Genomic DNA, 57,671 nt, shown 5'->3' on the forward strand with positions numbered 1-57,671 from the left:
TAAAGCCAAGTTCGTGCGCTAGCATCAACTGCAAAGGTTTATCCTCCGCGGCAAATATCGTGTTAGGCGAATTGAGCCACAAGCCTTCCAAGCGGCTATAGAGACTTTTGAGAAAGCTGCTCCACTCCGCTGCGACGTATGCACGCTCGCCTTCGTCCGTAACAGAATCCGGAATGATAGGGGCCCCTGGTCTACGAAAGTAAGCGCCAGTGATGTCGTCGCCACAGACCCGCCGCCCCTCGATAGAGATCGTCCAAGCACTTCGGGGATGACTGGCCATCGAGGACAGCGCTTGGGGGAGCAGCTCTGTGTTAAGCCGGAAATACGGTATTTCGCGCCGCCGTAACTCAGCGACCACGTAATCCATGGTGATGTCACGACGATTGGTTACCAGAAGCAACATCAAGACAACCCCATCAACCTTCGTAGTATCGAGTATCAAGCCCGAAGGTCGGATCCCCATTGTCGTCGTGCTCGAGCTCCACGTTTGTCTTCGTGATCAATTCCAGGAGATGGCTGACGTCGCTGCGATCATCACGCTCAGTCGCAGCGTCGGTCTTGGTCATCAGCTGGAGGAGGCTATCGCGGCCATTGGAAGGCTCATCGTCTGACTCCACTTTCTGATAGGTCTTGGTCATCAACTCCAGATGCCAAGGAGCCTCATCATCTTGCTCCGCGTTGACCTTGGTCTTGGTGAGCAGCTGGCTGAGTGCGCCTTGCGAGATCACGGGTTTTACGCCGGTTGGGGTATCAACCACCCACATGTCCAGCTCGGGCGAGTAATACCCAGGAATCTTGTCATCCCCTGTCCTCGGCGTTGCAGCTGCGGAAAGGAACGGGGAACGCTGAAGTGCACCCATGTGTTACTACCTCCTGGAATGACCGTCGCATGAGTGCGGCTGAACCTCAAAGATACCATTTTGCCAGTAAGGGGGTAAACGCACAGACTTTAGCTACCTGAGGTAAATTGGGCTCTAAGTTGGAATGCTGAAAACGCGCCGACGATGCCTATGAGTGCCGGTGAGTGGCTATGTTTCCTCAACCCACCGTCAAACTGCCCTACCCTAACGCCCATATCCCCCGAGCCTAGTGCCATGCCTACCGAAGAAATTGACTGGGTGATCCCGGCATCCATACCTTTTGAAGATCTAAAAGCTCGAGACCTTGAGGAGTGTGTCTATTGGCTCCTTGAGGCCATGGGCGCCCAGGATATTGAGTGGCGAGTAGGTGGAAGCGGTGGCGGCGCTTCAGATGGCGGAAGGGATCTAGAGGCCAAAATTTTGGTGCCCTCGCCCGATGGCGACCTTTCACCCAAGCTTTTTTGGTTCGAATGTAAAGGTCGCAAAGGCACACTGGAACCGGAAGCCGTGAAGAATGCCGCGGTGAATGCGATGGGCTACGAACAGGTAGAAATCCTCGTAGTGGTTACCAACACCACTTTTTCAAACCCTACCGTTGACTGGGCGAAGCACTGGAACCGATCTCACAGCCGACCTCAAATTCAGCTTTGGGATAGTACGAAACTCGAGCAGTTGATTTCACGTCAGCCCAGCGTCGCGCTGAGGCTATTCAATGAGTCTTTAAGCCTTCAAGGCAGGCTTCAGGCAATGAGCTCTCGATTCTGGAATCGCCTGGAATTTGCCCCCGCTAAGGTTCTGGAAGATCTATGGAGCGAAAAAGAGTCGGTAGAGATAGGGCCGCTGGAAAGGTTTGCCCTCATCGTTAACGAGTGCGCGAATCGGACACTTGAGCAGCGGCCGTGGGGAGCCGCCGCATCAAGGGAAGACGCTCTCGAGACCACGCATTACGCGCTTGCAAACATTTTCTACCTTTTTTCCCGCATCATTCGGGCTGGAGCAAATCAGGCCCCTCTGTTCAAAGCTTTGACATATTGCATCTTGATTGCCCTACGCCATACAACACCACTTGAAGTGGCAGCACTGATTCGCACGGAAGTCGCGGAGCGCAACGGCGTGCCACTGCCGGATGAAGTGCTCAAGATCATTCTCGAACCTATCCTCAACGCCATTGCGGCGGAGCTCACTGACGTCTGTCAGCCGGACTGCCGGCGTATCTCGAGATCGCGGGTCAACGAGCTGACACGCGATGGTGATGACCTTGCGACTTACTGGCAACGCTTTATGCCAAGTGGCATTCCTAAAGAGGACGACAACCGCGTACTTTGGCTTGAGCATAAGCACACGCCCTGTGATGTTGGCTTTAAGGTCAACGAGGTCAGAGGCTGCCCCCTGTCGTTCCCTGAGCTGTCCATCAAGTCACTAGACGAACTCTTGGAAGTCGCCGAAAGGGTATGCAGTTACCGGCTGCATGTGGCGCTGGCAAAATCCGCTAACACGGCGAGATCGAGCCAAGGCAAAGCTAAGACGTGACGCCGCAGTCTTTCATACTGGCGTCACCTCCACAGTGGGTTGTACACCGGAAACGTGGAGGATGTACCTGCCGCCATCCCTGACCACCTTCGCCCTGGGCATGTAGGCGTAGTAGTAATAGTAGTAGTACAGCGCCTGCCTCCACTTTTGACCGCCGTGGAATTCGAAGACGGTATTTTGATCCTCAAAACCATTGAACTGACCGCTCAGCTGGCCTTCGCAGACAACCATAATGACCTCTCGAGTTAAAGGCTTGATCTCGCTCGAAATACGAATGAGCACGTATCGCGTCGCAGATGGCAATGTGATTCTTGCGAAAAAAGCGTCAACCGGCCTTATCTTCCCACCCGCGCTTTGTATTAGTAGAGCTCCACCGAGAGGAAGCGTTGATTTGTCGACTAAACGCCAACGCATCCCGCCCAAGAAGCAGAAGAGTTTTTCGCTGATTCTCTGCGCTTGGACGGCGGTTACTCGCGGGATCCCATCGCGACTAGGTATCAAAGTAAGGCTTATCCCGCTCTTCGACAATATCAGGCCTTACCTGTCCGCCCTGAACATCTACCTCATCCAGCCAGGGCATCCAGCTAGAAGTTGTCCAGCGGCGTTTGAACCGCCGGAAAGCTGCAGTCCAGCTGGTTCACCTGGTCTTTAGATACTTCCTTGCCGTGAGCGTCTGGGCGCCCATGCTCATTGATATAGTTGAGGTGAAACAACACCACATCCTTCGTAAGACCCTCGAAGATCCTGCCCAGGCTTTCCCATTCTTTACTCATCAACTGGACAAGCTCCAAAAAGAATAATGGTGATTTGGTTCGATCCAGCAGATCATTGAGAGCCGTGCCTGCGAAGGTTGTTCTTCGACGCTCAGGGAGGGACGCCAAGACTTTCTCAGTCGCCCTTACGGTTCCATGCACAGATTTCAGAACGGTTTTGAACGTGTCCCTGAGGTCTCTTTCGAGTTTGTTTCGTAAGCCAGAGATGTGCGAGACCTGCTGATCGTTCGTTTTGAGCAGGGAGATTTTCCGTTCTTTCTTGAGAACATAATCCCGAAGAATTTCCAAATTAAATTCGTAACCTTGCTGGCCACGTTGGATTAACCCATAGCCCATCAGTCGAATGGATGGAGCCCGTCACCGAAGCCCAATACGAGGCCTCTCTGTGAGCTTCGCGAAGGCGGGTATCGCCTGCTTCAGCCTGATGCTGGCTGCCTGCTCGACGACGAGCCGCGTGTCTAGCGAAGCGGCGCCAGTCCCGACGCTGGATGACATGCGTGCGGTATCTCCGGCGCTGGCCCATAACACCCAGTCCACTCTGCTTGGGGAGGTGTGGAAACGACCAGGCCTGTCACCACGCGATCGCAGTCTGGTCACGCTAGCAGTCCTTATTTCCAAACAGCAAACGGTGGAACTCGCATACCACCTGAATTTGGCGCTGGACAACGGCGTCAAGCCTTCGGAGATTTCCGAAGCCATCAACCACCTCGCGTTCTACACCGGGTGGGGCAATGCGACCGCGGCGATCCTGGTCACCAAAGACGTATTTGCGAAGCGCGGTATCACGCCGGATCAATTGCCGCCCGTTTCACCTCCCCTGCTGCCTATCGACCAGGCTTCCGAGAAAGTGCGCACGGCGTATGTCGACAAGAACGTCGGCCCCGTATCGCCAGGCCTTGTTCACTACACGAGCGCTTCGCTGTTCCACGATTTGTGGCTGCGCCCGGGGTTGGCACCGCGTGATCGAAGCATGATCACCGTCAGTGCGCTGATCGCCACGGGACAGGTCGCTCAACTCGCGGCCCATCTTAATCGGGCCATGGACAACGGACTGACGCAGGCCCAGGCCTCTGAAATGTTGACCCAGCTGGCGTTCTACACCGGGTGGCCTAACGTGTTTACCGCCGTGCCGGTAGTCAACGACGTATTCACCAGCCGACAGAAATCCTGAGGACAACGCAAGGATGAGTGACGACAGCAAAACCAGCCAAGGGCCTGCCACCATTGGTCGCCGCAAGATCATGCTGGCAGGAGCCAGCATTGCCGCTGCCCCATTGTTTGCAGACGCCGGCAGCGCAGCGGCAGCCACGGCTGAACCGGCACCTCTTAAGGCCCATTCACAGTACGAGCCTACGCCACCAAAGGCGCCAAGTCAGGCTTCGCTCCCATGCAGATTCAACGCAGAGCCGGAGGGCCCAAAGACATATTGATCGACAGCGAGTACGCCGGGATCTGCCATTCGGACATTCACACCGCGCGCAGCGAGTGGTCGCAGACTCCCTATCCCTGCGTGCCTGGGCACGCTGAAACCCAAGAGCTCATCGACTACTGCGCCGCCCGAAATATCACCGCTAATATCGAGATAATCAAGCCGGAGCAGATCGACAAAGCGTATGAGCGGGTCATCGGTAAGGACGTACGGTACCGCTTCGTGATCGACTTCGCTTCTGCCCGCAAGGCATAACTAATACGGGTACTCATCGAGCTCTGATGCAGGGTATTTGTCGCAGCACTGGCCACTGCACCCGTTACTTGGTTAATGGGTGCAGTGGTAAATCCCAGTAGCGCTTATGAGGAGCCGGGCGTTGGCCTCAGATCACCTAAGCGGCTTATTACCAGGCATAGGCCTGAGGTGCTTCACCCTGAGTCGGCCAAATCTCGTCCAGGCGTTCAAGGGTGCTAGAGGAGAGATCTACCTTCAGCGCCTGCAGGTTTTCCTTTAGCTGTGCCACCGTCCTAGGCCCGATGATAGGCGCGGTGACCGCTGGCTGGTGAAGCAGCCAAGCCAGTGCAACATCGGCAGGTGACTCGCCAAGCTCAGCGCACAATGCTTCGTATTTTTCCAATTGTGGGCGCAAGCGCTCGATCTGATTGGCGACCTTTGGCTTTGCACGCCGGCCCGCGGTGATTTTTTGCAAAGCCCCACCCAACAGGCCACCTCCCAGTGGGCTCCACGGTACTACTCCCAGCCCGAGATGCCGACAGGCTGGGATTACCTCTTGCTCGATTGCACGATTTGAGAGGTTGTAGATGCTCTGCTCTGAAACCAGGCCCATGAAGGAACGGCTGGCCGCTGCTGCCTGTGCCGTGGCGATGTCCCAACCTGCAAAATTACTGCTGCCAACATAGATGACCTTGCCCTGTTGAACGAGCAACTCCATGGCCTGCCAGATCTCCTCCCAAGGGGTGTTACGGTCGACGTGATGCATCTGGTAGAGATCAATGTGGTCAGTCTTTAGCCGGCGCAGACTTTCCTCACATGCTTTTCGGATACGGTAAGCCGAGAGACGCCGGTCATTGGGGCCAAGCTCCATTGGCTGATAGACCTTGGTGGCCAGCACAATCCGGTCACGACGACCACCTTGCGCAAGCCAGCGGCCGATGTACTCCTCCGAAATTCCATACCCTTTGGCCATATCCGGGGAATTAGGGCCCCCATAAACGTCTGCAGTATCGAAGTAATTGATGCCCGCATCGAGTGCTTCATCCATGATGTTGAAGCTAGTGATCTCATCGGTGAGCTCACCAAAATTCATAGTACCTAGGCAGAGTCTGCTGACTTTCAGTCCCGACCGACCAAGATGCTTGTATTCCATATCTACCTCATGACTAAAGAGTATTTTCCCGCACAAGCCAAATCGGCTGTACCGGACCCATTAGTTAGTACCTACGAGGGTGGCCAGCGATTCATGAGATCCGCTCATTGCAGCTCGCGCTTTACGGGATGAATAGATATTGGATAGCAACACCTTCGTACAGGCTGCGACTAGTGGCTATTCGCCGAGCGGATGGATTTCTCGAATGAGATCTATCAGCAACCGCAGCCCCGTGGGCACCTGCCGGTGACTGGAAAAATACATATGGTAGCCAGGCGCGACGCTAGCCCAGTCATCCAGGACGGTGACGACCTCACCGCAATCGATCAAAGGTTGCATGGCGGGCTCAGGGGCATACATCAGACCTGCGCCATTGCGCACCAAAGACAGCCCCACACGAGTTTCATCGATCGTGATCGCGCCAGGCACGGCAATCGCGAGCTTCTGCTTACCTTTTTCAAATTCCCAGTCATACATCGCGCCGCTACCCAGGCGAATACGCAAGCAGCGATGGTTATGCAAATCATTGGGGTGCTTGGGGATGCCAAAACGCTTGAGGTAATCGAGTGTCCCAGCAACGACCCATCGAATGTCCGGCGATAAACGCTGCGCAACCATGTCTTCAGGGACTGTCCCACCGTAACGTATACCTGCGTCGTGTCCTCCACCGATCACATCGACGATCAGATTCGTTACGGTCAGGTCTATCTGAATCTCCGGATAGCGCTCTGTAAATATCGGGAGCACAGGGCCAAGCAAGAGATCGGCGGCGTCACTCAAGATATTTAATCGGATGCGACCTGTCGGCTCGTCCCGAAACCTGTTCAGGATCTCCATGGCATCGTCGATTTCCTGCATCGGCGCGCTGATCACCTGATGCAACCTCTCGCCTGCATCGGTTAACGTTACACTTCTGGTTGTACGATTGAGTAACCGTACACCAATCCTGGTCTCCAGGCCTTTGATCGCATGGCTCAGTGCGGACGCACTGATTCCGACTTCCTGGCCCGCTCGGCTGAAACTTTGGTGCCGCGCGATGGCGAGGAAATAAACAAAATCAGCGAGATTCGCGCGGCTTACGCTCATGGAATATCCTTTGCGGTCAGGTTGTCGGCGACCCGTGCAGGCTGCTTCGTGAGTAAATTTTACCTATTCAGGGTCGGAATATTAATGAGTATTCTTCATTGAGATATCCCTTAATTTTCAACAATGCCTGTCCGACCTGCCACGACCGAACAACGGGGCACCTTGATTTAGGTCGCAAGTGGCTACCCGTTAAATCGCACAGCCTCCAAAAATGCCCGAAACGCGGGTGATGCCTGTCTCCTGTTCGCATAATACAAGTGGTACCCCTCGAAATGCGGGCACCAATCTGACAGCACCTTAATCAAGGGGCCGCTCTGTAGATGAGGCCTGGCAAGGTGGTCTGGGACGCAAGCCAACCCGACCCGTCCAGGGCTGCATTGAGCAAATGGATACTGCTGTTCGCCGTGAACTGCCCTGTGACCCGGATAGTTATCGCCTGCCCATCTTTTTCGAACTCCCATGCGTAGCAGGGCCCATTGGCCGTATGCCGGATATTGATGCACGCATGCTCGGTCAAGTCCCTAGGCCGGAGCGGCTGGCCATGCCGTTCTAGGTATTCAGGAGAGCCTACAACTGATAACCGCCAATCCGACCCCGCCCTGGCAGCAATCATATCCTTGCTGATCGACTCGCCGAGCCGTATTCCGGCGTCGAAGCGCTCGCTGACAATATGGGTGAACCCATAATCGATATTGATTTCTACGCGGATGTCGGGGTATTGCTCAAGAAAAGCCGGCAGCATGGGCCGCAACGTGCTTTCCGCCGCATCGTCAGAGCAAGTGATTCGGATAATTCCTGACGGCTTGTCCCGAAGCACACCCAGCGCATCAACCTCGGCCACTCTCTGATCGAATAGCGGGCCAATGGAGTTTAGTAACCTTTCACCTGCGTCAGTCGGCGCTACGTTGCGTGTTGTGCGCGTCAATAAGCGCACACCTAGCCGTTCTTCTAGTCCTCTCACTGTATGGCTGAGTGCTGATGCTCCTTATTACCCAGCCCAACTGCCGGTAACTTTATAACTCGAATTGTAAGACGCCATACAAGGGTTATGACTATGTTTGCTGCTTTCTGCATGGCCACTAATCAACCGCTACGAGGAAGTTTCCCAGCCTCGGATAATTCAGCCCACCGATGCGATCATTCGCGTCTCAGCCGATTGTGTATGTGGCGTAGTTGAGCAGGTTGGCGACGCAGTAACTCCGTCAAATCAGGGCAATTCGTCACCGGGTCGTTTTTCGCTTCCGATAACACCTGCCCGGTCTGCGAGCATGGCTACCAATCATCCTGCAACAGCGCCGAGTTCGTGGGCGGTGCACAACCCCCAAGGATGAGGGTTCCACTCGCCGACGGAACATTGGTGGCGACACCGGGCATGCCATCTCCTGAAATGATTCCAAACCTGCTGACAACCTCGGATGTCTTGGGTACCGGCTGGTTCGCGGCGAAGGCCGCCAACGTTGTACCGGGCGCGACCGTGCTAGTGGTGGGCGACGGTGCTAAGGGCTACTCGGCGTGCTCTCCGCAAAGCAAATGGGAGCAAAACGAATCATTGCTATGAGTCGACATGAATCACGACAGAAGTTGGCACTCGAGTTCGGCGTTACAGATATCGTCACCGAGCGAGGACGGCGTAGCTCGCATTCTGGAGCTCACCGACGGTTTGGGCGCCGACTCCGTGTTCGAGTGCGTCGGGACACACGAGTCAATGATGCATGCGATCAAATCAGCTCGCCAAGGACGATGGTGTCCGCATTCAAGCGGACACCATCGCCCTTAACGTCAGGATTTCCATGCGGCAATGAAGCTCTAAACTGATCCACATTACCCTCGGAGGGACTTCTACTCAAACAAGAATCACGTGGTCAGCGAGAGCTCGGCGGTTGTGTAACCGTATGAGAGAACCTTCAAAGGATATTACTTCGTGTAAGCGCCTGAAAAATCGAAGACTCCCTTACATTTTGGGCACACCCTGTGAATATGAGATTCACTTCATTGTAGGCATCGAGAATTCGGCACCTTCGCGAATTCCCGATGACGGCCATCGCTGCGTAATCGTTTTACGTTTGCTATAAAAACGAACCGCATCGGGGCCATACGCGTGAAGGTCACCGAAGAGAGAGCGCTTCCATCCGCCAAAGCTGTGATACGCAACAGGCACGGGGAGGGGCACGTTTACGCCGACCATACCTACCTTGATGTTGTCAGAGAAATATCGGGCTGCCTCACCATCGCGAGTGAAAATGCACGTACCGTTTCCGTACTCATGCGCATCGATAAGTTGCATCGCCTCCTGCATGCTCTGGGCGCGCACAACCAGCAACACTGGCCCAAAGATCTCCTCCTCATAGCAGCGCATGCCGGGCTTTACTTGATCGATCAATGTTCCCCCGACGAAAAAACCATTCTCGCAATCTGGAACCTGAATCTGTCGGCCATCGACTACTACTTCAGCACCCTCCTCTTCGGCGCTATCAATGTAGCCCAGCACTTTTTGCTGATGTTGACGAGTAATCAATGGGCCGAAGTCATTGCTTTTATCTTGATAGGCGCCAACCTTTAGTTTGGTCATAGCTTCGCGCATTTTAATGATCAAGGCATCTGCAGTTGCATCACCCACTGTTACCGCAACCGACAACGCCATGCACCGCTCACCCGAAGAACCAAATGCCGCTCCCACCAGTTGGTTGACCGCATTAGCAATGTCTGCATCTGGCATGATGATGGCGTGGTTTTTTGCGCCCCCCAACGCCTGACAACGTTTGCCGTTTGCAGCAGCCGTTCGATAGATGTACTCAGCGATAGGGGTCGAGCCCACGAAGCTTACCGCCTGCACACGATCGTCGTGGAGCAATGTATCGACGGCCTCTTTGTCACCGTTGATTACGGTCATGACTCCATTTGGTAAACCCGCTTCCTGAAGCAACTGAGCGATGAACAGGGTCGAACTTGGGTCACGTTCGGAGGGTTTAAGGATGAAACAATTGCCACAAGCAATCGCCATGGGGAACATCCATAAAGGAACCATCGCCGGGAAGTTAAACGGAGTAATACCCGCGACCACGCCCAGCGGCTGGAACTCACTCCATGAATCAATATTGGGGCCGACATTTTTGCTGTGCTCGCCCTTGAGCAACTCCGGGACGCCACACGCATATTCAACGTTTTCGATACCTCGCTGGAGCTCTCCCATGGCGTCATGGACAATCTTGCCATGCTCCTCACCGATCATCTGGCAGATCCGCTCTGCATTTAGTTCGAGCAATTCTTTAAAGCGAAACATCACCCGAGCCCGTTTAATGGGTGGTGTGTTTCGCCATTCAGGAAACGCCGCTTCTGCTGCGGCTATAGCTTTCCCAACCGTTGTTTTCGAGGCCAAGGCTACCTGTTTCGTTACTTCCCCGGTTGCTGGGTTGAACACGTCCTGGGTGCGTTCGGTATCGGTGACAATCTGGCCGTTAATCAGATGACCTACAGTATTCATGCGAGTGTTCCTTATTTTTGAGTACAGGGCAGTTGCCGATGAAGTGATGAGGCGGGCGAATGGCGTTGTGGTTACCAGAGGTTGCGATAGAGTTCGATCATTTCGTCGACCGATGGCACGCGGGGATTGTTGCCCGGAGAGCCCGACGCCTTAGCTTGTTCAGCCATGGTTGGCATCAGTTCAAAAAAACGTGACCGATTGATACCAAAACCTTCCGGTGTCGGGACTTGTAGCTCCTCATTGAGGGCCTGCAGGTCGGCGAGCAATTTGGTGTTAGCACTTTCGTCACTGTCTTGAGCCGTCGCGACGCCCATTGCCCGGGCACAATCGGCGTAACGCTTTGGGGCACCCGGAATGGAAAAGGCTGTCACGCCTGGCAGCAGCATTGCGTTTGAAAGTCCATGGGGAACATGGAAAAAAGCCCCGATCGGCCGACTCATCCCGTGCACTAGCGCGACGGAGGCAGCCGAGAACGCGACACCGGCCAGCGTAGACCCCAGCATTAGCGCCTCACGCGCTGCAGTGTCCTGGCCTGAGTGGTAGGCCCGACGCAGATTCGGGCCTATCAAACGCATCGCAGCCAGGGCCTGGCTGTCGCTGTAGAGGTTAGCCTTCAGGCTGACGTACGCCTCGATGGCGTGGGTCAACGCATCTATGCCAGTATCGGCCGTGACACGGGCCGGCAGACTGAGTGTTAGCTTGTAGTCGACCAGCGCCGCCACGGGCATGAACCCGATGCCCACGCAGAGCATTTTTTCATCGTTCTGCTCATCGGTGATGATGGTGAAGCGGGTTACTTCCGAACCCGTACCTGCGGTGGTTGGCACGGCGATGATCGGCAGGCCGTGCTCATTCACTTGACGTGGAAATTTATAGTCGCGCATCTCGCCACCGAACTTAGCGAGAATTCCTATGGCTTTCGCACTATCGATAGGACTGCCACCTCCCAACGCGATGATGCTGTCATAGTCACCCGACCGAGCATGTTCAACGCCTGCGCGAATTGAGTCGACCGTGGGCTCAGGCACCGTGTCAGCGAAAACGTCCGCGCTCAAACCCTTGGTTGCAAGCATATCTTGAATACGACTCGCATAACCGAGCTGCACCATCATTTTGTCGGTGATGATCAACGGCCTTGAACAGCCGAGACTGGTGAGCACATCTGGAATGGCTTCACTCGCCTTGGCACCTACTTGCAGGATGCGCGGCAGGACTATTTGATTCGACATGTTGCCTCCGGGGTTTCCATGCGGGAACGCCTCTCCCTTGAGAGCTCGTCCCCCAGTTGCTGTTAGTGATGGAATTCATCCAGGTATATGAGCCTTCGCTGTGCTAAGTCCCCTGGACTCAGGCGAATGCGTTAGCTAGGCAAATACTCTTGGCTCCAGCTCTCACCGACAGCGCGGCATGCCATGAGCGCGTCGATTTGGATATCGCTATAATCGAGCTTGGCAATTACAGATCGTGTGGATGCACCAAACTTTTCTGCCGGAGCCAATGAGCGAATAGCTGCATGGCGAGGGCGAATAGCGAAAGGGTCAAGTTGTGTCACGCATCGCCCGCTCGGGTGGTTGGCATAGACACTGAACGAGTAACTCCCATTGTCCGTGCCTGGGTGGTTGTCAGCAGGACGGCTGTAGCGCTGGCGAAGTGAGTCGATGTTGTCCGGCACAGCCGCTGCGATACCCGCGTCCTGAAAACGGGTTTGCCAGGTTTCTCCCGCTGAGGTAATCAGAGCAGCGTTCAGAAATTGGGCATAGTCGTTGGCCGTATGCAGGCCTTGCAGACCTTGTATCGACTCCAGGGCGTTCAACTCAACATCGCTGGCATCTAGATATATCCAGCCATCCGCTGTGCGATAGAAGCGCGACAGATTGCTGTAACCCATAGCGTCACGCCCCGCTGGCTCATCAAATGGCGCACGCCCCGCGTAGTCGAAGCAGAACGGAATTTGAACCAGGCTTCCTAACGCGGCGAGTGAAGTCCGGGCACGACTGACCTTCCCCGTTCTGGACTTTTGATACAACGCGGTGGCTACACCAAGTGCTGCGGCGAAGCCACACATCACGTCGATAGTGCCAACGTGGGCGTGCTCTTCCGGCGTCTGCATACCGCCGCCGAAACGCAGCATGATACCTGTCGTTGCCTGGATGAGATCGTCGTATCCCAAGTAGTCTGTACGCGGGCCACGGCGGGGGCCACCGAAGCAGTCCAATTGGCAGAAAATCACCTCCGGATTTACTGCCTTCAGGGTGACCTCATCCAACCCCAGTGGCGCCAGTTGTCGATCAGGTGCATTCATGACGATGACATCGACCGACTTGACCAGGCGGTTGAATACCTCGCGCCCCTCCTCCTGATTGAGGTCAACCAAAATGCTCTGTTTGCCGCGAGCAGACGACATGCCAAACACGACAGTATTCCAAGGGTCGTAATTGGGTGTTGTGGGATCAAGCTTGATGACGTCAGCGCCAAATCGGCCAAGGAACGAGGTCGAGTGCGGGCCGGCGATGACGTTGGTCAGGTCGAGAATTTTAACCCCTTCCAACCACCCTTTTGAACTCGACTGTACTGCAACCGGCAACATCTCAGGAGTACTTTCACTCAAGGTGGCAAGAGCCTCTTCAACACTGACTTCTCGACGAGAGAGCGGCGACAACATCAACTCTGAACTATCTTCAAGCCAGGCGATTGCGCCGGGCTGCTTCATACGACCATATTGGTGATCCACGACATCGACCACCAAACCGGCTGTATTGGCATGTTCGTCATGCAACCATTCTTGCGTCGAACGATGAGGGGCTCCGGGGAACTGCCCTTCGCCGAAAATTTTTTCCCATTGCGCAGCAGTCTTGGTCAGGAATACTTCCTTCATGCGCGCAGAGATCCGCTTTGCCCAGTTTTCCGGCAGCGGATAAACGCCAAGGGACGCATCCCCCTCCCATTGATCGAAAGGCAGGTAAGGGTCATCGACTTTAGGCAGGCCTGCGGCGAGCATTTCGTCGTAAAGGCCCATCGCCTGTAGGCAACGTTTGGCGTGGGAGCGATGAGACGGGCACACCGCGTAGAACTTGCGTCCATCGGCACATTCATAGGTGCGGTAGAAAGGGTCGAGATACTCCTGCAGATCTTGATAACTGAGGTTCATCGGCAGATTCTCGGCCCGCCGCCGCTCGATCTCTTTTTCCCGCAGGGTTTTGTAACGCGCGGGGTACCCGTCAATCTTGATCGAGTTATAGGACAGCCCTTCCATGACCGCCGCCGCCAATGGCACTTCAATCTCGTCACCCAACCCCGTGCGCTGCCGAGCTTGCAACGCCAGCACTACAGCCGAAACGGCGAGCATTGTGCCGTAAGCGGATGCGAGTGGTAGCGGCGAGAAACTAGGATTGATACCCATCAAAATCCGATTCTGTCCCATGTCAGTGAACACCCCAGAGGCCGACGCAATAATTGCCTCGGTGGCACGCCATTGGCTGCGTAGTTCATCATTGGAGGCGAAACCAGGAATAGACAAGGTGATCAATTGCGGACGCTCACGGCGCAACTCGGCAAAATCCAGCCCCAGGTTTTTCATCACGCCTGGCCGGAAATTCTCGACCACAATGTCGGCCTTGGCGATCATCTGACGCGCCTGTTGCAGGCCTTCAGAAGACTTCAAGTCCAGACGTAGATATTGCTTATTACGGTTGAGGACGGCGTTAGCCGGACTGTCCCAGAGTGGGCCGGCGGGCGGATCGATATGTATGACCGTGGCACCGAGATCGCCGAGTATCATCGCAACCGCAGGGCCGGCAATATATTGACCAAAATCGATGACGTTCACGCCGCTGAGGGGTAGCTGACTGAGCTTTGCCATGTTTCACCCATTATTTTTATTGTCCTGCAGATTCCAGCTTTGAGCAGGGTTTCGGTTTTCAAAAGCCACTAGCGAAGACACTTAGCGTTTAAGCCTTGGCCGTTGAATGACGATCTGGGATCTACTCTCGAGAAAAGCCGAGGGCTGCGAAAGCAATAAAAAAAACCCCTATGGGTTCATTTTCTTTATGGGTCAGGAGTAAGATTTATGGGTGAAGGCTGTAAGACGCATCCTGACGCGCTCCATAGTCAGTTCAATTTCACTTGAGAACACTCAGTGCCATGAAGAAGCGATTGCCCCCGCTCAACTGGTTGCGCGCTTTTGAGTCTGCCGCCCGCCACCTCAGCTTCACAGCCGCGGCTATGGAGCTCAGCCTGACTCAGGCGGCAGTAAGCCAGCAAATCAAAGCCCTGGAGTCCCAGCTAGGAACCGCGCTATTCAAGCGGCTACCTAGGGGCCTTGAGCTAACAGAACCCGGGCTAGCCTTTCTGCCCGTAGTCCATGAATCGATGGAGCGCCTGGCAGCCGCTACCGACGAAATTTTTGGGCAAGGACATCGCAAGGTTCTAACGGTGCGCAGCAGCCTAGTGTTCTTTACCCATTGGCTGGCAAACCGACTGCCACACTTCCGTCAGCAGCATCCGGACATCAACCTGCGTATCACCAGTAACATCTGGATGGGCGATACCGACCTGGAAGCCGATCTGGAAATTCGTTACGGCAGTGGCAAATGGAGTGGCCTGAAAAGTGAACGGCTAACTTGGGATCTACTTTTCCCCGTGTGCTCGCCTACCTTGTCGACGATCGAAAGACCCTTGAAAACTCCAAGAGACCTTCGTCACCACGAACTGCTGCATGTCCTAGGGTACGAAGAGGGTTGGGGTTATTGGCTGAAAAAAGCCCAAGCCGATGACGTCGATTCATCTCAAGGTCTGCAGTTCGATACGCTGATCTCTGCGTTAAAAATGGCAGAACTGGGGCAAGGTGTTGCCCTGGCGCGCTCTTCGCTGGTGGAGCAATACCTTCAGTCCGGACAACTCATTGCCCCCCTAACCGCCAAATTCAAAACCTCAGAAGCGTTTTACCTAGTGTATTCAACGCACAAGATTGTCAATCCACAGGCCGCTGCGTTTGCCAATTGGCTGGTGGAAGTAGCGTTAGCCGCACGTGGCAAGGATTGAAAAAAGCCGTTTGAGTCTTGGCACAGGACACGAAGAGGCCACCAGCCTGCTCTGCCCCACAGATAATTTTTGTATAACATCCATAAAAAAAATCGCCTCATTGGGCTTCTTTTTATTGCTTTTACCTTCACCATTTTTTGCCGAGAGTGAGACCCTGATCGTCTCCACGGTCGCTCACGCACCTGGTGCGCAACGACCTTGCGACGGTTACCCACAAAAATAAGAAATGAGGGGTATCCCGCCTGAAAGGCGCCACATTGCTGTTGCTTTCAAGCATCGTTTCCTGCAGCGCGCTCGCAGAACATTCTCTGACCGTCGTATCCTATGGCGGCAACCTGACCAACGCTCAGATTCAGTCCGCTCACAAGCCATTCACCGCAGCCACCGGCACGCAAGTGATCTCCGAGGATTACTCCGGAGGTATTGCCCAAATCAAAACTCAGGTCGATAGCAAGAAAATCTCCTGGGATGTGGTCGATGCTGAAATACCGAACGTCATTCGCGCCTGCAATAACGGTTTGCTTGAGCGTATTGATCCTGCAACCCTGGCTCCGGCCCCGGATGGCACACCAGCCGAAAAAGACTTTCTTCCAGGGGCCCTGACCGAATGCGGTGTAGCCAGTTATATCTGGTCGACGGTGGTGGCGTACAACACTCAGGCCTTCAAGGGCGAGCAGCCCCAAACCCTGAAGGACTTTTTCGATACCAAGCGTTTCCCCGGCAAGCGCGCGCTACGCAAGGCTCCGCAGGTGAACCTTGAATGGGCGTTGATGGCCGACGGCGTACCTCGCGAGCAGGTCTACGACCTGCTCAGTACCGACGAAGGCCTGGAACGCGCATTTGCCAAACTCGACACCATCAAGAAAGACACAATCTGGTGGGAGGCCGGGGCACAGGCCCCACAGTTGTTGGCCGATGGTGAAGTCAGCATGATCTCGGCATACAGCGGACGCATCGTGATTGCCCGACAAAAGGAAAAACAACCCTTCAAGATCCTCTGGGATGGCCAAATGTACGACATGGAGGCCTGGGTGGTTCCAGCCGGCAATCCAAAGAAAGACCAGGCCTTAGCCTTCCTGAAGTTTGCAACCCAAAGCCCGGTTCTGGCCGACCAGAGCAACTATATCGCCTATGGGCCGACCCGCCGCTCGGCACAGGCTTTGGTCGATCCCAAAGTTAGGCCCGACCTGCCCACTAGCCCTGAAAACTTCGCCAGTGCTTTGCAGGTGGACTCACAGTGGTGGAGCGATCATTCCGACGAGTTGAACGAGCGCTTCAACGCCTGGCTCTCCAAGTAAGCGCCAAAGCATTCCCGACATTGCCTTCGCCTGACATAACCCTTAATGGGCCCGGGCGACTGTTGGTGCCCAGCTCCGCTACGCCCAATAACAAGAGATATCCTCATGCGTACTGAATCTTTCGTCAGCTTTCGAAATGTGCAGAAGAGTTATGACGGCGAACATCTCGTCGTCAAGAACTTCAACCTCGAAATCGAACAGGGAGAGTTCGTCACCATGCTTGGCCCTTCGGGCTCCGGCAAAACCACCTGCCTGATGATGTTGGCAGGGTTCGAGACGGTGACCCATGGACAGATCAGCATTGACGGCCAGCCAGTCAACGACATCGCCCCACAAAACGCGGCATCGGCATGGTGTTTCAGAACTACGCGCTGTTCCCCCACATGACCATCGAAGAGAACCTGGCTTTCCCGCTCAAGGTGCGCAAGTTGGCTCGGCAGGACATCGAAGACCGCGTGCACAAGTCGCTGGAACTGGTGGCATTAGGGCAGTTTGCCAAGCGTATGCCATCGCAGTTGTCCGGAGGTCAAAAACAGCGTGTTGCGCTGGCTCGGGCGTTGATTTTCGAACCGCGCCTTGTGCTGATGGATGAACCGCTGGGTGCACTGGACAAACAGCTGCGCGAGCAGATGCAGTACGAGATCAAGCGTCTGTCGAAACAGCTCGGAATTACCGTGGTGTACGTGACCCACGATCAAACCGAAGCCCTGACGATGTCTGATCGCATCGCAGTGTTCAATGATGGGATTGTTCAGCAATTGGCCAACCCTTGCGACCTCTACGAGAAACCACAGACCGCTTTTGTTGCGAGTTTCATTGGCGAGAACAATCGACTATCGGGGCAGATTATCGATCGCCAGCAAGGCTACTGCCAGGTGCGTGTCGGTAATTATCTGGTCAAGGCGCTTTCCGTCAATATCCCCGCTACCAGCGATAACACCACCTTGTCGATTCGTCCAGAGCGCGTACAGATCGGCGCTCACGCAGGCGAGTACGACAACCATATGCCCGCCCGGATCGAAGAGATCATCTATCACGGTGACCATTTGCGTGCGCGCCTGAGTCTGGCGGGAAACGACGAGTTCATCGTCAAGATGGTCAATACCGCAGGATACCCGGCACCAAGGGCCGGTACGTGCATTGATGTGGGTTGGTCGGCCGACGACTGTCGAGCACTGGACGCCTGTAGCCTTTCAACGACTTTACCGTTTTGCCGGAGTTCCCAAGATGAGTAACTCATATAGCGTCAGCCCCGCGCTCGACAACGTCGACGATACACAGCCGCAAAGCGGCCTGAAGGACAAGCTTGACCGGGCTGAACGTCTCAACAAGACAAAATCATTGCTGTTGGTCGTACCATTGCTGGCGTTCATCACGGTGTTTTTCCTGTTGCCGATTGGCACCATGTTGCTGCGCAGCGTGCAAACTCCGGCCCTTTCCGTAGCAATGCCACAGACTGCAGCCGCGCTGCTCAACTGGGAGGGTACGGCGCTTCCGGACGAGCAACTGTTCGCAGTCATCGGGCATGAAATTCTCAGTCTGCAACAGGCACGGCAACTCGACAGTGTCGGCTCCGATCTTAACCGGGTCATGAGCGATGCCAAAACCCTGATGGCACGCACCGCGCGCGGTCTGGCCAGCGAGGCCGTCGAACCGGGCGCGTTTAACAGCCGAATGACCGCTGCCGACAAACGCTGGGGGCAGATCGGAACCTGGATGCAACTGAAAAAAATGGCGCCGGCCTATTCCGCGTCCAACTATCTGGCCGCACTGGACTTACGCTATGACGACCAGGGCAACGTCGTGCAGCAACCAGAAAGTCGGCGCATCTACGTTAGTATCCTGATCAAAACGTTGATGGTCGCGTTGGGAATCACGGCACTGTGCATGTTTCTCGGTTATCCACTGGCCTATATGTTGGCGACCCTTCCAGCAAAAACCAGCAACCTGTTAATGGTCATGGTGCTGCTGCCCTTTTGGACATCACTGTTGGTACGCACCAGTGCCTGGATGGTGATCTTGCAAAACAACGGCGTGCTGAACAGTACGTTGAGCAGCTTGGGCGTGATCAGCCAGCCACTTGAACTGATGTACAACCTGTTCGGAACGGTGATTGCCATGACGCACATCCTGTTGCCGTTCATGGTGTTGCCGATGTACAGCGTCATGAAAAGTATCGACTCCACTTACACCCGAGCGGCGTACTCAATGGGGGCCAATTCGTTCCGTACTTTTGTGCAAATCTACTTTCCCCTGTCACTGCCAGGGTTGAGTGCCGGCGGCATTCTGGTGTTCATCCTGGCCACTGGTTACTACATAACTCCGGCGCTTGTGGGCGGTCGAACGGGGCAAGTGATCAGCAACTTCATTGCCTACCACATGCAGACCTCCCTGAACTGGGGACTGGCCGCTGCCATTGCCTCCATCCTGCTGCTGATTGTCCTGGTGCTGTATTGGATATATGACCGGGTCGTAGGCATCAACAACATGAAACTGGGGTAATCGAGATGAGTCTTCCAAGCTATACCAGCCTGATGGGCAGAGTCTGGTTCTTCAGTGTTCGTGGTTTTGGTGTATTGGTACTGCTGTTTTTGATCCTGCCCATACTGGTCGTGGTGCCTTTGTCGTTCAACGTAGAGCCCTACTTCAGCTTCACCAGCGGGATGCTTAGCCTCGATCCAGCAGCCTTTTCAATGCGATGGTACTACATGCTTCTTGAAGACCCATTGTGGGTATTGTCATTCAAGAACAGCCTGATAATCGCTTCCTGCGCCACGGTCATCGCAACGACATTGGGGACGTTGGCAGCACTCGGACTGTGCCGCGTTAATTTGCCGTGCAAGGGACTGCTGATGGGCGTCTTGATTTCACCGATGATTGTTCCGGTGATCATCTCATCCGCAGGCATGTACTTTTTCTACAGCGCGCTGGGAATTGGACAGAATCACCTCGGAATCATCCTGGGTCATGCAGTACTCGGCACCCCATTCGTCATCATCACAGTGACGGCGACATTGGTCGGTTTCGACCATTCATTAACCCGGGCAGCGGCAAGCCTAGGAGCGTCTTCGACTTATACATTTTTCCGCGTGACCTTCCCCATTATTCGTCCAGGGATCATGTCGGGTGCGCTCTTCGCGATGGTGACCTCGTTCGATGAGGCCGTGCTGGTGCAATTTCTGGGTGGGGTTGAGCAACGCACAATACCGCGTCAGATGTGGTCAGGCATGCGCGAGCAGATCAGTCCAACAATCCTGGCAGCGGCCACATTGCTAATTTTTGGCTCGGTAGCATTATTGGTTGCGGTGGAAATCATGAGACGACGCTCATTGCGACTGCGAGGTATTAAGGAGTAAGTGTCATTGGAAAATTGGTCAGTTCACTAGCTGAATTTACTTTAGAATTTGAGCGAAAGAGCTCCGCCAGCCTCCGCGAAATACCTTGCCAAAGTCTTAAATTTATAAGATGAGCTCTGGGCGCGCCGGATTGATGGGAAGGTATTTGCGTCTATCACCAACAAAGCGACATGCCCTTACGATTCGAGCGACGTCGACGCAGGACAGGAATCAGGCGCCTGCCTCTCTTGCGCCCCACGTCCTTTGGCCGCATCAGCGTTCTGTTTTGTGGCCAGTTGGGTGTGCTGCATCCGTACCTCACGGTTGAAGGCAAGCTGCTCAGACATCCAGACGATCCCAGCGATGAGTTGAATGAGTTGTGCATTGTTTCCGGGGCTGACTCGCATTGTATGCAAACAAACGGTGGCGCCTTGGGATAGCCCTGTCCAAACACCCCCCGAAGCTGCTAGCGGGCAGTCCTAGGGGGGCAGGCCAATCTAAACTTAACGGGAAGGCCCCTATAGGAGCATCCCTCGTTCTTGACTCAGCGGCGAAAGAGACGGTCCAGAATCAGCAAAGCAATACCACCAATGGCAACTGCAGCGACTGGTTTCTCTTTAACAAACGCAGAGATGCTGTCCATCGCATCGCCATAGGCTTGGGTCAACTGACCAGAAGCCTGGCGACCGGTACCTTCCGCCTCCAGCTTCGAATCACCAAACAGTTTCCCCACTGCGCTCTGTGCTTTGCCGGCAACCTGCTCTACAACGCCTTCTACCTGTTCGCTCTTCATGATTCACCAAACCTTCGTATGTGAGTGACCCAGAATAAGCCTGGGATTGGCGCGACGTGCGCAGAATTAGGGGACGGGCGCAGTGATTAGTTCAGCGAGGATGAACCTCTGGATTCCTCGCGAATTAAGTTTTGCATCATGGCCGAGGCGCCGCCTTCGAGAACGTGCTACTGACTGCTGATTTCGCAACACTTAGAACCACGGTGCGACACAACAGTCTGTCCTTACACACCATTCCATCTCGTAGGGGACTCTATGCTCATCGTTCACCATCTCAATAATTCCCGCTCGCAGCGAATCCTCTGGCTACTCGAGGAGCTCGCCCTGCCCTACGAAATCAAGCACTACCAAAGAGACGCCAAGACCAACCTGGCGCCGCCTGAACTGAAAGCCATAAACCCGCTGGGCAAATCACCGGTTATTCAGGATGGCCCCCATGTCCTGATCGAATCCGGTGCTATCGTCGATTATCTGATCCGCCGCCACAGCGATGGCCGCTTGCAACCTGACCCGGCCACCGCAACCTACGACGAATATGTGCAATGGCTGCATTTCGCAGAAGGGTCGGCCATGCTGCCGCTGATGTTGAGTCTTTATGTCGGACGCCTAGGGGACGCTGGCAAACCGCTGCAGCCGCGAATCGAATCTGAGCTGGCCAACTATCTAGGTTACCTGGAGACCGCATTGAAACTTACCCCTTACTTGCTGGGTGAAGAAATCAGCGGCGCCGATATCCAAATGAGCTTTATTGGCGAGTTTGCAAAGTCCCAAGGCATGCTGCACGACTACCCTAGCCTTGCCGCGTGGATCGACCGGTTCCAGGCGCGGCCGGCCTATATCAGTGCGATAGAAAAAGGCGGTGATTACAAGTTCGCAAGCTGAGTAATAAATACGCAGGCTTGGGCAGGTCCTGCCCTGGAAGCGTCTCCAAGCGCTCCACGGCTCATGTCAGAGCGCAATCGCAGCCAGAAAAAAGCCGTCTCACGACGGCTGTTTCAGCTACAGCGGGTCATTTAACCAACCAGTTCTCAACCTCGTCGCCGAACTGGCCTTTCCAGGCTTTCAGCAGCTTGTGGTTGCCGCCCTTGGTTTCTACGACCTCACCTGTCAGCGGGTTTTTATAAACCTTCATCTCTCGGGCCTTACGTGTCTTTTTCTCGGCAGCCACTGGAGCAGACTGCCGACCGCTGGTTCCTTGAGGATCGAGAATGCCGACTATCTCTCTCAAGCTGAAGCCGTACTCACCTAGCAGGCCACGCAGTCTGGTTTCAAATTCGATTTCTTTCTTCAAACCGCTATCATTCTTCAGGGATTCAAGTTCGGCGAGCTGGGCTGCAAGCTGTTGTTCAAGCTTGCGGAATTCTGCGAGGCGGGACATGTAAATCTCCAAGGTCGATTGATATGACCGATGTTAGCCGAACGCCGGTAATCAGTCATTCGCCTGGTTTTCCTAAACACTCCGCCGAACGGCTGGCGCAGTTCAATAACCCGATGCCGAGAACTTCAAGAGCTACATCAGCGATTATAGGAAGGCGTATTCATCGGCACTGGCTGCGGATTGGCGATGACCCAGCATACGGCCAGTTCACAGAGGCGATCGCTGTACTCGGCAGGGTCGGTACCGTTTTTTAGTGCAGCAGCGAGCGTGCGGGCTTCGGACAGCTCCAGGTCACTTAAGGGCACGGCACTGCCTAAATGCTCCACAAGCGCTTTTAGCATTTTTTTGAAATCCGCGTCCCAGTTGGCCGAGCCATTGTCGTTGATCTCTATCGAGATACGGCCACTGATGCGGATCACTTCACCTTGCAACGTAGTTGCTGCACCAGAGGATGGCACCAGCAGTTTCCACAATTGCTGATGCTGGGCAGGCCAGTCAGCTGTTGTCACGACTATCGTAGCCTGACCGTCATGGATGTCGCGCGCGGCAACTGGAGTTACATTGAAAAGGCGATAGAGAGTGGTAAGGGCTGCATCGGTTGCCCGCAGGTAATCAGGGTTGAAGCCGGCTCGGTGAAATTCGAATCCACGGCCGATACGCTCCACCTCCGACCGCATAGCGGCTTCGACTTGCGAACCTGCCTCCAACAAGATCTGAGCGATTTTCGCAGTGGCAGTAATATCGGCGTTGGACGTGGTCAGCAGTGCGAGGTGCAACAGGCTGTATCCCTGGCGGCTTCTAACCTCTTTATTGGCGCCTCGGCGGATCAGGGCAGCGATTGCGTCGGCCTTGTGACTCTTGATCGCCGCTTGCAGCGGTGTTTCGCTCTGATAATCCTGAGCCTCGATATCGGCCCCTAGATCCAGCAGCAGATCGACACCTCCTTTCCAGCTCGAACCACGATGGTGCAAGGCTGTTCGCTGATACTGGTCACGGGCATCAACGTCTGCGCCCTGCTCCACCAGCCAGCGAACCAGATCATCGGGGCAATTATAAAAACCAAGCGCGGTGCTTTTGCTGTAGCCACCGGTGGCTTCGAGGTCGCACACATCGAACACTGCGATCAACTCGGCAAACGGAGCGTGCTCCAGCAGTTGATCGAAATCCTTCGGGAGTTTCTTTCTTTTACGCGTACTCATTAAGGCAGTCATCATCCTGATAAAGAGGTTTTTCATTATAGATTCACTAGGTTTTTGGTCACAGCCAGGTGAGTTCGCCGGACGCTTACGGCACACTCAACCAAGGTATTACTCAAGGATAAGTCAAGCCGCCCTAAGCCCCGCGTTTTCCCAAGTGTTCGCTTAAACTGCAGCACCGGCCAGGCATCAGTAACCAGCCCATAAGCTTCTTGACAGGCTAGGCTTGTTGCACCTAAAACCTGTGATATGACCCATCTCGCTCGCACGACTGCTGTGTCAGTTCGGCATCGCTAAACCGCTGGGTGATGGCTTGAATGCCAACAATTACGTTGCGACATCCGTGAATGCCGACGCAGCACGCGCACCTGAATCAGACGCTACAAGCCGGCTCATCTCAAGGATTAATCACATGTTCCAGACGGTCTTGCTTCGCGATCATATGGACTATAGCGACACATTTGCATCGTGGCTGCATGAACAGTTCGCGTATGAATTCGCTACTCAGGCGCTCCCTGATTGGCAGCGCGAATTCAAAGATGGCCAGAATGACGGGAACTGGCGAACCGTGATCGCTCTGGAAAATGGTCAGCTCCTTGGAGGGGCCGCCCTGGCCAAAAACGACTCGCCCGATTACTCAGAAGTCGGGCCGTGGCTTGCGTGTGTGCTTGTTGCACCGTCAGCAAGGAAGCGGGGCTTGGCCGAACAGCTAATTGCAGAGGTCTGCTCCACAGCAAAAGAAATCGGACATCCGAAGCTGTATTTGCACACACATGATCGACGTGAGTATTACGCAAAGCGAGGATGGGAGTATCTAGAGTCATTTCGTGCCTGGGGCAAAGAACATTCGCTAATGCAACGCAGGCTTTAGGCCTACTCTGTACCGCGCAGATGACAGCGCTCAGCTTGAAAGCTGCTGCTGTCTAACCACGCCCCATCCTTCCAGGCTGCGGTCTACACGCATCGGTTCTTGAGGGAATCGGGGCGATCTGAATCGCCCGGATTAAAGACTCCTCCCACTGAGATTGTCGGTGCGCACACGTGTTATCCCTTCGGGTAAAGTGTCGCCGCCCGATAATTGGATTCGGGCTCTTTTCAATGGAGTTTTACGTGAAGTCTTTCAGCAAAATCATCGTTTCTGCAGCATGTGGTCTGGTTCTAGCGGGTTGCACCGGCACCGCCATGAAGACCCAGCAGTACGACAGCAGCCAGTACACCGTCGTTGGCCACAGTGAGGCAAGCGCCACTGGCCTGATGCTTTTCGGTCTGATCCCGATTCGTCAAAACGACCGTTTCGTCCGCGCTCAGAGTTACGCCATCCAGGCCAAAGGTGGCGATGCGCTGATCAATACTCAAGTGCAGGAAAAGTGGTTCTGGGCATGGGTTCTGAACGGCTACACCACTACCGTATCCGGTGACGTGATCAAACTGAAAGCCGCTCGATAAGCGGCGTTGGGTTTAAGAGAGCCCGGTTCGCCGGGCTTTTCTGTTTCTGACGGTTGGAATGTTTGGTGTCGGATAGGTGCAGCGGGCGCGTTGGGCTACTTTAAACTGACCTCTAGCCTTCACAAGCCGACGCGCGCCGGATCAAACCCATGGCAGCGTTGCGCAGCTATTTTGCTAGCTGGTAAGTTCTATGAATAATCCAGAGCGCACGCAGGCACAAATCAAAAAATTCTGAGTTCGAGCAAGCTGATCGAATTCCAAAGGGGCCTGGAGCATACACACCGTTCGTTGAACCAGACGGATTGTATCGCTCACGTCTTGCGGTCACTACCAGCATGACCGCTCCTCATCGGTTCTTGAGCTAAATAGATAATGTATTCGTCACTGACGTCCGTGATTCAAAAATGGCAAATGGAGTTTTCCAAAAACGGTCGCCTAATGTGCTGGACGGTAATGGAGCGCTCGACTTGGCAACGGCTGAAGGCTGAGGGGGAGCTTACGTGCCCCATCAGCAACACCGATGATGACCCCATCTTTCAGAACACTTATGCCTGGATGAAGGACTCGATGGCCAGCGCTGGGATACTCGCCCCCGCGCAGGGCTTATCTCCTTGGTGGTGCTGGGTAAAGCGTGACGAGCGCCATCCTGAGCCCTTCATTGAAGACGCGGAAGGTCTTAGAGATCCTGTGGTGCTTCAACTCGCCGTTCCCTGCGAACAGGTTGTCCTGTCCTGCTTTGACCTTTGGCATTTTGTACTCAACAACTGGTATGTCTGGTCGTCGGAGCTTGATGAGCAAGATTTTGATCGGGCTAAGGAAGATGTTGAGGAAGGATCCGATGCTGCGCAGCAGCTCCAGCAACGGATGCAGAAATCATGGTCAGCAGTATTTGAGCTGGATCAAAGTGCCGTGGACATGGGCCCATTTGAAGCTAAAAGCATCCAGGGATGTTTTTGGACTCTGAGATTGACGGACGTGACAGCTGTGATCGAGCCGGTTGCTTTGACCTCTTACCACTAACCTTGAATTTCCTCATCAATTAGGGGTGGTCAACTTCTGCATCCGTCCGAACAAGTCATCTAGCCTGCCCCGCAAAGACAAGACATGGTGTGCACTTAAATTTAAGTGGGCACCAGTTCTAGCCTTTTAAGCGGGTATTTCATGCAGCCACAACGCCGTTCCTACTCCAAATCCTTCAAAGTCCAAGTCATTCAAGAGTGCGCCCAGCCCGGTGCCTCGATTGCCAGCGTCGCGCTGAGCCATAGCCTCAACGCGAACCTCGTCCACAAATGGATTCGGGTGCAAACGCAAAAAAACACGGAGCTGCAACCTGCTTTTATTCCGTTACCCATGCAGCTAGCCGGAGCAAATTCGCAAGCTGCATCATCGAATATCTGCGTTGAAATCCCACACCCGCGTGGCACTGTCAAAGTGAACTGGCCGACCGAAAGCGCATCTGCCTGCGCGACCTTTCTTCGAGACCTGTTGCGATGATCCGCATCGACTCCATTTGGCTCGCCACTGAGCCCATGGACATGCGCGCCGGCACCGAAACCGCTCTGGCGCGTGTGGTCGCCGTGTTCAGTGCGGCGCAGCCGCACTGTGCTTATTTGTTTGCCAACCGCCGCGCCAATCGCATGAAAGTGCTGGTGCACGACGGGTTGGGTATCTGGCTGGCGGCGCGCCGCCTGCATCAAGGCAAGTTCTTCTGGCCGGGTTCTCGACACGGCTCTCAGATGGAACTAGGTGCCGAACAACTGCATGCCCTGGTACTGGGTTTGCCTTGGCAAAGAGTTGGGCCAGGCAGCGCGATTTCCGTCATATAACGCCTGCCACGACCAGCCAGGCCGTGCAATTGTCCGATGAGCCTATCGTCGCTTTTTAGGCTGTTCTGGCAAAATCGGCGGCATGACTTCGCTTCCTGATCTCGACCACTTAAACCCTGAACAACTGCGCGCTCTGGCGGCGCAGTTGCTGCAGCGTGTCGAGAGTCTCGATCAGAAAGTCGAGACAATGGGCAAGCAAATCCACCACCACAAAACGGTCAACGAGAAACTGGCCTACGAGATCGCGCAGCTCAAGCGCTTCAAGTTTGCCACGCGCAGCGAGCAACTGAGCCCGGATCAAGCCAGCCTACTCGATGACCTGATCGACACCGATATCACGGCCATCGAAGCCGAACTTGACGCGCTGCAATACGCTCCTGTTTCGACCGAGGCTCGGCAAAAACCTAAACGCACTGCCTTGCCGCCGCAGTTTCCGCGCACCTTGATCCACCACGAACCCGACAACAGCCACTGCCAGTGCGGCTGCGCCCTCAAGCGCATCGGCGAGGACGTCAGCGAGAAACTCGACTACACGCCAGGCGTGTTCACCGTCGAGCGTCATATCCGTGGCAAGTGGGTCTGCGGTCAGTGCGAAACGCTGATCCAGGCACCGGTTCCGGCGCAGGTCATCGACAAAGGTATCCCAACCGCCGGCCTGCTGGCCCATGTCATGAAGTTCGCCGACCATTTACCGCTCTATCGTCAGGAGTCGATTTTTGGTCGGGCCGGTTTGGCCATCGCCCGCTCCACCTTGGCGCAATGGGTCGGCCGCTGTGGTGTGCAGTTGCAGCCGCTGGTCGATGCCCTGCGCGATGCTGTTCTCGAACATGGCGTAATCCATGCAGATGAAACGCCGGTGCAGATGCTTACGCCGGGCGCAAAGAAAACCCATCGCGCCTATGCCTGGGCCTACGCCACTAGCCAGTTCTCGGACTTGGCGGCGGTCGTTTACGACTTCAGCCCCAGCCGCGCCGGAGAGCACGCACGTAACTTCCTGCAAGGCTGGAAGGGCAAGCTGGTATGCGACGATTTTGGTGGCTACAAGGCCAGCTTTGAACTCGGCGTCACCGCGATCGGCTGCATGGCCCATGCGCGTCGCAAGTTCTTCGAGTTGCACGCCACCAACAAGAGCCTGCTCGCCGAACAGCGCCTTGCGCTACATCCAGTTGCTTTACAAAATCGAGAGTGAAGTCCGCGACCTTGAACCGGATTTACGCCGCCGAATACGGCAAGAAAAAGCTGTACCGGTGATGGATGCTCTGCATGCTTGGATGATCGCCCAGCGGGATCTTGTGCCCGAAGGTTCGGCTATCAGCAGAGCGCTGGATTACCGCCTGAAACGCTGGGCAGCGCTGTCGCGCTACCTCGATGACGGGGCCGTGCCCATTGATAACAATTGGGCAGAAAACCAGATCCGTCCATGGGCACTGGTGCGCAAGAACTGGCTCTTTGCAGGTTCGTTGCGTAGCGGAAAACGGGCGGCAGCGATCATGAGCTTGATCCAGTCTGCGCTGCTGAATGGCCATGATCCTTACGCGTATCTGAAGGATGTCCTCATGCGCCTGCCGACGCAGCGGGCAAGTGATATTACCGAGCTGCTTCCACATAAATGGGCGCCCGTTTAATAGCGCAAGGTGTGTTGAACTGACGCGACCCTACGATCTGCGCCGGGGGGCATGCACGGTACTCGCGATTCGAAGCTCAGTTACTGCAAGCCCGAGAAGGATTAGCACCGCCCCTGCAAGTCTTTCAGGGGGCAAGCGATCTCCAGCTAGAAAACAGCCAAAAAAACCACTGAAGAGAGGTTCGCAGATAAGTATCAGGGCGACCTTTTCAGGAGCTAGCACAGCCTGAGCGTGATTTTGAATTGCGTAAGCCAAGGCCGTAGCGAACAGCGCTAGTAATAAAATAGTGACCGTCGTAGGCAGTGAGCTTGGTAAAGAAAACTGGTTACTAGCCAAGCTCCATGCCGTAGAAAGCAAGCCAACGATCGCCAGCTGTACAGACGCTGATGCCATGGACACGGCAGGCGATGTGAAAGTCGAGATAATCACTATATGTACTGCGAAGCACGCTGCACAACCCAGAATTAGAAGGTCTCCGTAGTGCAGGGCGAACCCGTCAAGGCTCAGTAAGCCGAGCCCGACCACGGCAATTGCTGTTCCTCCTGCCTGTCTTGGACTAGGGCGTCCTCCGCCCATAAGATACACAAACAACGGTGTAAACACGGTACATAAACCCGTAATGAACCCGGCATTGGAAGGAGTAGTGAGGGCTGCACCTGACGTTTGCATTGAAAAGGCTGCAAAGAGCACTGTTCCTGCAACTACAGCGCCTACCCACTCGCGCGGCTTCAGATATCGAAATGAGCGGATTGAAAAGGGAAGAAGCGCTAAAGCCGCTAAGCTGAACATCCAGGCGTTCAGCGTGGATGCGGCCATGATTGCCAGCGTTTCGTGCTTAACAACGAAGCTCCAGCCCCACACAGCCGTGACAGCAAAAAGCGCAATTGACCAAAGGGTTCGGTATGACATAGCCGGCTCCAAGGCAGGCATTTATACCGAATGCCTTGCCAAGAGCTGTATGTCAGCGGTACCCAGAAAGGCCTACGATAGTGGAGAGCAAAGGTGTTGGCAATCATAATGCTCTCCCTGTGCAGCATGCTCGAACATGAATAGTCGGCGATTCGATCAACAATCACTATCTTGCCTAAATGACAATTCGAGGTAGGTCACTTCGCCGGACGCTTACCCTACTCGTTCTCTAACGCAGGACGAAGTGCCTGCGAGCAGCCGCAAGCATTCCAATTCATTCAGTCAACGGCGGCAACCTGCGCTTTACAGGCGTCTTTTTGACAATTGCTGTATTAGTCTCGGCATAGGCGTTCAGGCGATCAAGCAATGCGTCTAGCTGATCCATCGTCCGGACATGCAGCTTGGCGATGAAGCAGTCCTCCCCGGTAACCTTGTCGCATTCCGTAAACTCCGGAATAGATTGAATCTGCCGCTCGACCTCCTGCAACTGTCCGGGAAGCGGACGTATGCGCACAATGGCCTGAAGCATGTAACCAAATTGTTTTGGGTCAATTTCCACGGTGTAAGCGTTGAGCACTCCGCGCTCTTCAAGGCGGCGCAGCCGCTCGGCAACGCTGGGGGAAGAAAGGCCGCTGACGTTGGCAAGAGCCTTCAGAGACAGGCGCGAGTCTTTCATCAGGGCAGCGATGAGTAAATGATCTATAGCGTCAGTCATTATTCGCTCTAAGGCTTTAATACTTTTTATCCTACAAAAGAAAGGCCAAAACGACCTTTAGCCTTTTCTATTGCATGGAAGCGGTCACATCCAGATTGCCATAATTTATCCTCAACTGAGGAGCACATCATGGACAATTCTGTACGTCGCGGCACATGGGAAATGGTCTTCGCGATGCTGATTTCCGGGACGATCGGCTGGTTTGTACTTGCATCCCAAGTACCGCTTGTCGAAGTCGTCTTTTGGCGCTGTGCCATTGGAGGAGTGACCTTAGCCGCCGTCTGCAAGACGATGGGTTACCTGAGCTTTCGCCTCCTTACCCTGCGGACACTCGGGTTGGCAGTGCTCAGCGGCGTGGCGATCGTCGGTAACTGGCTGCTGCTGTTTGGGTCGTACAGCAGAGCGTCGATCGCCATCGGGACAGCGGTCTATAACGTCCAGCCCTTTATTCTGGTCGTGTTGGCCGCTGTGTTCCTCGGGGAAAAGGTGACGTTGAAGAAGCTTGCCTGGCTGTCGGTTGCATTCTTGGGAATGCTAGCCATTGCCAGTGCACACGGTGACCAGCAAACCAGTGGCAGCGATTACCTCGTTGGTGTGGCGCTGGCAGCAGGCGCCGCGTTTCTCTACGCCGTCGCTGCCTTGCTCATCAAGCGCTTACAAGGCGTGCCACCGCATTTGATTGCGCTCATTCAGGTCATCACCGGCGCCGTACTCCTGGCTCCCACGGTTAATTGGCAAAGTCTGCCTGCTGCACCGGCGTCTTGGGCGGCGCTGGGGATCCTGGGTGTGGTGCACACGGGTTTAATGTACATCCTGCTGTACGGGGCCATTCAAAAATTGCCGACCACGTTGACGGGAGCGCTGTCTTTCATCTACCCGGTGGCTGCCATCCTGGTGGACTGGATTGCGTTCGGTCACCGGCTGGGAACGATGCAATGGATTGGTGTAAGTACGATCTTGATCGCGGCAGCGGGCATGCAGCGTGGCTGGGGATTACGTTCAGTGATCCGAGTCAAGGCTGAGTCGATTTGATTGCGCATGCAGATGCTCCAGACGCTGCGATGCAGCGCAGTTTCAATTGATGATGAGTGTGCCTCAGGCCAGGCTCAGCCGGGGCCGTCATCCGTGGCGGTTAACCGCGCCACCAGGATTCAAGCAGGTTATGCCGCCAGGAGGCATCAGAGGTTGGTTGAACACCGAAATGCAGAGAGTTCTTCAACGAATCACGAACTCGACCTACTGAACGTCCGATGACAAGTCCAACCTCACCCCCGTCATCTCTTCAATCAGCAACACCATCGACGCCGTGTACTCCACGTTCGATCGAGTGACGATTTCATAGGGCTCGCTGGTGGACTGGATGGTCAGCGCCAGCTTGACCAACATACCGTGCTCCACCGCCATTTGAGCGACGTCGTTCGGCATGACGGCTACCAGATTCGGATCTTTGAGCAGCAGCGACAACGTCGTAAAGGTCGACGACGTCTCGATCGCGTAAAGCGGAAAGCTCAGCCCCACCTGGCGAAACTCGCGTTCCAACGTCAAACGCATGGGCATATTGACCGGGAAGACTACCCAGCGGCTGTCCATCAAGTCGTCCAGCTGCAGCTTCGGCGCATGGGCCAGGCGATGCGTCGGATTCGCCACCACCACCAGCGGTTCCTGTGCGCGGAAGCGGGTTTGATAAGCGCCCGGACGCGGGCTCACGCTGGTTCGGCAGATCGCTACATCCAACCTCCCCTGATCCAGCAAACTCAACAACCGCGAACTGGTGTCTTCGACGATGGAAATCGACAACTCCGGCTGTTTGTCACGCAGTCGCGCCAGGCTGTCCACCAGCGTCGGCACGGCCCCCATGATCGTGCCGAGCGCCAGGCGCCCGCCTTGCCCTTTGAGGATGCCGACCATTTCTTCGCGAAGGTGCTCAAGGTCAGTATGAATCAAGCGGGCATAACGAATCACACAGCGGCCAAGATCGTTGGCCTCCAGACCCTTGCTCGTGCGCTCGAAGAGGCTTGAACCGAAAACCGTCTCGATTTCCTGCAATGCCTTGGTCGCGCCCGGTTGGGACAGCGCCATGATCTCGGACGCCTTGCGCACCGAGCCCTGCTCGTCGAGGGCAATCAACAGCCGCAGCTGCTTGAGTCGCAGGCGAGACACCATGGATGAGAAGGACGGCAGCATGGGTATACCTGAAGGTTATCGCTTGGGTCGTAACTCTCATTAGGCAGCAGCAGGCTGGAAATTTAAAGTGGCCTCAACCATAACAACAAGCCGAGGCCTCACCATGCGTTTGATCCAGTTTGAAGATTCTGCGGGCCAGCGTCGTGTCGGCGTGGTCGAGGGCGACTTGATTCAGGTGGTCAACGGCACATCCAGCACGCGCACCCTTGCCCTCGCCGCCATTGCCAATGGCCACAGCCTGCAGCAGGAAGTCCAGAGCGCGGGCACCGCACTGAGTGCCGAAAGTTATACCCATCTATTGGACACAGGTCGCGTCCTGCCGCCACTGGACCACGAAGACCCGGCCCACTGCCTGATCAGCGGCACCGGCCTGACCCACCTGGGAAGCGCTTCGACTCGCGACAAGATGCACCAGGAAAAAGCCGACAATGAGGCTGAGATGACGGACACCGCGCGGATGTTCCAGTGGGGGATCGACGGCGGCCGCCCGGCAGCAGGCACCGTGGGCGCGCAGCCTGAGTGGTTCTACAAGGGTGACGGGGCGATTGTGGTACGCCCGAACCACGCGTTTCAGTCGCCTGACTTCGCCGAAGATGCGGGCGAAGAGCCCGAGCTGACCGGCCTCTACGTCATCGGCCATGACGGCACGCCGTACCGGTTGGGCTACGCCTTGGGCAACGAGTTCTCCGACCATGTCATGGAGCGTCGCAATTACTTGTACCTGGCCCACTCCAAGCTGCGCAACTGCGCCTACGGGCCAGAGCTGCGCGTCGGTGAGTTGCCCCGACACCTGGCGGGCACCAGCCGGATCTGGCGCGACGGCAGCGTGTTGTGGGAGAAGGAGTTTCTCAGCGGCGAGGACACTATGTGCCACAGCCTGGAGAACCTGGAGTATCACCACTTCAAGTACGCCCAATTCCTGCGCCCGGGCGATGTGCATGTGCACTTCTTCGGCACGGCCACCCTTTCGGTCGCGGACAACGTCAAAACTCAGCCGGGTGATCGGTTCGAGATCAGCATGAACGAGTTCGGAAAACCGCTGTGCAACAGCATCGAAGTCGCGCCTTCTGCGTTCAATATTGGAGACGTAAGGTCGCTGTGACAGGTCAGGCCCTGCATCGGGCTTTTAGCAAGGAATGCATTTCATAATAAACATAAGAGTGAGATGAACATGACCACCGGCAATGTACAGGCCGTCACGCCTGCTGCTTCCACGAGTGCCGCGAGCGCCCGTCCCACCACGGTGCGGTGGAGGATATTCCTGCTTCTGCTGCTCCTCTCGGCCATCAACTACATCGACCGGGCATCGCTGTCCGTTGCGCTGCCGTTGATCTCCGCTGATTTCAACATGACGCCGGCGCTGGAAGGTTTGATGCTCAGCGCGTTCTTCTGGTCGTATGCGCTGATGCAGATTCCTGGCGGCATGCTGCTCGACCGTTTTCAGACCCGCAACATTGTCGGCATTGCCACCATCGGCTGGGGCCTGTTTCAGGCCTTGGCGGGCGGCGCGCACAACTGGATCACGCTGCTCATCATGCGCATCGGGCTGGGTGTCGCAGAGTCACCGATCATGCCGGCCGGGGCCAAGCTCAACGGCGCCTGGCTGACGCCGAACGAGCGCGGTCGCGGCGCGACCCTCGTCGACGGCGGCGCACCGCTGGGCACTGCATTGGGCGCCATCCTCATCGCGGGATTGATCACCCGGTTTGGCTCCTGGCGGATCGCATTCGTCATCGCGGGTGTCGGCACCATGGTCGTAGGCGTCTGGGCGTGGTGGTACATCAGAAATCACCCCAGTGAACACCCCAAGGTCAATGCCGCGGAGCTGGCTTACATCACTGACGCCAATGAGGCGGCCAGAAAAGCCACGGGCGGGCGCAAGGCGATCCTCAAGGAATTGCTCAAGAGCCGTTCCGTGCTGGCCATGTTCGCGGGCTTCGCTTGCTACAACAGCGTGTTTTACGGCCTGCTGACCTGGATGCCCAGCTACCTGCACCAGGCCCATAACCTGGACATCAAGGCCATGGGCGGCGCGACCTTTCTGATCTTCATGTGCGGGTTCATCGGCGAACTGTTTGGCGGCTGGGTGGCGGACAAATGGAAAGCGGCCGGCGGGCAACCCAACACCGTCATGCGCAGCATGTTCGCAGGCTCCGCAGCCATTGCCGCCCTGTGCATTCTCGCCGTGGCGTACACCAGCGACGCCGTGGTGGTGATCTCGCTGCTGTGCGTGGCGCTGTTTTTCATTCGCTGGTGCGGCATGTACTGGTGCCTGCCGGCGATCCTCGGCGGTCAGTCCAAAGCGGGCGTGTTGGGCGGCAGCATGAACTTCTGCGGGAACATGGTCGGCGTGATTGTGCCCATCCTGATTGGCCTGATCGTGCAGTACACCGGTTCGTACTTCCTGGCGCTGATCTTCTTCGTCGTCATGGCGTCCGGGCTGATGCTGTTCTCCAGCCTGATTGACTACCGCGAGCGTGGACTGGCCTGACCTGCCCTCCACGCTCTACTCCCATTGCGCTCACTGAAAAACCGAGGCGACCGTCATGCAGCTCATAACAACAACAGGCAGTGCGACCGCTGCCAATGCCGTGATCAGACTCAACGTGCTGGACGATGTGTTGATCGCGCGGCAACCGCTGGTCAAAGGTCTGGTGCTTCAAGCCGAAGGTATCGAGGTGCTTGAGCCTGTGCCTTCCGGTCACAAAGTCGCAGCGCGTCATATCGACGTGGGCCAACCCGTGCGCCGCTACGGCCAGATTATCGGCTTCGCAAGCCAGCCCATCGAAGCGGGACAACACGTCCATGTTCACAACGTCGCCATGGGGGATTTCTCTCGGGACTACGCCTTCGGTGTCGACGCCAAAGGCAGTCCCGCCCCCACCGCAGAGACGTTCATGGGAATCGTGCGCGCCGATGGCCGTGTGGCCACTCGCAATTACATCGGCATTCTGACGTCGGTCAATTGCTCGGCCACTGTGGCGCGGGCGATTGCCGACTACTTTCGCCGCGACATTCACCCTGAGGCGCTGGTTGGATACCCCAACGTCGACGGCGTCGTTGCGCTCACCCACGGTGTGGGCTGCGCCGTCGACCCGGGTGGCGAGGCACTGGCTATGTTGCGCAGGACGTTGGGGGGCTATGCCGTTCACCCGAACTTTGCCTCGGTCCTGATGATCGGCCTGGGTTGCGAGACCAACCAGATTCCCGATCTGCTGGCCGCCCAGGGCCTGACCAGCAGCCATTCGCTGCGCACGTTCACCATTCAGGGCACCGGCGGCACGTCGAAAACCATTGCCAGTGGCATCGCCCAAGTGAAGTCATTGCTGGCAGAAGCCAACAACGTCAAACGCGAACCGGTCAGCGCCAGGCACCTGATCATCGGCCTGCAATGTGGTGGATCGGACGGCTACTCGGGCATCACGGCCAACCCGGCCTTGGGCAATGCGGTCGATCGCCTGGTGGCGGCTGGCGGCACCGCGATTCTGTCGGAGACGCCGGAGGTCTACGGCGCCGAACACTTGCTGACCCGTCGCGCCGTCAGCCAGACGGTCGGTCAAAAGCTCATCGCCCGTATCCACTGGTGGGAGGCCTATTGCAAGCGAATGGACGCCGAGTTGAACAACAACCCTTCTGCGGGCAACAAAGCCGGAGGCTTGACCACCATTCTGGAGAAGTCGCTGGGTGCCGTCGCCAAGGCGGGCTCTACCGATCTGGTGGATGTCTACGAATACGCTGAAACCGTCAGGGCGCACGGCCTGGTGTTCATGGACACCCCCGGCTACGACCCGATCTCCGCCACCGGCCAGGTCGCCGGCGGCGCCAACCTGATTGCCTTCACCACGGGGCGCGGATCGGCGTATGGCTGTGCGCCCTCGCCGTCCATCAAGCTCGCCACCAACAACCGTCTCTGGGAAACCCAGGAAGAAGACATGGACGTCAACTGCGGCGGAATCGCCGACGGGTCCATGACCATCGAAGAACGCGGCGAGTACATCTTCCGCATGATGCTGCGCATCGCCTCGGGTGACAAAAGCAAAAGCGAACAGCATGGCTATGGCCAGAACGAGTTCGTGCCGTGGCAGATCGGCGCGATCACTTAAGACTCTGCATCCACGGTGGCATCCCCTTCGACACGCCGGCTCCCGTCGTTCAGCACGACGCGGAGCCGCTTCATTTAGCGGGTGTCGAGCCTCGACGTTTCATCACTCATCCCATCAGGAACCCTGACATGACTCAGATTCTCGGTCTGAACTACATCGGTGGGGACAGTGGCCATGGTTTGTAACCCGTACCTCAGGCGCTTTGAGCAGTAGGAACAGTGTGATGTGAGGCTTCCAGTTCGCGTACGAGCGGCAGTACGTGTTCACCGAAATACGCCACTTCCTCCTGAAAGTGCAGAAAGGCAGAGAGCACCAGATCCACGCCCACGGCTTTCAACGCCACAATGCGCTCCGCAATCTGTTTTGGCGTTCCAATCAGATTCGTTTTAAACCCGTCATTGTATTGAACCAGGTCTTCAAACGTGGACTTGGCCCAGTTGCCCTCGCCTTCAGGGCTGGCCTTACCGGCCTGTTTTGCCGCATCGCCGAAGGCATTCACGGCTTCCGGGTCAGCCTGATCGATGATTTCCTGAAGCACCGCGCGCGCTTGCTCTTCGGTTTCGCGAGCGATGATGAAGGCATTGACCCCGATCTTCACTGAATGCCCGTTCGCCGCGGCCTTCGCGCGGATATCATCCACCTGCGCCTTGATACCTTCTACCGTGTTGCCATTGGTGAAGTACCAGTCGGAGACGCGTGCTGCCATGTCCCGGGCCGCGCGGGAACTGCCGCCCTGAAAGATTTCAGGATGGGGTTGCTGAATCGGCTTCGGACGCAGTGTGTAATTGTGGAAGCGATAGAAATCGCCCTTGAAGGTGAAATTGTCTGTGGTCCAGATGCCTTTCAACGCCTGGATGAACTCTTCCGAACGACGGTACCGCTCGTCATGCTCCAGCCATGGCTCGCCAATGGCCTGGAATTCACCTTTGAACCAGCCGCTGACAATGTTGATCGCCACACGGCCGGCCGTCAGTTGATCGATCGTCGCCAGTTGCTTGGCAACCACGGCGGGCGTCCAGGGCCCCGGAAGGATGGCTGCAATCACCTTGAGTTTCTCGGTCGCCGCCAGCAACGCATGGCTGAACGCAACAGACTCATGCTGGTTATCGGCGCCGTATCCGGCGGTGAAGCGGATTTGCGTGAGCCCGTACTCAAAACCTGATTGCTCGGCAATTTGCGCGAGCTTGCGGTTGTACTCGATGCCCCAGTGGGTGCGCTGCTCGATTTTACTGACGATCAAACCGCCGCTGACGTTGGGTACCCAGTATGCGAATTTAATTGCGTTCTGACTCATCTACCGATCTCCAAATAGAGCAAGCAAGCCGCCCGGCGTGGTCGCCAAGTACGCTGTGCCCACTTGCCTGACGGGGAAATTGCAGCAACTGTGCCAGCTGTTCATACCTAGTTTTTTCAACGAGTTACGGCCCGGCCTCGTCTTTATCTAACGCCTGGCCAACAACGTTTTGCTGATCAGGTGTTTCCAGACAAACAGTTGTCTTCAGCGCACACGGCGAAACGCCGTCGCGGAGCAGCCAGCCAAACAGCACAACTGTTGATGCATCAACAGCAGCGTCCGTGGATTCAAAGGATTAACCCCGATTAATCGGCCATTTAGGGTCCGGCATGGAGCATGCAAAGAGGGTGTAACAAAGCCGCCGGCACCGGACGGCTCTTATCCTCACGGGAGTTTCCCATGCCTGACGCGCCGAACAATCCGCTTTCTCTGGGTACCGACTACGAAGCGCTCGCCAGTCGTTTTCGACCGTTGTTCCAGCAGATTGCTGCTGGCAGCCTTGAGCGAGAACAGGCTCGTACCCTTCCCTACGAACCCATCAAGTGGCTCAAACACGCCGGGTTCGGTGCTGTTCGGGTGCCTAGGGAATATGGAGGCGCCGGCGCGTCTGTTGAGCAACTGTTCCAACTGCTGATCGAACTGGCTGAAGCCGACTCCAACATTCCGCAATCTCTGCGCGGCCACTTCGCCTTCGTGGAAGATCAACTGAATTCGCCCCCGACGGCCGAACGCGACACATGGTTTCGGCGCTTCGTTGAAGGCGATCTGGTGGGCAACGCCTGGACAGAAACAGGCACTGTGAAGCTCGGTGAAGTCATCACTAAAGCCACTCCGGACGGAGTGCAGTTTCTGTTGAGCGGGAAAAAGTACTACAGCACCGGCAGTCTGTTTTCGGACTGGATCGATGTGTACGCGCAGCGCGCGGACAATGGTGCCGACGTTATTGCAGTGGTGGACGCCCATCACGCCGGCGTACAACAAAGCGATGACTGGGACGGTTTCGGCCAACGCACTACAGGCAGTGGGACCTCAGTGTTCAATAACGTTCCAGTTCCCGCTACACACATCATCCCCTTCGAAAACCGTTTCAAATATCAAACCGCGTTCTACCAACTGGTGTTGCTCGCGGTATTGGCGGGCACAGGTCGGGCGATAGAACGCGACCTTACGCAGCAGATTCGCGAGCGCACCCGCGTTTACAGCCACGGTAATGCCAGCCGCGTCAGCGCTGATGTTCAGATCCAGCAAGTGGTGGGCCACATTTCCGCGCAGGTCTACGCCGCACAGGCAACCACCCTCCAGTCTGCAAGGCCGTTGCAGCAAGCCTACGAGGCTCGCTTCTCGGGAAATGCCGAGGCAGAGCGAACGGCGAACATGGCAGCGGAAATCGAAACGGCAAAAGCACAGGTCGTCGTTTCCGAGCTTGTTCTACGGGCGGCGAGCGACCTGTTCAATGCGCTTGGCGCCTCAGGCATCAGCGTCAATAAAGCCCTGGATCGACACTGGCGTAACGCGCGGACCGTCGCGTCCCATAACCCGCTCATTTACAAGGCGAAGATCGTCGGTGACTGGAGTATCAACGGCACCGAGCCACCCTATGTCTGGCAAATCGGGCAGGGAGAGCCGGAGGCCAGGCCGCAGTAAACGGCGACCCACCCCAAACCCCGAACGTATTCTGCTCAGCCCGCGAGGCGCCCTGTCTGTTCCTGCGCGCCGGTCATCTCCAGTGACCGGACGACGTTGCTCAGATTGATCAGCGTCATCCAGCGCACCTGATCACCCTTGCCAATGCTCACCAGGCTGCGCATGCGGTCATTGACCGACCCTCTGACCCTCACGCTTTGCTCCCACCCCTCGGGATGCTCGGAGGCCGGGTGGGTGAAGGTTTCTATCGAGTCGGTACGGTTGACCACCAGCCCGAAACCGGTGCGCTCGCCTTTGACCAGCAGTACCCGTTCCAGCGTATTGTCGGGAGGCGTTGCGCCTTCTATCAGGCTGCTCAGGCAGACCAGCGGAATTTGCTCGCCACGCAAATTGAAACTGCCCAACAAATGGGTCTCCTGTTGCGCAAACCGGACAAAGTGCTCAGGCATATCCAGGATTTCCAGCACTTGATCCAGCGGCACCACGAACGGCTGAGAGGCCTGGAACACCAGGCACGTCTGGTTCATCTGCGCGAGACGAGAGGCGAGCGCATCCTGACTCGGCGGACTGTTCTGGTAGATCCGGGCGAAACTGAGCGTCTCTTGTCGCTCCACCAGCGCGCGATGTTCCAGCAACAGCGCCTGTTCTCCGTTTTCCAGGCCGACGACACCGGCAAACAGCGCGGGCTCCCGTAACCCATAACGGGGTAACGGCAGGATTTCATGAGCACGCTTGCGCACGATCGAGATCATTCGGTCATAGGTCAGACCGATGCGATAGCCTTCCCGCGAGGTCAAGACCAGCAACTGGGTCTGGTTCCGGGCCTGCTCAGTCGCCGGACATTCAATGCCCAGTATCCGGTTCAGGTTCAAGGCAGGCACATCCACGCCACGCCGGTTCACCACGCCCAGGCAATAGTCGCCCCCCAGCTTGCTCGGCAGCATCTCCGGTCGGTCCACCAGTTCGGTGATCGCCTTCGCGTCCACGGCGTAGCGCTTTCCTTCGCACTCGAACAGCAGCAAGTGATGCAGCTCCCGGGCAGGGTCCTGAACCTGTTTCCCATGGCTCTCATCCAAGGAATGCGCGGTCAAGACCTGGGGCAAGCCACACAGCGCTTGCAGATCGAGCCGATAGATCATTCGCTCACTGTCCAGCAACGCGAGTTCGGGCAGCAGCGCAACCGCGGTGCCCTCCCCGTTGAGCCGACACAGGTTCCGCGGCTCGACCTTCATCACATCACTGACGCCGCTGACCGCAATGCCCAGGCGTCGGCCTTGATGATTGACGATGGCGACCATCTCCAGCGGATCGTGAGAAGAGGCGTCATGCTCGCCGAGCAACGACCGCAGTTCGATCAGCGGCAGCGCTCTCCCGCGCAGGCTGAACATGCCGATCAGCGCGCCGCCTTGCTGCGGGTGAGGCTGCAGCCGGACAGGCCAGTTGATCACCTGTTCCAGTGCGTGGGCGTCGATGGCGACTTCCAGCCCGGCGATCTTGACGACCCCAAAAGCCAGGGCGTCGCTCACAGGCTTTCAACCTGGCCTGGAGCGCTCAGTCCTTTGCCCAACCCTGTGGCGAGCTTGATACGGTTGAGCTCGCCGATCAGTTCGGCTACCCGCTCAGCCAGATGATGCTGTTCCTGGGTGGCCGCGCCGATGGTCGTCATCGCGCCATTGGTCTTTTCGACCCCGGCCACGATACGCTCGAAGGCACTGCCCGCGCTGCGGGAGATCTCGCTGCCGGAGTTAATGCGGCGCACCGTCTCCTGAATGAGCTTGTTGATTTTGGTGGTGGCTTGCGAGGACTTCTCAGCGAGTTTGCGCACTTCATCGGCCACCACGGAAAAGCCCAGCCCATGTTCACCCGCCCGCGCGGCTTCGATCGCGGCATTGAACGCGAGCATGTTGGTCTGGCCGGCGATCGTACTGATCACCTCAATGATTTCCTGGATGTCCTCTGCCGATTTGCCAATGGTGTCCATCGCCGCTGACGCCTCGTTGAGGGTCTGGGAACCGCGCTGGGCTTCATCCTGGGTAATGCGGGCCTGATCGTTGGCGTCGCCAGTGGTCTTGACCACTTCGCCGATGGCCTCCATCAGACGCGTGACGGACTCATCCATCGCCTGGGTCTTGGCTTCAATGGCTTCTTCCAGCTCGACCTGAGCGGTGATGTCGGTGGCGAACTTGACCACCTTGTAGGGTTGCCCCACCGCGTTGAACACCGGGTTGTAGGTGGCCTGAATCCAGATTTTCTGCCCGTACTTGCTGATGCGCATAAAACGCCCGGTGAAGAACTTGCCGCTGCTCAGGGCGCCCCAGAATTCACGATAAGGCGTGGTCTTGACGTACTCGGGCTCGCAAAAAAGCGAATGATGGCGGTTATTCAACTCCTCCATCCGGTACCCCACCAAGTCCAGAAAGTTAGCGTTGGCCGAGAGAATATTGCCGCTCAGGTCGAACTCGATCACGCCCTGGGCGCGGTTGATCGCGTTGACCTTGCCTTCGTGCTCCATCGTCCGAAGTTTGGTCTCGGTGACGTCGGTGGCGAACTTGACGATCTTGTAGGTTTGCCCCTGGGCATCAAGGATCGGGTTGTAGGACGCTTGAATCCACACATCCCGACCGTCCTTGCTCAGGCGCTTGTACTCGTTGGAGTCGTACTCGCCCTTGCCCAGCTTCTCCCAGAACTCACGGTACACCAGCGAGGCGGCATATTCGGGTTCACAAAACATCCGGTGATGCTGGCCCACGACTTCTTCGAGGCTGTAACCCATGGCCGCGAGAAACTTGCTGTTGGCGTTCAACACATACCCTTCAGGCGTGAACTCGATCAACGCCTGGGAGCGCTCGATTGCAGCGATTTTGCTTTCCCATTCGGCATTGCGATTGCGCACTTCCGTGACATCGCTGGCAAATTTGACGATTTTGAAGGGCTTGCCGTTGTTGTCCAGCACCGGATTGTAAGTAGCCTGCAGCCAGATCTGGCGCCCGTCCTTGGCCTGACGCTGGTACTGACCGGCGTCAAATTTACCGGTGCCCAGCTTTTCCCAGAACATCAGGTATTCCTTACTGGTCGCATAGTCGGGCATGCAAAACAGCCGGTGATGGCGCCCACGGATTTCCTCGATTTCGTAACCCATGCAATCGAGAAAGTTCTGGTTGGCGTACAGCACATTCCCCTGCAGGTCGAATTCGATGACGGCTTGGGAGCGGTCGATTGCGCTCAGGAGGGAGTTCAGGTCAGCGCCGGCCTGGGCAAGTTCGGCGGCAGGGTTTGATCGGTCGTTCATGGGGCAGGTCCGCAAATTGGAGTTGGATGGGCGGGGTTCCTTCCCTGAAAGTAACAAGCAGCAGCTATTCACTTTCCAGCATTCGAGGGCGTCGCCTGAGATGAAGCTCGGGGAAACTCGGCTTGCGTTGTTTGCTCGCCAGGCAACATTCAGTTGGCCTGGCCAGAACAAAACGTGTGTGCTGGCCTATTCGCATCGGCTGCGGAGGGGATGAACTTGAGGCCGGGTTGTACATTTATTTATTCATGTACAACGTTGTACCTCGGCAAGTCGACCGGCGGATTGTCGGGCCGGTGGTGAATTTGATCAGGTTTATTGAGTGATCAATCCGTATCTAACCCTACCAATGCTGTCACTATGCCGTCATGGTGCATGGCGCTTCGTTCTCGCCGATTCACAGGCGCCAAAACGAACCGTCGCTGTTCGAAGGACCTGTTGAACTTCATCGCCGCGCCGATACCGAAGATGCTGAACGATCTGCCCGTGGGCGGCCGCTCTCCCGCACAGCCGTACCCGCCCTTGCTCGACCCGATGCGGGTCGAATGATGGCCTGACACTTCGCCCCTTTTCAGGTAATGCACATGGCAGCAAAGGCTCACCTCGGTTTAAAAAATCATGAAGTTCTGGGGCATTTTCTAGACGCAGCTTCGCACCTGACCGGGGCGGCGGGCGCCATCCTGATCCTGCAAGACGAAGATCAATGGCACACGGTAGCGACCCACGGCGACGCGCCGCTGGTGCGTCCGGACGAAATCACCGGCGGTTGGCTGAAGATGATGTTGTCCTACGGAGACGTCGTCGACGTAGGCGCAGCGATGCCCGCTGACACCGTACTGCCAGCCGGGCTCGATCAGATTGTCAACGCATCGCTGGTGTGCGTTGCGATCAGGGATTGCAACGCGGTGCTGGCCGGAGCGGTGCTGATGACAATCCCGCTGCCCCATACACGACTCAGCGCCGCACACATCTACGGCTTGCAAACCCACGCCGCCGATCTTTACGACGCACTGAAGATGAACCCGGCGAACGGGGCCGGCGCGTCTGCGGTGATCGAACGTCTGCGTTTGCTGGAGTCGGTGGTGGTCAACGCCAAGGACGCCATCCTGATCACCGAGGCGGAACCCATCGATTTGCCAGGGCCACGCATTGTTTATTGCAATCCAGCGTTCCTGACCACCACCGGTTTCAGCCTCGACGAGGTCATGGGAAACACGCCGCGGATTCTGCAATGCCCGGAGACCGATCGCCAGACGCTGCAAAAAATCAGGGATGCGCTGCAACGGTGGGACCCTGTTGAAGTCGAGCTCATCAACACCCGGCGCGACGGCACTCTGTTCTGGGTGCAGCTGAGCATCGTGCCGGTTGCAAACGAGAAAGGCTGGTTCACCCATTGGGTTTCCGTTCAGCGCGACATCACCGAGCGCAAAGACGCAGAGCAGCATTTTCGGCAGGCTCAGCTCGACCGTGAGGAGCGCGTGGCGCTTGAGTCGAGGTTGATCGAGCGAGAGCGTATTCAGGACGAGTTGTCCTACGCGGCGTTTCATGACGAGCTGACGCGGCTCAAGAACCGGGGCTATTTCATGGCCCGCATCCATTCGGCCCTGAGCAAAGGGACCCCGCAAGAGCCCGGCGCGGCGACGGTGTTGTACCTGGATCTGGATCGATTCAAATATGTCAACGACGGCATGGGCCACCACGCCGGGGACAGCCTGCTGAAAAGCGTTGCCCACCGCCTGAGCGAATGCATCGATCCCACCGCGGTGATCGCCCGCATCGGAGGCGACGAGTTCGCGATCCTGCTGACTGACGAGGGCCATCAGGAACAGGCGATCGAAACCGCCAGGCGCGTGACCCATGCCCTCAGCTTGCCGACCTCCATCGACGGGCAACAGCTCTTTATCTCCTGCAGCATCGGTATTGCGACCCTGGATGTTCAACACAGTACTGCTGAAGATCTGATCCGCGACGCAGACGTGGCCATGTACGCCGCCAAAAAGAAAGGCCGTGGCAGTTGGGCCGTTTTCGACCTGTCGATGCGTCAGGCGTCGATCGACATGCTGGTGATGCAGAACGCGCTCAAGCACGCGATCACCCGCAATGAGTTCTATCTGGTGTACCAGCCGATCTTTTCCATTGCGACTGAGACGATCGTCGGCGTTGAAGCCCTGGTCAGGTGGCGCCACTCGACCCTGGGCATCATCGCGCCGGATGTGTTCATCAGCGTCGCAGAGGACATTGGCGTCATCTGCGACCTTGGGCAGTGGGTCATGCGCAATGCGTGTCGCGAAGTCAGGAAATGGAGTGACGCCGCCGGAGCGGTCACTCTCAAGCTGAACGTCAACGTGTCCGGCGTTGAACTGAACCGCAGTGACTTCGTCACGCAGGTCGCCGAGATTATCGCCGAGACCGGATTCGATGCCCGCGCCCTGCAGATCGAGATCACCGAGTCAGTGTTCCTCCATGAGCCGGAAATTGTGGTAAAAACCCTTGAAGAGCTTCGCGCTCAAGGCATCCGCATTGCGCTGGACGATTTCGGCACCGGGTACAGCTCCCTTGGCTACATCGACCGCTACCCCATTGACGCGATCAAGATCGACAGGTCTTTTGTCACGCGCATGATGAAGCATGAACGCAGCGTCGCCATCGTCAACAGTATTTTGTCGCTGGGGCAGGCACTGGACCTGGCGATTGTCGCCGAGGGCGTCGAGACCCTTGGCCAGCTCGATCAGCTCAGGGAATTGGGCTGCCCTTACGCCCAGGGTTTCCTGCTCAGTCCGCCGGTGCTGGCCGAGGATGTTCTGGCGATGCTGATGGCGAACAAACGCCAGACCCTCCCCTGATGCGTCAGCCACTTGAAGATGCGGTTGATGTGCCCGGGCCATGTGCTCTATGCGCAGGGAGCGCTGAGGCGGCTCAAACGATGTCGTCAACCACACCGCCATCAACCCGCAGCGCTGCGCCGGTGGTGGCGGATGCCTGGGGCGAGCACACGTAGACGATCATGTTGGCAACTTCTTCGACGGTGGCGGCACGCTGAATAATCGAGCTGGGACGGTGCTCGGCTACGAAGGCCTTGGTCACTTCCTCCAGGGATTTGCCCGTGCGCGCCACTTCACTTTGCATCATGGCGGCGACGCCATCGGACAACGTCGGCCCCGGCAGCACGCTGTTGACCGTCACGCCGCTGCCCGCAACGCGTTTCGCCAGGCCTCGGGCCAAGGCCAACTGCGCGGTCTTGGAAACGCCGTAGTGAATCATGTCGGCGGGGATGTTGCGTGCAGACTCGGAAGACACGAACACCACCCTGCCCCATTTCCTGGCCACCATTGCCGGGAGCAGTGCCCGGCTCAGGCGTACCCCTGACATGACGTTGGTCTGCCAGTAGCTGTCCCACACCTCATCTTCGGTTTCAAAAAAATCCTGGGGGCCATAGATCCCGGCGTTGTTGACCAGGACGTCGATAGGCCCGGCCCCCTGCAGCAGCGTTTCAACACCGCCTGCATCGCTCAGATCTGCGGCGACGCCGGTAATCGTGGCACCGGGCACAGCGCTCACCAGTCGGGCAATTGCTTGCTTGACCGAGCTTTCACTGCGGCCGTTGATCACCACCTCGGCACCCGCCTCGGCCAGACCTTTGGCAATCGCGAAACCGATGCCGCCGGTTGACGCGGTGACCAGCGCACGCTTGCTATTCAGCTGAATGTTCATTTCCACTCCGTCACATTTGGGTTGGGGGGGGGGTAGGACTGAACCCACCCTATTTGAGCTGCCACGGCTTGCATAGACGCCATCGTGTTTTTCACCATCGAGTGGCCACAAGCCGCGTTTCAGAGCCTTTTGCCAGCATTTACCGTTGGTCAGACCCGGCCAATCTCTTTGAACGACGGGCCTGCGCGATTGCACTAAAACTCGCGCCTCTATCTGTATTGGCACCCTATTCTTCTGGAGAGCCCATGAAAGCCATTATTTACAACGGTCCTTATGACGTCAGCGTTCAAAACGTTCCCGATGCCAAGATTGAAAAAGCAACGGATGTCCTGGTCCGCATTACCACGACCAACATTTGTGGCTCTGATCTGCACATGTACGAAGGCCGCACCAGCTTCGAGACGGGCAGAATCCTGGGCCACGAGAACATGGGTGAAGTCATCGAAGTGGGCGCGGCCGTTGATCGCGTCAAAGTCGGCGACATGGTTTGCCTGCCGTTCAACATCGGCTGCGGTTTCTGCGAAAACTGCGAGCGCGGCCTGACCGGTTATTGCCTGACCGTTAACCCGGGCAGTGCCGGCGGCGCCTACGGCTTTGCGGAAATGGGCCCTTACGAGGGCGGTCAGGCTGAACTGCTGCGCGTGCCTTATGGCGACTTCAATTGCCTGGTACTGCCTGAAGATGCCAAGGAGAAAGAAAACGATTACGTCATGCTCTCGGACATCTTGCCCACCGGCTGGCACGCCACTGAACTGTCCGGTTTGCTGCCGGGTGAAAGCATTGCTATTTACGGCGCAGGCCCGGTCGGGCTGATGGCAGCGCATGCGGCGATGATCAAAGGCGCGTCACAGGTCTTTGTGGTGGACAACCATCCAGACCGTCTGGCGCTCGCGGCCAAGCTGGGCGCGACGCCGATCAACACGGCGCAGACCCAGGCCGTGGAGCAGATTTTGAACCTGACCAACGGCAAGGGCACCGACCGCGGCTGCGAATGCGTGGGCTATCAGTGCTGCGACAAGCATGGCCATGAGGCCAATCACGAAACCATGAACAACCTGGTCGCCTCCACCAAGCCTACCGGCGGCATCGGCGTCGTGGGTGTCTTCGTGCCGCAAGATCCAAACGCCGCAAGCGATCTGGCGAAAGAAGGCAAGATGGCCTTCGACTTCGGCTCCTTCTGGTTCAAGGGCCAGCAAATCCGTACTGGCCAGGCCAACGTCAAGGCGTACAACCGTCGCCTCGCCGAGCTGATTCACCATGACCGTGCCAAGCCGTCGCAGATCATTTCCCACAGCCTGAAGTTGTCTGAAGGCCCGGATGCCTACAAGCACTTTGATCAGCGGGACGACGGCTGGACCAAAGTCGTGCTTAAGCCTTCGGCATAATCCTCTGGCGCATTCCGTTGAGCTGTTGTGACGGTTGCGCCTGAACGATGTTAATGGGTGATCCGTGCTGAAGCGCTCGCTTTGGTCTGGATCACCCCCATCAACATGGCAGCTTCAAGGCTTCTCTCACAGTATCGACCTTTCCCAATCAGCGGCTTCGCCCCAACCGCGCCGCTTCTTTGTATCAATGCGCCAGATATCACCTTTGCGGGTCAGGCCGAACAGCACCTCATACCGCAGCCTCGTACTGGGCGCCTGCCGCGTCATGATCACCGCCCGGCGAGCCTCACGCTCGACACTCACCAGTGCATCTTTGGGCGAATACTCCGGTGGAAACCCGAAGCTGCCGAGGCGCCCGTAAATACGGGGCTTGGACGTACAAAAACGCTCGATTATTTGATTCTGCGCCGCCTGAATAACCGACCAGGCAAGCTCGCCATCATCGATGCGTTGCTTTTGGCTGTAGCAGTCGGTTTCCCAGGCATACATGGCCAGGATGAAGCCACGCAGGACGCTTGCAGGGTTGCTGTCATCCACATCTGACCCGTCCGCTGCCACGGCGGGCCACGGCATCGAATACTCATCAGGCGGGACAGGCGCCAGCGCACCGTGCTGCTGCAACAGCGCCACGATTTCCGTGTGGTTTCGTGCATCGGCCATCGACAGCGCATTGTGGCCGTTGCCGGTTTGTAAATGCACATCGGCCCCGGCCGCCAGCAAGGCAGCCACGACACCAGCGTGCCCCTCACGGGCAGAGAGCATCAAAGGCGTCTGTTGATAGGTGTGGGCTGTCAGATCGACGGACGCCTGAGCCACCAGTAACGCGTCCACTGCGTGAAGATCACCTCTGTCGGCGGCCCAGCCGAGGGCCGTGAACCCGAGGGTCTTATCAGCATTGTCCAGGCTCGCGCCGCGGGCGATCAACAGGTTGAGGGTGTGTACATGGCCGGCAATGGCCGCTTCGATCAATGCCGTACGACCGGGCATCTTGTCGATAAAATCGATGTCGGCGCCACCGTCCAGCAGGCTCAGCAACGTCTCGTTCTGGCCTCGGGCGGCCGCCTTTAACAGTTTCTTGCTCAAGGGCATCTCCTGATATTGATCGCCGTTCAGTCGCGGGGCGCTCTGCGCTGCCAGTTGAAGTTGTGAATTTTCACACGCTGCTCGACGGTTTCATTCCAGAAGACTTCAAAGCCAGCGGCTTTCAACACGCTGCACAACCGGTGCCCTACCTTGAGACTCTGTGCAGGATCATCATCGATTGCGCCAAAAGCGATGAGCAGGGCTTCTCCCTCTACAGTGCGTTCCACGTCTTGTCCGTGATAAAAACAAAAACCGTGGTAATGATCGTTCGGCGCTTGGTGAATTGCTTCGGCCACCTCCGTGAATCCGTCCGACAATGTATAACCCGCATTGGACAGGGCACAGATACCCTCTTCATGGAGATCGTAGAACACTGCATCGAGCCGCTCGCAGGCAGTCACCTCTGGCCAGTCACGCTCTGCGTCGAGCTTGCGTTGCCACTCCGGCAGGATCAACGCCTTCAGCGCTGGTACATCACAGTCATTGTCAATGATGTCATCGACCATCTCATCCATCTCTTCAGGGGTGTAGAAGCCCGACCACACCCACGTCCGTATGCTGTCCGCCACGTGTTCATTGCTGCCGCCCATTGGCACCTCGCCTTCGCTAAACAATCAATATAGATCCAAGCCTCGCCCCTCGGGGCAGCGAAAGCCTCTAGTGTCTTGCGCGTTGCATACCTCGGAAACCACCTGCACCGTCGCGTCCTCCAGCCGCCCTTCATTGCGACACAAAACCCACCCGTTAGCTGAAACCGCCCGCTCGAACGCCTGGGTGCACTCGGCGTGTTCTTCCAGCGAATGCACCACCGTACTGCTCAAGCCACGCCGACGTGCCGCTGCCCGCGCCCATGAAATTTCGGCCGCAGTGACAACCCCGACATGGAGGTCCGGCACGCGCACGTTCCTGTCAATGTTCAACTGCAGGATCTCGGCAAACGGGACGAGCCGGCGAAACGCGGCGTCCGACGGATACCAGCGATCGATCAGGATGATGCTGTCGGCGGGCTGCTGGGTCAGGACGTGCCGGGAGATCCAGGCACGGCTGTCGGCGAGGCGCTCACACACCTCAAACTCCAGATCGCGGTCGGGATGCCTGGCGAGTTGGTTGACGAGGGCCATTATTTCACCCCGGTGGGGATCACTTTTGCTCTCGCTCAGCCGGATCACCTTCTTGCCATCGGCCCTCAGCGATTTCGTGACGGCCTCCAACAGCGTGGTTTTCCCGACGCCCTTGGGCCCATCCAGAGATATAAAAAGCGCAGGGTTCATGCTTCACACAACAATTCGATAGACAGCCCTGTTTGCCCTGCCCGCTCACAGCGGCCGCTGCATGCGCCGCTGTGACTCGGGTGCTGGACGCTCGCGCTCAGGCTGGGGGCCCGGCTAAATCCTCAGGCGCTCAGGAGGCGCTCAGGGCTTCGTCAATGGCCGCTGTCAGGCGTGGATCCTCCGCCGTCACGTCTGGGGCAAAGCGCCCGATCACCTTGCCGTCTCGCCCGATCAGAAACTTCTCGAAATTCCACAGCACGTCGGTGCCTGCGCCGCTTTCAATGCCGTAGCCCTTGAGGCGCTCACGGAACGGCCCGTCGCCGGTGGCAGCGGGCTGGGCGGCGGTGAGTTCGCGGTAGAGCGGGTGCGTGTCGTCGCCGGCGACCGAGATTTTCGAAAACAGCGGAAAATGCACGTCGTAGGTGGTCGAGCAAAACGACTGAATGTCGCTGTCATTGCCCGGCTCTTGCTCCTTGAAGTTGTTGGCCGGAAAGCCCAGCACTTCGAGTCCGGCGTCCTTCTTGCTCTGGTACAGGCTTTCAAGTCCTTCGTATTGCGGCGTCAGCCCGCATTTGGAGGCCACGTTGACCACCAACAGCACTTTGCCCTTGTACTGGCCCAGATTGGCCGGCGTGCCATCGATTTGCGTGAGGGGAATGTCGGACAGAGAATCGCTCATGGGTGGCTCCTGTTTGCTGGATGGAGTGCTCCCGGCTCAGTGATCTGTGAGCAACATCCCAGGCCGGTGTCATGGAACACCTTAAAGCATGCGGCCGATGATTGATTCACGATCTGCGCAGTTTCATCGTGAGTGCCAGGTTACCGAGCATGGCCCGGCATGGCCCTTGCCCTTGCTCCCGACCATCGGCACACACCGTTCGGCATTCGGGGACAATTCTTCGATCAACGGTACGAACCTATGTGACAGTATGGCAGTCTGACATCACATATTATTTTCTCGGCCCTGCGAGGCCTGACATGAATGACCTGCACCGCCGCAACCCGTGTCGCCTGCCTGTACTGCTGTTGATCACGCTGTCCACGGTGATCGGACTTTCCATCCTGTGGGAATTCGAATTCGAAGCCTGGGTGATGCACTGGCTCGCCCTGCCGTACGACGCTGACTTTGAAGACGCCGAAAGATGGCGATTCGTCCTCACTGTCGCGGGGTTTTCGCTGATCTCGTTGATCATCCCGACGATTCTGCTCAAACGCCTGATTGCCAACGCCCAGTCGAGCTTCCGTGGACTGAAACAGGCACAGGCGCAGACTGAAACCCTGGCCACCTATGACTCGCTCAGCGGGCTGATCAACCGGCGCATCTTCATGGACATGGTTCGCAATCAGCTCGGTTTGAAGCGGCCTGCGGCAGTCATGCTTATCGATCTGGACCACTTCAAGGCGGTCAATGATCAACACGGCCATGCCGCCGGCGACATTGTGCTCGTGGAAATAGCGCGCAGGCTCGAAGCCATCGCCGACGATAACGGCGGCGTGGCGGTGCGCCTGGGCGGTGATGAGTTCTGCCTACTGTTTCTCACGTTCAAACACCAGGCCGAGCTGAGCCAGATCGCCGAGGCGGCAGTGGTTCAGCTCCGCGCGCCATTGTCCGGCGCCGTCGAGCCTTCGGCGTTGGGCGCCACCATTGGCATTGCACGGTCGTGGACCGACGCACAGGAGGCTTCGGCATTGCTGCACTGCGCCGACACGGCGATGTACCGAGGCAAGAAGGACGGGCGTTCGACCTACAACTTTTATGACAGCGAATACGAAAAGCAGCGCCGGGCCCAGGCCGACCTTGAACTGGCATTGAGACGGGCGGTTGAAGCAGACGAAATCGTGCCCTACTTCCAGCCCATCGTGGCGCTCCCTTCCCAGGAGGTTGTGGGGTTTGAAGTCCTCGCACGCTGGCTCAAGCCGGACGGCAGCACCGCAACTCCGGCCGACTTCATTCCGGTGCTGGAGCGCCTGGGATTGATCCCGGCCATGACCCGCTCGCTGATCAGCCAAGCCTGTCGCGCCGCGAATCGTTGGGACGATCACCTGCGCTTGTCCATGAACGTCAGCGCCGCCATGGTGACCGACGCGCTGTTTCCCGATCAGTTGCTGGAGCAACTGCGGCAAGAGCAATTTGCGTTTCAGCGCTTCGAAGTCGAAATCACCGAGGAGGCTCTGGTCGGCAATCTGGACGTGGCGCGGCAGAACCTGAGCAAACTGCACGAGCACGGCATCACGGTGGCGCTGGATGACTTCGGTATCGGTTATTCCAGCCTGTATCACCTGACCCGCCTGTCCATCGACAAGATCAAAATAGACCGGTCGTTCTTTGAACCCGGGCAGACCGATCACCTGCCCATGGTCGAAGCGATTCTGGGCATGGCGCGCAGCTTGAAAATGCAGGTCACGGCCGAAGGGGTCGAGGAGTTCCACCTGCCCCATCTTCCGTCCTGGCTGGCCAACAGCGGATGCGATTATGCCCAGGGCTACCTCTACGGCCGCCCGAAGCCGGCTTCGAGTCTGTTCTGCTACAACCATTCATCGTTTGCCCAGCTGGCAGGCTGAGGCATCGTCGGCATATGCGCGGGTCATCGCGTCTGCGCTTCCGGGTCTTCGCGGGCCAGTCGGCGCGGCGCAGTCAGTGCGGTTTGAAATGCACTGAACGCTGATGCCGGCCTTGACTCCAAATCTTGCCCCGACGCTCACGGCCAACGTGTCGCGTCGGCGAGCATTCGAATCTTCTGCCAGATCAAGGAATTCCCATGACCGATCCACGCAACGTCGCTCACGACAAAAAAGTCCAGCAAGAAAAGAAGAACCACGGCGAAGAAGTCGCACCGGACGCCGTGCACGCGCCACAGCCAGGCATGAAGCCCCCGCTCAAGCACGACGATGATGATGCCGCAGAGCAAGACGAGCAGGCGTGAATCAGGCACTGACCTGAGCTTGAAAATACCGTTTGGCGGCGCTGACTGACGTCAGTTGCCGCTGCCCTCGTCATTATTCGTAAGTTCCCCCGCACAGCCCCTGCACTTAGCCATCATCTGCCTGAAAGCATGACAGGGCACCACCTCCCCTTGAAAGCATCGGCGCGGTCCCTATCTTGGGCTTCTGTCTTCAGTTTGAACCGGGCAAGAGCCAGTCTCCTGCCGCCTGCGAGAGAGAGAAGGAGGCCAGATCATGCGCGGCAATGCCGTCAACCACCCAAAATCCGACCCATCCTCCGTCAAGCACCCGGGCGCCCAGTGGCGGTTGATGAGTGCCTACGAGCGCTTCGAGCAACTGGTGGTCATCGCCCTCAGTTTGATCATCGCTGCGGTGATTCTCATCGCGCTGCTTCAGCTGTGCCGCAGCCTCCTGCCGTTGCTGATCACCGGTGCCCTCGACCCGCTGGACCACGGTGTCTTCCAGTCGGTGTTCGGCTCGATTTTCACCGTGCTGATCGCACTGGAATTCAAGCACTCGATCATCCGCCCGGCACTGCGGCGCAACAGCGTCGTCCAGGTGCGGACGGTGCTGTTGATCGCGCTGCTGGCGCTGAGCCGCAAGTTCGTCATTCTCGACACCCTGACCACGCCGGCGTCGACCATTGCCGCGCTGGGTTTCGCGACCCTGGTGCTTGGCGTGGTCTGCTGGTTGTTGGGCAAACGAGACCTGTCGGCGCAGGATTAGCGGCCTGGCATCCGGGCAGGACTGCCCTCCATGCCTTTGCCGACTGGCTGCGTGAACGTTTCCCCGCGTTGCACCCCAAGTGGTTCAAGGCTGACTGACACAACCGACTGGCCGGAAGGCGCCGGTGAGTAGCGGCCTTGGGTTCACCCGTTGAAGAACGTCCGGGACGCTTCGGTGATCTGGTCGATCAGGCGATGCTGGCGGAGGGCGTCTTCAAAGCGGGTCGCGTTGCTGGAACCCGTGGCTTTGTCCTCGGCATAGGCGGCGTAGAGGTAGGCCACGTCCTGGGCACTGGCATCCAGGTGCGTCACGTCAAGGGTCTGGTACTGCGCAGGGATCGGCAATTCCACGAACCTGTCGCTGCCGCCGGTCATCGACGCAATAGCATTGTCGTGAGTGTTCTGGAAACCGCGCGGATTGGTGATCCGCAGCGCACCCTCCGTGCCGGTGATGTCGATTTGCAGGCCGGTTTTGTGGTCCTGACCTCCCTCAAGCTGAACCGAGAACAAGCCGCCCCCAGGCAACGTGCCGATGATCATGACTTCGTTCGGGGCGTCATAGGGAATCTGCTCGCCGGTTTCCTCAATCGTGGTGACCGGGAATTGAGTCTGCGCAACCGCCGCGAGCATTTGTGGGAAGCCAACGCCATGAAACAGCATGTCGTGAAAGTGCCCGCCGTAGATCGACAGCAGGTGGGTGAAGTTTTCGGTGTTGACCGCCCACTTGGCAAATGCCGGCATGACCGCACCGAATGCGTCCACGCCCACCGACATTCGCACCGCCCTGATGCTGCCGATGTGACCCTGCCGGATCAGGTCGTGCCAATACCGCGAACTCGGCGAGAAGCGGCGCTGCAGGCCGATGATATGGCTGATGCCCCTGGCGTTGGCCATTTCCAGGATCTGCTCCGATTGCGCAGTGGTAGTGGACAGCGGCCATTCGCAGTACACGTCTTTGCCCGCCTCGATCACCTTTTGCGCAAGCCGACCGTGTTCGGGCGTGGGCGCCAGCACCACCACAAGGTCAACTTCGGGGTGGCTGACCAGTTCATCGGCGTTGTCGAACGCGTGTCGGATCTTGAAATCATCGGCATAGCCGCGCACCTTTTGCAGATCGCGACCGGAGAGCGCCACCACCTCGAATGCGTCAAGGGATTGCAGGGCGGGAATGTGTCCGTAGCGCGCCCACCCGCCGGTACCGATGATGCCGACGCGGATTTTATGAGTCATTGAGCCTTCCTCTGTTCATGCAAGTGTGTGCGAGGCACCTGCGGGTCCTGCATTGCCGGAGCGAGCGGGACACCGCGCAGAGGCACACCGCGCTGGTGAAACAGAGTAGGCGTTCTCAAGTGGACGATTAAGAGGGGCAGGCGTCCATGCATAGGTGACGAATGTGTCCGCAATGGGTAAAAAAACCGCCGGGCCTTAGCCTGCGTTTTCAATCACCAGGCCGCGGGCAAAATGAGCGACAACAAAGTCCACGAAGACCCTGACCCTGGGCGTCATGTGCCGGCTGCTCGGCCAGACAATATGGAAGGTGTTCGCGCCTGTCAGGTGCGTTGTCAGCAACGTCTGAAGCTGCCCGTTTGCCACCGCATCCCGGACCGCGAAATCGGGCAGACACGCAATCCCGCGACCCGCCTTGGCCATGTACAGCAAGGCGGCGACATCGCTGCAGATCATGGCGACGGGCAGACTACTGAGGCTTGCCCGGGCGGCCGTCTGTTTGAAAGGCCACTGATACAGCTTTCCCGAATTCTGCCAACGGTAGTGAAAGCACGCATGGTCCAGCAGGTCTGCGGGGCTGGACGGCACACCGTGAGCGTTGAGGTACCCAGGCGCGGCGACGATGCAGGCGCGGTATGGGCCCAAAGGCCGGGACTTGAGCCGGGAGTCGCTTAGATCGGTGCCCCGGATGACGACGTCGAACCCCTCCTCGATCACATCCACCATCCGGTCGGTAAAGTCCAGGTCCAGCTCGATCTCAGGGTAGGCCTGCATGAAATCGGCGATAACCGGCAGCGGCAGCCCTCCCGCCAGGGCCAGCCCGACACGCAATCGACCTCGCGGGCGCCCGGTCATCGCGGACATGTGGTCTTCGGCAGCCTGGACTTCGTCAAGGATGCGCCGGCACCGCTGCAGAAACTCCTCGCCTTCCGAGGTGAGGCGAACGGTTCGAGTGCTCCGCTGAAACAGCCGCACCCCCATCCGCGCCTCCAGCCGGGAGATGCTTTTACTCACCGCAGAAGCAGAAATGCCCAGACTGCGTCCGGTGGCAACAAAGCTCTGGCTTTGTGCTGTCTGGACAAACATTTCCAGCCCGCCCAGTGCGTTCAATCTGTCCAACAGTGCCTCGCTTGCGACATTCGATAGAAGGTGTGATGAAGAATAACTACGACGCCTTCGACGTGTTCAAGTTGAACAACGTCGCTGCCGTGCCTCTTCGGTAGTCCGACGGCGTCTGGTTCATCTCGTAACGGAAGTGTCGATTGAAGTTCGACAGGTTGATGTAGCCCACTTCAAAGCAGACATCGGCGATGGACATCTGTGTCTGCAGCAACAACCGACAGGCCTTCTGAATGCGCAGCTTGCGCATCAGGTCGATAAACCCGTGGCCCGTCGCGCGCTTGAAGAACCGCGAGAACCCCGGCTCGCTCATGTGCAGTCGCTCGGCGATCACTGACAGCCTGATGTCCCCCGTAAGCTCCCGTTGCAGGTACTCGAATGCACGGTGAACGCGCTCGGCGCTCTTGGCATCCAGAGCAGGCGCGTAACACGCACTCGCCAGCGTGCGGGCTTCACGGGCAGGCGCTGTGCTCAGGGTGTTGAGCAGATCGAGAAACAGCAGCAACCGTTGCAAGCCGTTTGCCGTGCCGATGCGTTCAAGCAGCTCGGCGGCCTGCATTGCTGTCCCGCCGGTAAATTCCAGCCCGCGGCGGGCGCGGTCAAACAACCCCTGCAATTCACCCAGTTCAGGCAGCGTTTCGCGCAGCGCCAGCAACGTAGCGCCGTCGAATTGCAGCACGACGTCCCGGCCTTGCAGGTGCTCCCCCGGCGCAAGATCGCCCATCCAGTCATGGGGCAGATCAGGCCCGATCAACGCGACATGGCCGGGGCCGAAGGCGCCGATGTAATCGCCCGCCACCAGTTTGCCGCTGCCTTTGCGGATCAGATGAATTTCGTACTCGGGGTGATGATTCCAGCGCGCGAGCGCATAGGGATAGTCGTGCTCGTACCAGCGAAAACTCTGCTGGGGCGCCGGCAGGATGATTTCCAGTTCGGCAGGGAGCTGCTCGAATAAGGCGGTTCGGCTTTCAGGCATGGTCTGCCCCTTTTTTGTCGTTGTTGGCGCGAGCGTCCACGCACCATACGCCTGTTGCATCCCCCTGCTCCACCTCGCCTGTCACTGCGCGCTGATACTTTTTTACCCTGGCGCAGGGTTAGGCTGCACGGTTAAAAAAGCATCAGCGGGACATCCTCAGCGTGTTTGTTGCAGGGCGTGCAAGCTGCTGTAATCGGCACGCCACTGCCCCGAAGTGAGACGTCAGAGGGACCGGCAGTGCTCAAAAACAACAATAACGATTCCGCGCCATCGGCGTGGAATGGAGATCACCATGAAGATCACCCATCACGCGCTGCTGCTGTCTGCTGGTCTGTCCCTGGCGGGCATCAGTCAGGCTGCCGAAACGATCACCATCGCCACCGTCAATAACAACGACATGATCCGCATGCAGCGGCTCTCCAGAGTGTTCGAAGAGCAGCACCCGGACATCCAGCTCAATTGGGTGGTGCTCGAAGAAAACGTCCTGCGCCAACGGCTGACCACCGACATCGCCACCCAGGGCGGCCAGTTCGATGTGCTGACCATCGGCACCTATGAGACGCCACTATGGGGCGCAAAAGGCTGGCTGGAGCCGATGAAAAATTTGCCCGCC

The 57,671-nt window shown here is 57.3% G+C and carries 49 protein-coding genes and 4 pseudogenes (2 of these 53 running past the window's edge); 26 read left to right on the forward strand and 27 right to left on the reverse strand.

Annotated elements, in window-relative coordinates; translation table 11 throughout:
• Positions 1-403, reverse strand: the 5' portion of a protein-coding gene (locus QWI20_RS12500; protein ID WP_369305719.1) for an MvdC/MvdD family ATP grasp protein. 137 nt of this gene lie to the left of the window's left edge; only the first 403 of its 540 coding nucleotides appear in the window; the start codon lies at positions 401-403; the stop codon falls past the left edge of the window.
• A gap of 13 nt (positions 404-416) precedes the next feature.
• Positions 417-860 carry a hypothetical protein gene (locus QWI20_RS12505; protein WP_369305720.1) on the reverse strand — a complete coding sequence of 148 codons (444 nt, stop codon included), beginning with the start codon at positions 858-860 and terminating at the stop codon, positions 417-419.
• 234 nt (positions 861-1,094) lie between these two features.
• Between QWI20_RS12505 and QWI20_RS12510 the strand changes: the two genes are divergently transcribed.
• Entirely contained in the window at positions 1,095-2,390 is a 1,296-nt protein-coding gene (locus QWI20_RS12510) for a restriction endonuclease (RefSeq protein WP_369305721.1), read from the forward strand.
• A gap of 12 nt (positions 2,391-2,402) precedes the next feature.
• On the opposite strand, the gene QWI20_RS12515 is transcribed toward QWI20_RS12510, so the two are convergent.
• Positions 2,403-2,672: a hypothetical protein gene (locus tag QWI20_RS12515; protein ID WP_369305722.1), complete on the reverse strand. Its 270-nt coding sequence runs from the start codon at positions 2,670-2,672 to the stop codon at positions 2,403-2,405.
• 302 nt (positions 2,673-2,974) lie between these two features.
• The gene (locus tag QWI20_RS12520; RefSeq protein WP_369305723.1) at positions 2,975-3,499 is read right to left on the reverse strand and encodes a hypothetical protein; all 525 of its coding nucleotides are present in this window, start codon (positions 3,497-3,499) and stop codon (positions 2,975-2,977) included.
• A gap of 49 nt (positions 3,500-3,548) precedes the next feature.
• Here QWI20_RS12520 and QWI20_RS12525 point away from each other — a divergent pair, with 49 nt between their 5' ends.
• Positions 3,549-4,334 carry a carboxymuconolactone decarboxylase family protein gene (locus tag QWI20_RS12525; protein ID WP_369305724.1) on the forward strand — a complete coding sequence of 262 codons (786 nt, stop codon included), beginning with the start codon at positions 3,549-3,551 and terminating at the stop codon, positions 4,332-4,334.
• A gap of 216 nt (positions 4,335-4,550) precedes the next feature.
• Positions 4,551-4,685 (forward strand): annotated as a pseudogene (locus QWI20_RS12530) (alcohol dehydrogenase catalytic domain-containing protein); the annotation flags it as partial.
• A 310-nt stretch (positions 4,686-4,995) separates the two neighbouring features.
• Here QWI20_RS12530 and QWI20_RS12535 read toward each other — a convergent pair.
• The 6 genes and pseudogenes from QWI20_RS12535 to QWI20_RS12560 all read right to left on the reverse strand — a co-directional run bounded on the left by QWI20_RS12535 (position 4,996) and on the right by QWI20_RS12560 (position 14,405).
• Positions 4,996-5,979 carry an aldo/keto reductase gene (locus tag QWI20_RS12535; RefSeq protein ID WP_369305725.1) on the reverse strand — a complete coding sequence of 328 codons (984 nt, stop codon included), beginning with the start codon at positions 5,977-5,979 and terminating at the stop codon, positions 4,996-4,998.
• Between the two features lie 177 nt (positions 5,980-6,156).
• On the reverse strand, positions 6,157-7,065 hold the full coding sequence (locus tag QWI20_RS12540; RefSeq protein WP_369305726.1) for a LysR family transcriptional regulator: 909 nt from the start codon (positions 7,063-7,065) through the stop codon (positions 6,157-6,159).
• Positions 7,066-7,247: 182 nt separating this feature from the next.
• Positions 7,248-8,044, reverse strand: a pseudogene (locus QWI20_RS12545) (LysR family transcriptional regulator); the annotation flags it as partial.
• Between the two features lie 1,005 nt (positions 8,045-9,049).
• Positions 9,050-10,546 carry a CoA-acylating methylmalonate-semialdehyde dehydrogenase gene (locus QWI20_RS12550; RefSeq protein WP_369305727.1) on the reverse strand — a complete coding sequence of 499 codons (1,497 nt, stop codon included), beginning with the start codon at positions 10,544-10,546 and terminating at the stop codon, positions 9,050-9,052.
• 71 nt (positions 10,547-10,617) lie between these two features.
• On the reverse strand, positions 10,618-11,775 hold the full coding sequence (locus QWI20_RS12555; protein ID WP_369305728.1) for an iron-containing alcohol dehydrogenase: 1,158 nt from the start codon (positions 11,773-11,775) through the stop codon (positions 10,618-10,620).
• A 131-nt stretch (positions 11,776-11,906) separates the two neighbouring features.
• Positions 11,907-14,405: a CoA transferase gene (locus tag QWI20_RS12560; protein ID WP_369305729.1), complete on the reverse strand. Its 2,499-nt coding sequence runs from the start codon at positions 14,403-14,405 to the stop codon at positions 11,907-11,909.
• A gap of 281 nt (positions 14,406-14,686) precedes the next feature.
• On the opposite strand from QWI20_RS12560, the gene gcvA reads away from it, so the two are divergent.
• The 5 genes and pseudogenes from gcvA (at position 14,687) to QWI20_RS12585 (ending at position 20,240) form a co-directional block, all read left to right on the forward strand.
• On the forward strand, positions 14,687-15,586 hold the full coding sequence (gene gcvA / locus QWI20_RS12565; protein WP_369305730.1) for a transcriptional regulator GcvA: 900 nt from the start codon (positions 14,687-14,689) through the stop codon (positions 15,584-15,586).
• Between the two features lie 257 nt (positions 15,587-15,843).
• Positions 15,844-16,884, forward strand: coding sequence for an ABC transporter substrate-binding protein (locus QWI20_RS12570; RefSeq protein WP_369305731.1), 1,041 nt, complete (start codon positions 15,844-15,846; stop codon positions 16,882-16,884).
• A 105-nt stretch (positions 16,885-16,989) separates the two neighbouring features.
• Positions 16,990-18,119: pseudogene (locus QWI20_RS12575) on the forward strand (ABC transporter ATP-binding protein).
• On the forward strand, positions 18,028-19,386 hold the full coding sequence (locus QWI20_RS12580) for an ABC transporter permease (RefSeq protein WP_369305732.1): 1,359 nt from the start codon (positions 18,028-18,030) through the stop codon (positions 19,384-19,386). Before QWI20_RS12575 ends, QWI20_RS12580 begins: the two are co-directional and overlap by 92 nt.
• Before the next feature lie 32 nt (positions 19,387-19,418).
• On the forward strand, positions 19,419-20,240 hold the full coding sequence (locus QWI20_RS12585) for an ABC transporter permease (protein WP_369305800.1): 822 nt from the start codon (positions 19,419-19,421) through the stop codon (positions 20,238-20,240).
• 523 nt (positions 20,241-20,763) lie between these two features.
• Here QWI20_RS12585 and QWI20_RS12590 read toward each other — a convergent pair.
• Positions 20,764-21,012, reverse strand: coding sequence for a CsbD family protein (locus tag QWI20_RS12590; protein ID WP_133775252.1), 249 nt, complete (start codon positions 21,010-21,012; stop codon positions 20,764-20,766).
• A gap of 255 nt (positions 21,013-21,267) precedes the next feature.
• On the opposite strand from QWI20_RS12590, the gene QWI20_RS12595 reads away from it, so the two are divergent.
• Positions 21,268-21,894 (forward strand): glutathione S-transferase family protein, encoded by a 627-nt coding sequence (locus QWI20_RS12595; protein ID WP_369305734.1) that lies wholly within the window; start codon positions 21,268-21,270, stop codon positions 21,892-21,894.
• A gap of 127 nt (positions 21,895-22,021) precedes the next feature.
• Here QWI20_RS12595 and QWI20_RS12600 read toward each other — a convergent pair whose 3' ends face one another.
• Together QWI20_RS12600 and QWI20_RS12605 are read right to left on the reverse strand one after the other, a co-directional pair.
• Positions 22,022-22,390, reverse strand: a complete 369-nt coding sequence (locus QWI20_RS12600; protein WP_369305736.1) for a histone-like nucleoid-structuring protein, MvaT/MvaU family — start codon at positions 22,388-22,390, stop codon at positions 22,022-22,024.
• 137 nt (positions 22,391-22,527) lie between these two features.
• A complete protein-coding gene (locus QWI20_RS12605; protein ID WP_369305737.1) occupies positions 22,528-23,625 on the reverse strand; it encodes an ankyrin repeat domain-containing protein in 1,098 nt (365 codons plus the stop codon).
• A gap of 373 nt (positions 23,626-23,998) precedes the next feature.
• On the opposite strand from QWI20_RS12605, the gene QWI20_RS12610 reads away from it, so the two are divergent.
• From QWI20_RS12610 to QWI20_RS12635, 6 genes and pseudogenes are all read left to right on the forward strand, one after another.
• A complete protein-coding gene (locus QWI20_RS12610) occupies positions 23,999-24,457 on the forward strand; it encodes a GNAT family N-acetyltransferase (RefSeq protein WP_369305739.1) in 459 nt (152 codons plus the stop codon).
• Between the two features lie 239 nt (positions 24,458-24,696).
• Positions 24,697-25,032, forward strand: a complete 336-nt coding sequence (locus QWI20_RS12615) for a hypothetical protein (RefSeq protein ID WP_282367849.1) — start codon at positions 24,697-24,699, stop codon at positions 25,030-25,032.
• 372 nt (positions 25,033-25,404) lie between these two features.
• A complete protein-coding gene (locus tag QWI20_RS12620; RefSeq protein ID WP_369305741.1) occupies positions 25,405-26,052 on the forward strand; it encodes a DUF3841 domain-containing protein in 648 nt (215 codons plus the stop codon).
• Positions 26,053-26,193: 141 nt separating this feature from the next.
• Complete coding sequence (locus QWI20_RS12625; RefSeq protein WP_197983739.1) at positions 26,194-26,526, forward strand: transposase; 333 nt, start codon at positions 26,194-26,196, stop codon at positions 26,524-26,526.
• Positions 26,523-26,858 carry an IS66 family insertion sequence element accessory protein TnpB gene (gene tnpB / locus QWI20_RS12630; protein ID WP_369305742.1) on the forward strand — a complete coding sequence of 112 codons (336 nt, stop codon included), beginning with the start codon at positions 26,523-26,525 and terminating at the stop codon, positions 26,856-26,858. The genes QWI20_RS12625 and tnpB overlap by 4 nt, the downstream gene beginning before the upstream one ends.
• 82 nt (positions 26,859-26,940) lie before the next feature.
• Positions 26,941-28,483: pseudogene (locus QWI20_RS12635) on the forward strand (IS66 family transposase).
• Positions 28,484-28,513: 30 nt separating this feature from the next.
• Here QWI20_RS12635 and QWI20_RS12640 read toward each other — a convergent pair.
• Entirely contained in the window at positions 28,514-29,392 is an 879-nt protein-coding gene (locus tag QWI20_RS12640) for a DMT family transporter (protein ID WP_369305743.1), read from the reverse strand.
• A gap of 274 nt (positions 29,393-29,666) precedes the next feature.
• Positions 29,667-30,107, reverse strand: a complete 441-nt coding sequence (locus tag QWI20_RS12645) for an Lrp/AsnC family transcriptional regulator (RefSeq protein ID WP_192174706.1) — start codon at positions 30,105-30,107, stop codon at positions 29,667-29,669.
• 129 nt (positions 30,108-30,236) lie between these two features.
• Between QWI20_RS12645 and QWI20_RS12650 the strand changes: the two genes are divergently transcribed.
• Positions 30,237-31,139 carry a DMT family transporter gene (locus QWI20_RS12650; protein ID WP_369305745.1) on the forward strand — a complete coding sequence of 301 codons (903 nt, stop codon included), beginning with the start codon at positions 30,237-30,239 and terminating at the stop codon, positions 31,137-31,139.
• Positions 31,140-31,343: 204 nt separating this feature from the next.
• Here the strand turns inward: QWI20_RS12650 and QWI20_RS12655 are convergent, their stop codons facing one another.
• Positions 31,344-32,291: a LysR family transcriptional regulator gene (locus tag QWI20_RS12655; protein ID WP_369305746.1), complete on the reverse strand. Its 948-nt coding sequence runs from the start codon at positions 32,289-32,291 to the stop codon at positions 31,344-31,346.
• 103 nt (positions 32,292-32,394) lie between these two features.
• On the opposite strand from QWI20_RS12655, the gene araD1 reads away from it, so the two are divergent.
• The 3 genes from araD1 to QWI20_RS12670 all read left to right on the forward strand — a co-directional run bounded on the left by araD1 (position 32,395) and on the right by QWI20_RS12670 (position 36,394).
• Entirely contained in the window at positions 32,395-33,393 is a 999-nt protein-coding gene (araD1, locus tag QWI20_RS12660) for an AraD1 family protein (RefSeq protein WP_369305748.1), read from the forward strand.
• A gap of 69 nt (positions 33,394-33,462) precedes the next feature.
• The gene (locus QWI20_RS12665) at positions 33,463-34,782 is read left to right on the forward strand and encodes an MFS transporter (protein WP_369305749.1); all 1,320 of its coding nucleotides are present in this window, start codon (positions 33,463-33,465) and stop codon (positions 34,780-34,782) included.
• Positions 34,783-34,837: 55 nt separating this feature from the next.
• A complete protein-coding gene (locus QWI20_RS12670) occupies positions 34,838-36,394 on the forward strand; it encodes a UxaA family hydrolase (RefSeq protein ID WP_369305750.1) in 1,557 nt (518 codons plus the stop codon).
• 193 nt (positions 36,395-36,587) lie between these two features.
• On the opposite strand, the gene sfnG is transcribed toward QWI20_RS12670, so the two are convergent.
• Positions 36,588-37,688 carry a dimethylsulfone monooxygenase SfnG gene (gene sfnG, locus QWI20_RS12675; RefSeq protein ID WP_369305751.1) on the reverse strand — a complete coding sequence of 367 codons (1,101 nt, stop codon included), beginning with the start codon at positions 37,686-37,688 and terminating at the stop codon, positions 36,588-36,590.
• Between the two features lie 399 nt (positions 37,689-38,087).
• On the opposite strand from sfnG, the gene QWI20_RS12680 reads away from it, so the two are divergent.
• On the forward strand, positions 38,088-39,332 hold the full coding sequence (locus tag QWI20_RS12680; RefSeq protein WP_369305752.1) for an acyl-CoA dehydrogenase family protein: 1,245 nt from the start codon (positions 38,088-38,090) through the stop codon (positions 39,330-39,332).
• Between the two features lie 35 nt (positions 39,333-39,367).
• Here the strand turns inward: QWI20_RS12680 and QWI20_RS12685 are convergent, their stop codons facing one another.
• Together QWI20_RS12685 and QWI20_RS12690 are read right to left on the reverse strand one after the other, a co-directional pair.
• Positions 39,368-40,858, reverse strand: a complete 1,491-nt coding sequence (locus QWI20_RS12685; protein ID WP_369305753.1) for a chemotaxis protein CheW — start codon at positions 40,856-40,858, stop codon at positions 39,368-39,370.
• A complete protein-coding gene (locus QWI20_RS12690; protein ID WP_369305755.1) occupies positions 40,855-42,621 on the reverse strand; it encodes a PAS domain S-box protein in 1,767 nt (588 codons plus the stop codon). The genes QWI20_RS12685 and QWI20_RS12690 overlap by 4 nt, the downstream gene beginning before the upstream one ends.
• 581 nt (positions 42,622-43,202) lie before the next feature.
• On the opposite strand from QWI20_RS12690, the gene QWI20_RS12695 reads away from it, so the two are divergent.
• Positions 43,203-45,461: a putative bifunctional diguanylate cyclase/phosphodiesterase gene (locus tag QWI20_RS12695; RefSeq protein ID WP_369305756.1), complete on the forward strand. Its 2,259-nt coding sequence runs from the start codon at positions 43,203-43,205 to the stop codon at positions 45,459-45,461.
• Between the two features lie 73 nt (positions 45,462-45,534).
• On the opposite strand, the gene QWI20_RS12700 is transcribed toward QWI20_RS12695, so the two are convergent.
• Entirely contained in the window at positions 45,535-46,329 is a 795-nt protein-coding gene (locus QWI20_RS12700; protein ID WP_369305757.1) for an SDR family NAD(P)-dependent oxidoreductase, read from the reverse strand.
• 245 nt (positions 46,330-46,574) lie between these two features.
• On the opposite strand from QWI20_RS12700, the gene QWI20_RS12705 reads away from it, so the two are divergent.
• Positions 46,575-47,714, forward strand: coding sequence for a glutathione-independent formaldehyde dehydrogenase (locus tag QWI20_RS12705; protein WP_369305758.1), 1,140 nt, complete (start codon positions 46,575-46,577; stop codon positions 47,712-47,714).
• Between the two features lie 126 nt (positions 47,715-47,840).
• Here QWI20_RS12705 and QWI20_RS12710 read toward each other — a convergent pair whose 3' ends face one another.
• The 4 genes from QWI20_RS12710 to QWI20_RS12725 all read right to left on the reverse strand — a co-directional run bounded on the left by QWI20_RS12710 (position 47,841) and on the right by QWI20_RS12725 (position 50,747).
• The gene (locus QWI20_RS12710; RefSeq protein ID WP_369305759.1) at positions 47,841-48,797 is read right to left on the reverse strand and encodes an ankyrin repeat domain-containing protein; all 957 of its coding nucleotides are present in this window, start codon (positions 48,795-48,797) and stop codon (positions 47,841-47,843) included.
• 26 nt (positions 48,798-48,823) lie between these two features.
• Positions 48,824-49,387, reverse strand: coding sequence for a hypothetical protein (locus QWI20_RS12715; RefSeq protein ID WP_369305760.1), 564 nt, complete (start codon positions 49,385-49,387; stop codon positions 48,824-48,826).
• A 24-nt stretch (positions 49,388-49,411) separates the two neighbouring features.
• Positions 49,412-50,068, reverse strand: coding sequence for a dTMP kinase (locus tag QWI20_RS12720; protein ID WP_369305761.1), 657 nt, complete (start codon positions 50,066-50,068; stop codon positions 49,412-49,414).
• 130 nt (positions 50,069-50,198) lie between these two features.
• Positions 50,199-50,747 (reverse strand): glutathione peroxidase, encoded by a 549-nt coding sequence (locus QWI20_RS12725; protein ID WP_369305762.1) that lies wholly within the window; start codon positions 50,745-50,747, stop codon positions 50,199-50,201.
• Between the two features lie 299 nt (positions 50,748-51,046).
• Here QWI20_RS12725 and QWI20_RS12730 point away from each other — a divergent pair, with 299 nt between their 5' ends.
• From QWI20_RS12730 to QWI20_RS12740, 3 genes are all read left to right on the forward strand, one after another.
• A complete protein-coding gene (locus tag QWI20_RS12730; protein ID WP_369305763.1) occupies positions 51,047-52,630 on the forward strand; it encodes a putative bifunctional diguanylate cyclase/phosphodiesterase in 1,584 nt (527 codons plus the stop codon).
• Positions 52,631-52,827: 197 nt separating this feature from the next.
• Complete coding sequence (locus QWI20_RS12735) at positions 52,828-52,992, forward strand: hypothetical protein (RefSeq protein WP_369305764.1); 165 nt, start codon at positions 52,828-52,830, stop codon at positions 52,990-52,992.
• 253 nt (positions 52,993-53,245) lie between these two features.
• A complete protein-coding gene (locus tag QWI20_RS12740; RefSeq protein ID WP_369305765.1) occupies positions 53,246-53,737 on the forward strand; it encodes a phosphate-starvation-inducible PsiE family protein in 492 nt (163 codons plus the stop codon).
• Positions 53,738-53,880: 143 nt separating this feature from the next.
• Here the strand turns inward: QWI20_RS12740 and QWI20_RS12745 are convergent, their stop codons facing one another.
• From QWI20_RS12745 to QWI20_RS12755, 3 genes are all read right to left on the reverse strand, one after another.
• Positions 53,881-54,966: a Gfo/Idh/MocA family protein gene (locus QWI20_RS12745; RefSeq protein WP_369305766.1), complete on the reverse strand. Its 1,086-nt coding sequence runs from the start codon at positions 54,964-54,966 to the stop codon at positions 53,881-53,883.
• A gap of 195 nt (positions 54,967-55,161) precedes the next feature.
• Entirely contained in the window at positions 55,162-56,073 is a 912-nt protein-coding gene (locus tag QWI20_RS12750) for a LysR family transcriptional regulator (protein WP_369305767.1), read from the reverse strand.
• Between the two features lie 55 nt (positions 56,074-56,128).
• Positions 56,129-57,058: a helix-turn-helix domain-containing protein gene (locus tag QWI20_RS12755; protein ID WP_369305768.1), complete on the reverse strand. Its 930-nt coding sequence runs from the start codon at positions 57,056-57,058 to the stop codon at positions 56,129-56,131.
• A gap of 292 nt (positions 57,059-57,350) precedes the next feature.
• Here QWI20_RS12755 and QWI20_RS12760 point away from each other — a divergent pair, with 292 nt between their 5' ends.
• Positions 57,351-57,671: the beginning of a sugar ABC transporter substrate-binding protein gene (locus QWI20_RS12760; protein ID WP_369305769.1), read on the forward strand. 993 nt of this gene lie beyond the right edge of the window; only the first 321 of its 1,314 coding nucleotides appear in the window; it begins with the start codon at positions 57,351-57,353; its stop codon lies beyond the right edge, outside the window.

Source organism: Pseudomonas sp. W2-17, assembly GCF_041060445.1.
Classification (GTDB): domain Bacteria; phylum Pseudomonadota; class Gammaproteobacteria; order Pseudomonadales; family Pseudomonadaceae; genus Aquipseudomonas.

Bases quoted from the DNA above. Each gene is read 5' to 3' on its own strand.
- QWI20_RS12730 (WP_369305763.1), top strand. From the start codon at position 51,047: ATGAATGACCTGCACCGCCGCAACCCGTGTCGCCTGCCTGTACTGCTG.
- QWI20_RS12735 (WP_369305764.1), top strand. From the start codon at position 52,828: ATGACCGATCCACGCAACGTCGCTCACGACAAAAAAGTCCAGCAAGAA.
- QWI20_RS12550 (WP_369305727.1), bottom strand. From the start codon at position 10,546: ATGAATACTGTAGGTCATCTGATTAACGGCCAGATTGTCACCGATACC.
- QWI20_RS12540 (WP_369305726.1), bottom strand. From the start codon at position 7,065: ATGAGCGTAAGCCGCGCGAATCTCGCTGATTTTGTTTATTTCCTCGCC.
- QWI20_RS12580 (WP_369305732.1), top strand. From the start codon at position 18,028: ATGTGGGTTGGTCGGCCGACGACTGTCGAGCACTGGACGCCTGTAGCC.
- QWI20_RS12670 (WP_369305750.1), top strand. From the start codon at position 34,838: ATGCAGCTCATAACAACAACAGGCAGTGCGACCGCTGCCAATGCCGTG.
- QWI20_RS12610 (WP_369305739.1), top strand. From the start codon at position 23,999: ATGTTCCAGACGGTCTTGCTTCGCGATCATATGGACTATAGCGACACA.
- QWI20_RS12655 (WP_369305746.1), bottom strand. From the start codon at position 32,291: ATGCTGCCGTCCTTCTCATCCATGGTGTCTCGCCTGCGACTCAAGCAG.
- QWI20_RS12625 (WP_197983739.1), top strand. From the start codon at position 26,194: ATGCAGCCACAACGCCGTTCCTACTCCAAATCCTTCAAAGTCCAAGTC.
- QWI20_RS12510 (WP_369305721.1), top strand. From the start codon at position 1,095: ATGCCTACCGAAGAAATTGACTGGGTGATCCCGGCATCCATACCTTTT.
- QWI20_RS12720 (WP_369305761.1), bottom strand. From the start codon at position 50,068: ATGAACCCTGCGCTTTTTATATCTCTGGATGGGCCCAAGGGCGTCGGG.
- tnpB (WP_369305742.1), top strand. From the start codon at position 26,523: ATGATCCGCATCGACTCCATTTGGCTCGCCACTGAGCCCATGGACATG.
- QWI20_RS12640 (WP_369305743.1), bottom strand. From the start codon at position 29,392: ATGTCATACCGAACCCTTTGGTCAATTGCGCTTTTTGCTGTCACGGCT.
- QWI20_RS12725 (WP_369305762.1), bottom strand. From the start codon at position 50,747: ATGAGCGATTCTCTGTCCGACATTCCCCTCACGCAAATCGATGGCACG.
- QWI20_RS12665 (WP_369305749.1), top strand. From the start codon at position 33,463: ATGACCACCGGCAATGTACAGGCCGTCACGCCTGCTGCTTCCACGAGT.
- QWI20_RS12590 (WP_133775252.1), bottom strand. From the start codon at position 21,012: ATGAAGAGCGAACAGGTAGAAGGCGTTGTAGAGCAGGTTGCCGGCAAA.
- sfnG (WP_369305751.1), bottom strand. From the start codon at position 37,688: ATGAGTCAGAACGCAATTAAATTCGCATACTGGGTACCCAACGTCAGC.
- QWI20_RS12600 (WP_369305736.1), bottom strand. From the start codon at position 22,390: ATGTCCCGCCTCGCAGAATTCCGCAAGCTTGAACAACAGCTTGCAGCC.
- QWI20_RS12535 (WP_369305725.1), bottom strand. From the start codon at position 5,979: ATGGAATACAAGCATCTTGGTCGGTCGGGACTGAAAGTCAGCAGACTC.
- QWI20_RS12585 (WP_369305800.1), top strand. From the start codon at position 19,419: ATGGGCAGAGTCTGGTTCTTCAGTGTTCGTGGTTTTGGTGTATTGGTA.
- QWI20_RS12595 (WP_369305734.1), top strand. From the start codon at position 21,268: ATGCTCATCGTTCACCATCTCAATAATTCCCGCTCGCAGCGAATCCTC.
- QWI20_RS12555 (WP_369305728.1), bottom strand. From the start codon at position 11,775: ATGTCGAATCAAATAGTCCTGCCGCGCATCCTGCAAGTAGGTGCCAAG.
- QWI20_RS12745 (WP_369305766.1), bottom strand. From the start codon at position 54,966: ATGACTCATAAAATCCGCGTCGGCATCATCGGTACCGGCGGGTGGGCG.
- QWI20_RS12755 (WP_369305768.1), bottom strand. From the start codon at position 57,058: ATGCCTGAAAGCCGAACCGCCTTATTCGAGCAGCTCCCTGCCGAACTG.
- QWI20_RS12695 (WP_369305756.1), top strand. From the start codon at position 43,203: ATGGCAGCAAAGGCTCACCTCGGTTTAAAAAATCATGAAGTTCTGGGG.
- QWI20_RS12505 (WP_369305720.1), bottom strand. From the start codon at position 860: ATGGGTGCACTTCAGCGTTCCCCGTTCCTTTCCGCAGCTGCAACGCCG.
- QWI20_RS12680 (WP_369305752.1), top strand. From the start codon at position 38,088: ATGCCTGACGCGCCGAACAATCCGCTTTCTCTGGGTACCGACTACGAA.
- QWI20_RS12690 (WP_369305755.1), bottom strand. From the start codon at position 42,621: ATGAACGACCGATCAAACCCTGCCGCCGAACTTGCCCAGGCCGGCGCT.
- araD1 (WP_369305748.1), top strand. From the start codon at position 32,395: ATGCGTTTGATCCAGTTTGAAGATTCTGCGGGCCAGCGTCGTGTCGGC.
- QWI20_RS12520 (WP_369305723.1), bottom strand. From the start codon at position 3,499: ATGGGCTATGGGTTAATCCAACGTGGCCAGCAAGGTTACGAATTTAAT.
- gcvA (WP_369305730.1), top strand. From the start codon at position 14,687: ATGAAGAAGCGATTGCCCCCGCTCAACTGGTTGCGCGCTTTTGAGTCT.
- QWI20_RS12560 (WP_369305729.1), bottom strand. From the start codon at position 14,405: ATGGCAAAGCTCAGTCAGCTACCCCTCAGCGGCGTGAACGTCATCGAT.
- QWI20_RS12715 (WP_369305760.1), bottom strand. From the start codon at position 49,387: ATGGGCGGCAGCAATGAACACGTGGCGGACAGCATACGGACGTGGGTG.
- QWI20_RS12620 (WP_369305741.1), top strand. From the start codon at position 25,405: ATGTATTCGTCACTGACGTCCGTGATTCAAAAATGGCAAATGGAGTTT.
- QWI20_RS12740 (WP_369305765.1), top strand. From the start codon at position 53,246: ATGCGCGGCAATGCCGTCAACCACCCAAAATCCGACCCATCCTCCGTC.
- QWI20_RS12700 (WP_369305757.1), bottom strand. From the start codon at position 46,329: ATGAACATTCAGCTGAATAGCAAGCGTGCGCTGGTCACCGCGTCAACC.
- QWI20_RS12705 (WP_369305758.1), top strand. From the start codon at position 46,575: ATGAAAGCCATTATTTACAACGGTCCTTATGACGTCAGCGTTCAAAAC.
- QWI20_RS12605 (WP_369305737.1), bottom strand. From the start codon at position 23,625: ATGAAAAACCTCTTTATCAGGATGATGACTGCCTTAATGAGTACGCGT.
- QWI20_RS12650 (WP_369305745.1), top strand. From the start codon at position 30,237: ATGGACAATTCTGTACGTCGCGGCACATGGGAAATGGTCTTCGCGATG.
- QWI20_RS12645 (WP_192174706.1), bottom strand. From the start codon at position 30,107: ATGACTGACGCTATAGATCATTTACTCATCGCTGCCCTGATGAAAGAC.